The organism is Nocardioides sp. NPDC054178, from assembly GCF_055585005.1.
This window is the reverse complement of record NZ_JBVJKY010000002.1, coordinates 1-46,118: the sequence shown is the minus strand read 5'-3', so window position 1 is coordinate 46,118 and position 46,118 is coordinate 1. Positions and strand designations below refer to the sequence as shown.

41 protein-coding genes are annotated in these 46,118 nt (G+C 70.0%); 27 read left to right on the top strand and 14 right to left on the bottom strand.

The features are described from left to right. The first annotated feature begins 378 nt into the window (after nt 1-378). Both ACZ6WN_RS06825 and ACZ6WN_RS06820 read left to right on the top strand, forming a co-directional pair. Nucleotides 379-1,584 (top strand): CaiB/BaiF CoA transferase family protein, encoded by a 1,206-nt coding sequence (locus tag ACZ6WN_RS06825; protein WP_465863578.1) that lies wholly within the window; start codon nt 379-381, stop codon nt 1,582-1,584. Nucleotides 1,585-1,660: 76 nt separating this feature from the next. Next, complete coding sequence (locus tag ACZ6WN_RS06820; RefSeq protein ID WP_465863576.1) at nt 1,661-2,680, top strand: LacI family DNA-binding transcriptional regulator; 1,020 nt, start codon at nt 1,661-1,663, stop codon at nt 2,678-2,680. A 42-nt stretch (nt 2,681-2,722) separates the two neighbouring features. Here ACZ6WN_RS06820 and ACZ6WN_RS06815 read toward each other — a convergent pair whose 3' ends face one another. Continuing rightward, nucleotides 2,723-5,488 (bottom strand): glycosyl hydrolase family 95 catalytic domain-containing protein, encoded by a 2,766-nt coding sequence (locus ACZ6WN_RS06815; RefSeq protein ID WP_465863575.1) that lies wholly within the window; start codon nt 5,486-5,488, stop codon nt 2,723-2,725. Between the two features lie 246 nt (nt 5,489-5,734). Here ACZ6WN_RS06815 and ACZ6WN_RS06810 point away from each other — a divergent pair, with 246 nt between their 5' ends. The 10 genes from ACZ6WN_RS06810 (at nt 5,735) to ACZ6WN_RS06765 (ending at nt 17,777) form a co-directional block, all read left to right on the top strand. Then, the gene (locus ACZ6WN_RS06810; RefSeq protein ID WP_465863574.1) at nt 5,735-7,069 is read left to right on the top strand and encodes an ABC transporter substrate-binding protein; all 1,335 of its coding nucleotides are present in this window, start codon (nt 5,735-5,737) and stop codon (nt 7,067-7,069) included. A 105-nt stretch (nt 7,070-7,174) separates the two neighbouring features. Next, nucleotides 7,175-8,146, top strand: a complete 972-nt coding sequence (locus tag ACZ6WN_RS06805) for a carbohydrate ABC transporter permease (protein WP_465863572.1) — start codon at nt 7,175-7,177, stop codon at nt 8,144-8,146. Next, the gene (locus tag ACZ6WN_RS06800) at nt 8,143-9,090 is read left to right on the top strand and encodes a carbohydrate ABC transporter permease (RefSeq protein ID WP_465863571.1); all 948 of its coding nucleotides are present in this window, start codon (nt 8,143-8,145) and stop codon (nt 9,088-9,090) included. Before ACZ6WN_RS06805 ends, ACZ6WN_RS06800 begins: the two co-directional genes overlap by 4 nt. Continuing rightward, on the top strand, nt 9,090-10,196 hold the full coding sequence (locus ACZ6WN_RS06795; protein ID WP_465863570.1) for a Gfo/Idh/MocA family protein: 1,107 nt from the start codon (nt 9,090-9,092) through the stop codon (nt 10,194-10,196). The genes ACZ6WN_RS06800 and ACZ6WN_RS06795 overlap by 1 nt, the downstream gene beginning before the upstream one ends. 42 nt (nt 10,197-10,238) lie before the next feature. Next, nucleotides 10,239-11,387 carry a CaiB/BaiF CoA transferase family protein gene (locus tag ACZ6WN_RS06790; protein ID WP_465863568.1) on the top strand — a complete coding sequence of 383 codons (1,149 nt, stop codon included), beginning with the start codon at nt 10,239-10,241 and terminating at the stop codon, nt 11,385-11,387. Then, nucleotides 11,384-12,550, top strand: coding sequence for an extracellular solute-binding protein (locus tag ACZ6WN_RS06785; RefSeq protein ID WP_465863567.1), 1,167 nt, complete (start codon nt 11,384-11,386; stop codon nt 12,548-12,550). The genes ACZ6WN_RS06790 and ACZ6WN_RS06785 overlap by 4 nt, the downstream gene beginning before the upstream one ends. Then, on the top strand, nt 12,547-13,026 hold the full coding sequence (locus tag ACZ6WN_RS06780) for a MaoC family dehydratase (RefSeq protein ID WP_465863566.1): 480 nt from the start codon (nt 12,547-12,549) through the stop codon (nt 13,024-13,026). Before ACZ6WN_RS06785 ends, ACZ6WN_RS06780 begins: the two co-directional genes overlap by 4 nt. Next, nucleotides 13,023-14,321: an L-fuconate dehydratase gene (locus ACZ6WN_RS06775; RefSeq protein WP_465863564.1), complete on the top strand. Its 1,299-nt coding sequence runs from the start codon at nt 13,023-13,025 to the stop codon at nt 14,319-14,321. The genes ACZ6WN_RS06780 and ACZ6WN_RS06775 overlap by 4 nt, the downstream gene beginning before the upstream one ends. An 8-nt stretch (nt 14,322-14,329) precedes the next feature. Then, nucleotides 14,330-15,211, top strand: a complete 882-nt coding sequence (locus ACZ6WN_RS06770; RefSeq protein WP_465863562.1) for an amidohydrolase family protein — start codon at nt 14,330-14,332, stop codon at nt 15,209-15,211. 163 nt (nt 15,212-15,374) lie between these two features. Then, a complete protein-coding gene (locus tag ACZ6WN_RS06765; protein WP_465863560.1) occupies nt 15,375-17,777 on the top strand; it encodes a glycoside hydrolase family 95 protein in 2,403 nt (800 codons plus the stop codon). 43 nt (nt 17,778-17,820) lie between these two features. On the opposite strand, the gene ACZ6WN_RS06760 is transcribed toward ACZ6WN_RS06765, so the two are convergent. Genes ACZ6WN_RS06760 through ACZ6WN_RS06745 form a run of 4 tightly spaced genes read right to left on the bottom strand, consistent with a single transcriptional unit; the run spans nt 17,821 to nt 21,137 of the window. Then, nucleotides 17,821-18,801, bottom strand: coding sequence for a 2-hydroxyacid dehydrogenase (locus tag ACZ6WN_RS06760; RefSeq protein WP_465863559.1), 981 nt, complete (start codon nt 18,799-18,801; stop codon nt 17,821-17,823). Beyond that, the gene (locus tag ACZ6WN_RS06755; protein WP_465863558.1) at nt 18,798-19,493 is read right to left on the bottom strand and encodes a FadR/GntR family transcriptional regulator; all 696 of its coding nucleotides are present in this window, start codon (nt 19,491-19,493) and stop codon (nt 18,798-18,800) included. The genes ACZ6WN_RS06760 and ACZ6WN_RS06755 overlap by 4 nt, the downstream gene beginning before the upstream one ends. Nucleotides 19,494-19,509: 16 nt before the next feature. Beyond that, complete coding sequence (locus tag ACZ6WN_RS06750) at nt 19,510-20,280, bottom strand: SDR family NAD(P)-dependent oxidoreductase (protein ID WP_465863557.1); 771 nt, start codon at nt 20,278-20,280, stop codon at nt 19,510-19,512. Further along, nucleotides 20,277-21,137 carry a fumarylacetoacetate hydrolase family protein gene (locus ACZ6WN_RS06745; RefSeq protein ID WP_465863555.1) on the bottom strand — a complete coding sequence of 287 codons (861 nt, stop codon included), beginning with the start codon at nt 21,135-21,137 and terminating at the stop codon, nt 20,277-20,279. The genes ACZ6WN_RS06750 and ACZ6WN_RS06745 overlap by 4 nt, the downstream gene beginning before the upstream one ends. Nucleotides 21,138-21,287: 150 nt before the next feature. On the opposite strand from ACZ6WN_RS06745, the gene ACZ6WN_RS06740 reads away from it, so the two are divergent. From ACZ6WN_RS06740 to ACZ6WN_RS06710, 7 genes are all read left to right on the top strand, one after another. Continuing rightward, nucleotides 21,288-22,238 (top strand): aldo/keto reductase, encoded by a 951-nt coding sequence (locus ACZ6WN_RS06740; RefSeq protein WP_465863554.1) that lies wholly within the window; start codon nt 21,288-21,290, stop codon nt 22,236-22,238. Then, nucleotides 22,229-22,978: a (Fe-S)-binding protein gene (locus ACZ6WN_RS06735; protein WP_465863552.1), complete on the top strand. Its 750-nt coding sequence runs from the start codon at nt 22,229-22,231 to the stop codon at nt 22,976-22,978. Before ACZ6WN_RS06740 ends, ACZ6WN_RS06735 begins: the two co-directional genes overlap by 10 nt. Then, nucleotides 22,975-24,402: a LutB/LldF family L-lactate oxidation iron-sulfur protein gene (locus ACZ6WN_RS06730; RefSeq protein ID WP_465863550.1), complete on the top strand. Its 1,428-nt coding sequence runs from the start codon at nt 22,975-22,977 to the stop codon at nt 24,400-24,402. Before ACZ6WN_RS06735 ends, ACZ6WN_RS06730 begins: the two co-directional genes overlap by 4 nt. After that, on the top strand, nt 24,399-25,004 hold the full coding sequence (locus ACZ6WN_RS06725) for a LutC/YkgG family protein (RefSeq protein ID WP_465863549.1): 606 nt from the start codon (nt 24,399-24,401) through the stop codon (nt 25,002-25,004). The genes ACZ6WN_RS06730 and ACZ6WN_RS06725 overlap by 4 nt, the downstream gene beginning before the upstream one ends. Nucleotides 25,005-25,036: 32 nt before the next feature. After that, nucleotides 25,037-25,360 carry an L-rhamnose mutarotase gene (locus ACZ6WN_RS06720; protein WP_402994311.1) on the top strand — a complete coding sequence of 108 codons (324 nt, stop codon included), beginning with the start codon at nt 25,037-25,039 and terminating at the stop codon, nt 25,358-25,360. Beyond that, nucleotides 25,353-26,204 carry an amidohydrolase family protein gene (locus ACZ6WN_RS06715; RefSeq protein ID WP_465863547.1) on the top strand — a complete coding sequence of 284 codons (852 nt, stop codon included), beginning with the start codon at nt 25,353-25,355 and terminating at the stop codon, nt 26,202-26,204. The genes ACZ6WN_RS06720 and ACZ6WN_RS06715 overlap by 8 nt, the downstream gene beginning before the upstream one ends. A gap of 85 nt (nt 26,205-26,289) precedes the next feature. Beyond that, the gene (locus ACZ6WN_RS06710) at nt 26,290-28,953 is read left to right on the top strand and encodes a right-handed parallel beta-helix repeat-containing protein (RefSeq protein WP_465863546.1); all 2,664 of its coding nucleotides are present in this window, start codon (nt 26,290-26,292) and stop codon (nt 28,951-28,953) included. A 6-nt stretch (nt 28,954-28,959) separates the two neighbouring features. Here the strand turns inward: ACZ6WN_RS06710 and ACZ6WN_RS06705 are convergent, their stop codons facing one another. Genes ACZ6WN_RS06705 through ACZ6WN_RS06695 form a run of 3 tightly spaced genes read right to left on the bottom strand, consistent with a single transcriptional unit; the run spans nt 28,960 to nt 32,170 of the window. Then, entirely contained in the window at nt 28,960-29,709 is a 750-nt protein-coding gene (locus ACZ6WN_RS06705) for a sugar phosphate isomerase/epimerase family protein (RefSeq protein WP_465863545.1), read from the bottom strand. Nucleotides 29,710-29,711: 2 nt separating this feature from the next. Beyond that, the gene (locus tag ACZ6WN_RS06700; RefSeq protein WP_465863544.1) at nt 29,712-31,187 is read right to left on the bottom strand and encodes a hypothetical protein; all 1,476 of its coding nucleotides are present in this window, start codon (nt 31,185-31,187) and stop codon (nt 29,712-29,714) included. Continuing rightward, a complete protein-coding gene (locus ACZ6WN_RS06695) occupies nt 31,184-32,170 on the bottom strand; it encodes a hydroxyacid dehydrogenase (RefSeq protein WP_465863543.1) in 987 nt (328 codons plus the stop codon). Before ACZ6WN_RS06695 ends, ACZ6WN_RS06700 begins: the two co-directional genes overlap by 4 nt. A gap of 239 nt (nt 32,171-32,409) precedes the next feature. On the opposite strand from ACZ6WN_RS06695, the gene ACZ6WN_RS06690 reads away from it, so the two are divergent. Genes ACZ6WN_RS06690 through ACZ6WN_RS06680 form a run of 3 tightly spaced genes read left to right on the top strand, consistent with a single transcriptional unit; the run spans nt 32,410 to nt 35,531 of the window. Continuing rightward, entirely contained in the window at nt 32,410-33,645 is a 1,236-nt protein-coding gene (locus tag ACZ6WN_RS06690; RefSeq protein WP_465863542.1) for an ABC transporter substrate-binding protein, read from the top strand. A 39-nt stretch (nt 33,646-33,684) separates the two neighbouring features. Beyond that, a complete protein-coding gene (locus ACZ6WN_RS06685) occupies nt 33,685-34,662 on the top strand; it encodes a carbohydrate ABC transporter permease (RefSeq protein WP_465863540.1) in 978 nt (325 codons plus the stop codon). Continuing rightward, on the top strand, nt 34,659-35,531 hold the full coding sequence (locus ACZ6WN_RS06680) for a carbohydrate ABC transporter permease (protein WP_465863539.1): 873 nt from the start codon (nt 34,659-34,661) through the stop codon (nt 35,529-35,531). The genes ACZ6WN_RS06685 and ACZ6WN_RS06680 overlap by 4 nt, the downstream gene beginning before the upstream one ends. Nucleotides 35,532-35,582: 51 nt before the next feature. Here the strand turns inward: ACZ6WN_RS06680 and ACZ6WN_RS06675 are convergent, their stop codons facing one another. Beyond that, complete coding sequence (locus ACZ6WN_RS06675) at nt 35,583-36,347, bottom strand: FadR/GntR family transcriptional regulator (RefSeq protein WP_465863538.1); 765 nt, start codon at nt 36,345-36,347, stop codon at nt 35,583-35,585. A 234-nt stretch (nt 36,348-36,581) separates the two neighbouring features. Between ACZ6WN_RS06675 and ACZ6WN_RS06670 the strand changes: the two genes are divergently transcribed. Continuing rightward, the gene (locus ACZ6WN_RS06670; RefSeq protein WP_465863537.1) at nt 36,582-38,474 is read left to right on the top strand and encodes a right-handed parallel beta-helix repeat-containing protein; all 1,893 of its coding nucleotides are present in this window, start codon (nt 36,582-36,584) and stop codon (nt 38,472-38,474) included. An 89-nt stretch (nt 38,475-38,563) separates the two neighbouring features. Here the strand turns inward: ACZ6WN_RS06670 and ACZ6WN_RS06665 are convergent, their stop codons facing one another. After that, nucleotides 38,564-39,331: a hypothetical protein gene (locus ACZ6WN_RS06665; RefSeq protein WP_465863536.1), complete on the bottom strand. Its 768-nt coding sequence runs from the start codon at nt 39,329-39,331 to the stop codon at nt 38,564-38,566. A 14-nt stretch (nt 39,332-39,345) separates the two neighbouring features. Then, on the bottom strand, nt 39,346-39,681 hold the full coding sequence (locus tag ACZ6WN_RS06660) for a PepSY domain-containing protein (protein ID WP_465863535.1): 336 nt from the start codon (nt 39,679-39,681) through the stop codon (nt 39,346-39,348). A gap of 34 nt (nt 39,682-39,715) precedes the next feature. On the opposite strand from ACZ6WN_RS06660, the gene ACZ6WN_RS06655 reads away from it, so the two are divergent. The 3 genes from ACZ6WN_RS06655 (at nt 39,716) to ACZ6WN_RS06645 (ending at nt 42,669) form a co-directional block, all read left to right on the top strand. Then, nucleotides 39,716-40,438: a response regulator transcription factor gene (locus ACZ6WN_RS06655; protein ID WP_465863534.1), complete on the top strand. Its 723-nt coding sequence runs from the start codon at nt 39,716-39,718 to the stop codon at nt 40,436-40,438. Continuing rightward, the gene (locus tag ACZ6WN_RS06650; RefSeq protein WP_465863533.1) at nt 40,435-41,778 is read left to right on the top strand and encodes an ATP-binding protein; all 1,344 of its coding nucleotides are present in this window, start codon (nt 40,435-40,437) and stop codon (nt 41,776-41,778) included. Before ACZ6WN_RS06655 ends, ACZ6WN_RS06650 begins: the two co-directional genes overlap by 4 nt. Nucleotides 41,779-41,898: 120 nt before the next feature. Continuing rightward, nucleotides 41,899-42,669, top strand: coding sequence for an enoyl-CoA hydratase/isomerase family protein (locus ACZ6WN_RS06645; protein WP_465863531.1), 771 nt, complete (start codon nt 41,899-41,901; stop codon nt 42,667-42,669). A gap of 10 nt (nt 42,670-42,679) precedes the next feature. Here ACZ6WN_RS06645 and ACZ6WN_RS06640 read toward each other — a convergent pair whose 3' ends face one another. Continuing rightward, complete coding sequence (locus ACZ6WN_RS06640; RefSeq protein ID WP_465863530.1) at nt 42,680-43,264, bottom strand: hypothetical protein; 585 nt, start codon at nt 43,262-43,264, stop codon at nt 42,680-42,682. Nucleotides 43,265-43,316: 52 nt separating this feature from the next. Here ACZ6WN_RS06640 and ACZ6WN_RS06635 point away from each other — a divergent pair, with 52 nt between their 5' ends. After that, nucleotides 43,317-43,763: a MarR family winged helix-turn-helix transcriptional regulator gene (locus tag ACZ6WN_RS06635; RefSeq protein WP_465863529.1), complete on the top strand. Its 447-nt coding sequence runs from the start codon at nt 43,317-43,319 to the stop codon at nt 43,761-43,763. A 112-nt stretch (nt 43,764-43,875) separates the two neighbouring features. Here the strand turns inward: ACZ6WN_RS06635 and ACZ6WN_RS06630 are convergent, their stop codons facing one another. Both ACZ6WN_RS06630 and ACZ6WN_RS06625 read right to left on the bottom strand, forming a co-directional pair. Then, nucleotides 43,876-44,481: a hypothetical protein gene (locus ACZ6WN_RS06630; RefSeq protein ID WP_465863528.1), complete on the bottom strand. Its 606-nt coding sequence runs from the start codon at nt 44,479-44,481 to the stop codon at nt 43,876-43,878. A gap of 78 nt (nt 44,482-44,559) precedes the next feature. After that, on the bottom strand, nt 44,560-45,834 hold the full coding sequence (locus ACZ6WN_RS06625; protein WP_465863527.1) for an HNH endonuclease signature motif containing protein: 1,275 nt from the start codon (nt 45,832-45,834) through the stop codon (nt 44,560-44,562). Nucleotides 45,835-46,118: the final 284 nt, after the last annotated feature.

Here is a 46,118-nt window from a genome sequence, read left to right as displayed (position 1 = left end):
AGGAGTCAGCTGCGTCGGCCGAGAGGTCACCTGCGTCGCCCGAGCCGGCAGCGCCGTGTCAGGTCGGCCGTCCTACGTGACGCCTCGGCCGACGTACGTGACGTCTCGACGCCGGTTCCTCGCCGCCTCATCCGAGACGTCAGCCGCGTCGGCCGAGACGGCAGCGCCGTGCCAGGTCGCCCGACCTGCGTGACGCCTCGCCCGACGCACGTGACGCCTCGCCCGACGCACGTGACGCCTCGCCCGACGCACGTGACGCCTCGCCCGACGCACGTGACGCCTCGGCCGACCTACCCGACGCCTCGGCGGTGCTTGCTCTCCACGGCCGCTGAGACGTAGGCTTTGCGCAAACGATTGATCGCGCGAGGGGGAGTGGCGATGCAACCGGAGGAACTGCCTCTCGCAGGGACCGTGGTCCTGGACTTCAGCCAGTTCTTGGCGGGCCCCGTCGCAGCGTTGAGACTGGCGGATCTGGGCGCGCGGGTGATCAAGGTGGAGCGGCCGCGGACCGGCGAGATCGGGCGTACGCTCGCATTCGCGGGGCGCTCGGCGGCGGGGGACACGCTCTCTTTCCATGCCATGAACCGCAACAAGGAGGCGGTGGTCGCCGACCTCAAGGATCCGGCGGACCTGGCCCGGGTGAAGGATCTCGTCGCCAGGGCCGACGTCCTCATCGAGAACTTTCGGCCCGGGGTCATGGAACGCATCGGCCTCGACTACGAGAGCGTGAGCGAGCTCAACCCGGCGCTGGTCTATGCGAGCGCCTCGGGCTACGGCGACACCGGCCCCTGGGCGAGCCGACCCGGCCAGGACCTCCTGGCCCAGGCGGTGTCAGGGGCGACGTGGCTCGCCGGCGCGGACCGGCCGATGACGATCGGCCTCTCCCTGGCGGACCATCTGATGAGCTGCCACCTCGCCGAAGGCGTGACCGCACTGCTCGTACGGCGGGCCAGAACCGGGCGGGGCGGGCTCGTGGAGACGAGCCTGCTCGAGGGCATGCTGGACCTGCAGGCGACGCTGCTGACTCGACGCGAGGGCGAGGGCGAGCACGAAAGCGGGGGCGAGGACCTGGCCCGCTCGCCTCGGCCGACGTCTGCCTGGACCGCCGCCGGGGTCTTCGCCACCAAGGACGGCTACGTCGCGCTGTCCGGGGTGCCGCTCGACGAGCTCGCGACCACGCTGGGCGACGCCGAGCTGGCCCGGCTCGCGGCCACAGCGGGCGAGGAGGAGGAGCCCCCGAACCAGGTGAGCGACCTGGTCGTCGCCGCGCTGGGACGCGACACGACGGCCGCCTGGCTGGACGCGCTTGACGCCCAGAACGGGTCGAGCGGATGGCTCGCGCCGGTGCTCACCCTCGAGGAGCTGCTCGCCTCGCCGGAGTTCGCCGCGCTCGAGATGACCCAGCAGGTCGAGCGTTCGGCCCCGGAGCCGGGTGGCACCGCCGTGACCCTGACGACCACCCGGAGCCCGATCCGCGTCGACGGCGAGATCCTCCGCCATCGTCGAGGCGCACCCCGGCTCGGCGAGCACGGCATCCTGCGCGAGGGAGCCGATCCGCTCGGGGGTGACCCGCATGGCCGATGACGGCCGACCGGCTCCTGCCACGCCGGATCAGTCAGGTCCCAAGCCACCGCTGCCGGGCAGAGCTAGGCTGCGGCCCATGGCCACCCTCGGCGATGTCGCAGCCCTTGCCGGTGTCTCGATCTCCGCGGTCTCGCGGGTGCTCAGCGACGCGCCGTCGGCCCGGGTGAGCGAGGCGACCCGCGAACGCATCGTGCAGGCGGCCAGGGACCTTCAGTACCGGCCCAACTTCGCCGGTCGTGCGCTGAAGTCGGCGCGCACCCAGGTGGTCGGCCTGGTGGTGCCCGACCTGACCAACGCCCTGTTCACCGAGCTCATGCACGGCGCCGAGGACGAGGCCGCCGCGAGGGGCTACACCCTGCTCCTCGGCCGCGCCGACGACGTACGCCCTGGCGGCGAGATGATCGCCCGGCTCATCGGCGAGGGACGCGTCGACGGCATGGTCATCCAGGTGGGCGACGGTGTCGCGCCGGCGGGGATGGGGGAGCTGCTGGCCTCGGGCGCGCCGATCGTGCTGATCAACTCCACCTACCCGGGACACGTCGGCTCGGTCGCGCTCGACGACCGCACCGGTGCCCGGATCGCGACCCAGCACCTGATCGAGCTCGGCCACGAGAGGATCGCCTTCGCCAACGGGCTCCCACGCTCGTTCACGGCGAAGCGGCGGCGAGTGGGCTACAAGGAGGCGCTCCTCGAGGCAGGGCTACCGGTTCGTCAGGGGTACGAGACCCGGATCGGCTACACCGCCGACAACGGCCGCGCGGCCCTGAGGCGTCTGATGGAGAGGGAGCCGCGGCCCACCGGGATCGTGGTCGCCAACGTCAACGCCGCCATCGGTCTTCTCGCTGCCGCCCGAGCCGACGGGATCCGTGTCCCCGAGGACCTGTCCGTGGCCACGGTGCACGACTCCTGGACCGCTGAGAACACCTGGCCGCCCCTGACCGCGGTCAGGATGCAGTTCTACGACATGGGACGCGCGGCGGTGCGCAGCGTGGTCCGCCGCATCGAGACCGGGGAGATGGCCGACGAGATGATCACCGACCCCGCCCCGGAACTCGTCGTGCGGGAGTCCACGGCGCCACCGCGCCGGGCCGATTGAGAACTCGGGAGACGAGCTCTCGAGCGGCCCGGCAGCAGCGGCTCAGGGTTCGCGTACGAACGTGACGTAGCTGGATCCGCCCTGCCCCGAGACACCGGAGTTGCCGCCGAGCGTGAGCGTGCCGGCCGGCACCTCCTTCCGGAAGAGCACCAGCGGTCGGTCGGTGGTGCCCACCGTCGCCGTCGTGCGGGTCCAGCCCCCGTCGGTGAGCCAGCGCGGCCACCAGAGGTTCTCACCACGATCGTCGAACGCGACCCACACCGTGGTGGGTTCAGTGACGTCGAGGGTGAGGTAGTCGTCGGCGACCACCTTGGAGTCGTCGTTGGCGCCCCTCACCAGGACCGTCCCGGCGAGCTCCTCGGGCAGGTCGCTGATGACGTACGCGCGGTCCACGTAGATCGGCGCGCCCTCCTCCGCGCGCAACAGGGCACGCAGCTTGCTCGGAGCAGCCACCCGCACCGTGTCGCTGACCACCTGGGGCGTGCTCGTCGCGACGCCGTACGTCCTGGAGCCGAGCACCAGCGGGGACTGCGCGGCAGAGCCGCCGAGCGGGACGAAGCGGTAGCTCGCCCCCGCCGGCGCGATCCGGTAGGACGCCCCCTCGGTGGTGGCGAACCGAAGGACGCCTCCCGAGCCGTGCTCGACGAGCCGGCCGCGGGCGTCCCGCACCTCGACCCGCCGTCCGGGCCACGGGTTCGCCACCGCGAGGCGGTCCCGACTGCCGGCTTCGATGCCGACGAGCGTGGGTTCACCGTCGCGGACCTCGACGTCGACCCGGTGTCCACCCGGGATCTGGACGGCGCCGGTCACGCTCCAGTCCTCCGGGATCGAGGGCGCGATCCGCACCGTGCCGTGGTCGTCCTGCACCAGGGCGTCCTGGACCGTGGAGGCGACGACCGCGTTCCACGTGTCGTAGAAGCCGCCGCCCTTGAGCGGGTCGTGGTTCTTGCTGTGTGCGGCGAAGCCGTTGTCGAACACCTGGAAGTCGCTCGTGCCCTGCTCGAGCAGGTCGACCATGTCGTCGGCGCGGTGCAGCCACGCGGCCTGCTGCGCGTCCGAGGCCCACTCCCGGGTCTGGTCGAACACCCGCGTCGTGAAGGTGTCGTGAGCGATCTGGTCCTCCGCGCCGACCGCCCGCCACGGCCAGATCGCCTCGAGGTCGGGGTTCTGGGTGTTGTGATCCTCCTCGTCGGTCGCGGACCAGGCGATCACCTCCTTGCCGTCGCGGACCGTCGTCGGCAGCTCGGGCAGCCGGGGGATCGCCGCCTCGAGCTGCGCGGAGAGGCGCCGGTTTCCGTGCTCCTCGGTGACCTCGGCCAGGAACGGGAAGATCGTGCGCATGCCGGCCACGTCGGGCGTCGGGTCGGTCGTGTCCCACTGCGTCTCCAGCGCGTTGACGTGGTGGAGGTGCAGCCGTCCGTCGTCGCCCTCCTCCAGGACCGAGAGGTAGAACTCGGCGACGCCCTCGAGCAGCGGATAGGCGCGGCGCAGGATCTCGCGGTCGCCGGTGTAGTCGGACTGGAGACGTACGTTCTCGACCAGCTCGGCTCCGGTCGAGAGGATGCGGTTGAGCCATGACGGCTCCATCGCGCTCACGCATGCTTCGGCGGTGCCGTCGTACACCAGGAACTCGGGGACACAGATCCCCTCGGCCTCCGGCCAGTTCTCCTGCGTCCACGCCTTCATCTCCTCGATCCGGTCGAGGTAGAGGTCGAAGTACGGGGCGTTCTGGTCGGCGGTGTCGGCGCCCAGATTCGCCCACACGGGCTGTCGCAGGTTGAAGTGCCACCACGCGTCCGACGCCCAGTGGATGTCGTCGCGGAACGAGGACCACAGGCTGGTCACGCCGCCGTGGCTGGCCGGCACCGCGCCGCCGCTGGAGGCCTTGGCGACGTAGAGCTGCATCGCCCGGAGCGCCTCGAAGTAGCGGGCCGACCCGTCGGGGCTGTCCAGGCGCATGGGCGCCGCGCCCTCCCAGTAGCGGTGCCACTCGTCCAGGTGGTTCCGCTGAGGCTGCGACGGAAGCCGGGTGGCGGTCGCTGCCGCGCGAGCCACGTCCTCGCCGGCCCAGGACGGGACGCCGAGCACGATGCGGAACCTCCCGTCAGCACCCGGACGGAACCTCAGTCGTACGCCGAGCTCGTCGACGACCTCGGCCCGCACATCGCGTGCCTGGGCGGTCAGCGCGGCCACCTGCCCGGTCGAGCGGGCGTTCGACTCGTCGGTGAAGGTCTCCGCGACGGCAGCCGTGTCACCGTGGGCCCATACGGTCGGCGTACGTCCCTCCCACAGGCCGAGCTCGGCGGTCTGCTGCTTGTCGGGGTCGGCGCCTTCCACCTCGACGATGAGCTGGTCGGCGTCGGCGCGCACGTAGCTGCGCACCGTCATGCCGTTGCCGCGTTGCGTGAGCGTCGCGTCGTGCAACGAGAGGCGACCGCGGTAGTCCTTCGCGGAGGAGAGGCCGTAGAGACCCGGCAGCACCAGCTGGCCGGCCGACTTCAGCTCCGGAAAGGTGTCGCCACGGTTCAGCTGGGCGGTCCAGCCGTCGGCTGCCCAGACACCGGCGCCGAGCTCGCCGTTGGCGAGCGGCACGGCCTGGTCGGCACGCCATGGTGCCGTGGCGAGGACGAGGTCGGAGCGCGAGAGCAGGTGGGCGGTGTCGACCCGGAGGGCATCGCGGAGCCAGGCCGAGGTGGTCCGCGACGCCGCGGGCGTCCCGTCGGTCGCAGTCGCGGGGGAGGTGGCGAACAGGGTCGCCAGCATCGTCAGCAGTGTCGTCAAGATGACCAGGGAACGAGTGGTGCGCATGGTCCTTCTTCCCGAGCCGGCTCGCCGTCGGGTGGGTGTCGGCTCGCAGTGAGATCAATCGTTTGACTTGCTCAATCGTTTGAGTGACGCCGATCACTTTGACGTCGTCGGCCATGGATCGTCAAGGGCTGGAAGGAAGATCCACTCAAACGATTGACCACTCCCGGTAATCTGCTCTAACGTTTGAGCAGTGGTCTGCGTCACACCGCACCCCGCTCGGGACACATCGTCGAAGGAGCCATGTCCATGAAGCGAAATCCACTCGGTTCACGTCACCGGGCGGCCTTGGTGGCCGCCGTGACCCTGCTGACCGCCTCGTTGCTGGGTGCGTGCGGCTCCGGCGGAGGGAGTGATGCCGCGGGGGAGAAGACGGACTCCGGAGGCGCGATCACCGTCTGGGTCGACCCGCCGCGCGTGCCCGCGGCGAATGCCTTCAAGAAGGCCTACCCCGACATCGACATCAAGATCAACCAGATCGACGGCACCGTCGGAGGCAAGTCCCTCCAGCAGCAGTTCGCCCAGTTCAACGAGGCCGGGAAGGGCTGGCCGGACGCCATCTTCTTCCCCTCGAACGACGACATCGCCTGGGCCTCCGGTGCGCAGATCGACTACACGCTCGACCTGAGCGACCAGCTGCCCGACGTGCTCGAGGGCTACGAGGGCTCGATCAACGCCGCCTGCGAGATCGACGGCCAGGTCCGGTGCCTGCGCAACGACGCGGCCCCCGACGTGTTCTGGTACAACAAGGCCTTCTTCGACGCCAACGGCTACAAGGTGCCGACGACCTGGGAGGAGTACGGCGACCTCGCCGTCAAGATCGCCAAGGAGCACCCGGGCAAGATCAGCGGCTTCACCGGCGATGCGTACGCCCCCGACCGCTATCTGTGGGGGTCGGGCTGCCCGACCAACGACCGGCAGTCCGAGACCGTGGTCCACATCGACACCTCGGACGCCAAGTGCACCCGAGCGGTGGACCTGATCGACACGATGCTGGGTGGCAAGGCTCTCTCGACCGTCGGCATCTTCGACCCGGACGCGGCCAAGGTCGGCAAGGACCTCGTCATGAGCCCCGGTGCCGCGTGGTGGGGCGACTACCTCTTCAACCAGACCTGGAAGATCCCGGCCGGTCAGATGACCGCCGTGGAACCGCTGGCGTGGGACGGTGAGAGCGAGCCCTCCACCGGCAACGAGGGCGGAGGCCTGTGGGGCGTCTCGAACCACATCACGGGCAAGCAGCTCGAGAACACGCTGACCTTCGCCGAGTTCGTCGCCACCGACCCGAGGTGGCAGGTCGAGCTCTCCACCGGTCTGCCGGCGTACGGACCCGTTCAGGACGCGTGGGCGGAGAAGCAGGCCAAGGCGAACTACTTCGCTGACAACGAGGCCACGTTCGAGGCGATGAAGAAGGCCAACGACCACGTCGTCGACGGCCATGCCTACATGCTCTACAACACCGGAGCGGTGTGGACCGAGACCATGGCCGCCGCTCTTGCCTCGGGAGGCGACGTCAACGAGGCCTGGACGTCCTTCGGCGACGAGCTGGTCAGCCAGGCGAAGGCGATGGGCTACACGGTCGAATAGCCGGGCCGCGCACGAGTCCCTTCGGCCCGGATCGTCCGGGCCGAAGGGACGCCATCCCAGTCACATCGGGTCCTCACGGTGGCCCGGACACATCGGAGGAGCAACATGTCGACCGCCTTGATGGAGGACATCGCCACCTCGCCGCCCGAACCGGGCGCGCGGCGTCGTCCCCGACGACGCGTGGCGCGGCCCAGCGAGACGCGTGGCGCCTGGGTGCTGATGGCGCCGTACCTCGTCCTGCTGATGATCGCGGGCATCATCCCGGTGGCGTACGCGATCAAGACATCGCTGGAGAAGGCGCCGACGCCGCTGGACCCCACCGGGGGTTTCGGTGGCGTGGACAGCTTCAGGACCGTCGTCACCGACTACCGGTTCGTCGACACGTTCGTCAACATCTTCGCGACCCTGGTGGTCTGGCTTCCGATCATGACCATCGGCATCGTCGGGCTGGCTCTGCTGGTCCATGCCAGCCCCGGATGGTTCGGGTCCTCGATGCGGTTCATCTACTACATCCCCGGGGCTCTGGCGGGCGTCGCCAACCTGGTGCTCTGGGTCTACCTGCTCAACCCGAGCCAGTCCCCGATCGAGGGGTTCTGGCAGGCGCTGGGTGTCGACACCATCAAGCAGGCGGTCGCCGGGCCCGGGAACCTGCCGTTCATCCTGGCCGCGATGATGTTCTTCCAGGGCGTCGGTCAATGGGTCATCGTGGTCAACGGCGGCCTCAACGGGATCTCGGAGGAGACCCTCGAGGCAGCGCGGCTGGACGGTGCCAACGAATGGCGGCTGGCCTGGCACGTGAAGCTGCCGATCATCCGGCCGTGGATCGGCTACGCGGTGCTGATGAACCTCGCCTACGGGTTCCAGCTCTTCCTCGAGCCACAGCTGCTCGACCAGGTCGCCAGCAACGCACTCGAGGATCAGTGGACGCCCACCCAGCTGGGCTATGCCTTCGCTTTCAGCAACTACAACTTCCCCGCAGCCGCCGCGATGTCGCTGATCCTGCTCGTGATCACGCTGGGGATCGGCCTGCTGGTCGTCTTCCGGACCGGCCTGTTCGGCGAGGAGGAGCACCGATGAGCCAGACCACCACGGCCGCGCGCCGCGCGCCCGCGGCGAAGCGAGGCATGTTCGACTGGAGCGTAGGCAAGACCGCGCGCGTCGTCACGATGCTGTTCGTCGCGTGCCTGTTCATCCTGCCGATCACCGGCTTCATCGCGATGGCGTTCCGGTCCAACGAGGGTGTCGCATCCGGGGCAGGCGGGCCGTTCGGCTTCGGCGACATGTCGTGGGACAACGCGCAGTACAGCTGGTCGCAGGTCAACGGGTTCGGACCCGGCGGTGGGCTCTACACCCGCTGGCTGATGAACACGCTCGCCGTGGCCGGCGGGGGCGCCCTGCTGGCGGTCGTCGCCGCGCTGCCGGCGGGATACGCGCTGGCCCGGCTCCGGTTCCGCGCCCGCCGGGCCGTCCTGCTGATCACCCTGATCACGATGGTGATGCCCAACACCGTGCTGGTCATCCCGATCTTCCTCGAGGTGAATGCCATCGGCGCGGTCGGTGAGCTCTGGCCGGTGGGGCTGATCATGGGCTTCTTCCCGTTCGGGGTCTATCTGGCCTACATCCACTTCATGACCACCATGCCCCAGGAGCTCGTGGAGGCGGCCCGGATCGATGGTCTCGGCGAGGTGGCGATCTTCTGGCGGGTCGCGCTCCCGATCTCCCGCCAGGCCGCGGTCCTGGTCGGTTTCTTCGCCTTCGTCGCCAACTGGATCAACTTCTTCCTGCCGCTGGCGCTGCTCTCCTCCAACCAGAACAACCAGACCCTCCCGGTCGGGCTGCAGCAGCTGATCGGCGCCAGCCCCCTGTTCAACCCGACTGTCGCCGCGGGCCTGGACGTGAAGCTCTACATGCCGCAGCTGGCGCTGGCGACCTTCATCTCGATGCTGCCGTTGCTGATCGTCTTCCTGGGCGCACAGAAGTTCCTGATGCGTGGCGAGACGATGGGGGCGGTGAAGGGCTGATGGTCATCGCCGAGCCGTCGCGACCCGAGTTCGACCCACACCCCGGCTATGCGCTCCAGATGCCGAAGACGCCGCGCCCGATCGTGCTCGTGGGTGCCGGCGGGATCGTCCGGGACGCTCATCTGCCGGCGTACGAGAAGGCGGGGTTCGAGGTCGCCGGCATCACCGACCTCGTTCCCGAGCGGGCGCACGACCTCGCCGAGCGGTACGGCATCCGCACGGTGAGCGCGGACGTCGCGGACGCGGTCCGGTCGGCTCCGGTCGACGCGGTCTACGACGTCGCCCTCCCGCCGGAAGCACACATCGAGGTGCTCGAGCAGCTGCCGGACGGAGCAGCGGTCCTGCTGCAGAAGCCCCTGGGCAACCACCTGGCCGAGGGAGTCCGCACCCGTGAGGTGTGCCGGCGCAAGGGGCTGGTGGCGGCGGTCAACACCCAGCTCCGGTTCGCGCCGTACGTCGCCGCTGCCCGCGAGCTCATCGCCGCCGGCACGATCGGGGAGCTCTACGACCTGGAGGTCCGGGTTTCGGTGCGGACGCCGTGGGAGATGTTTCCCTACGTGCTCGAGCTGGACCGGCTCGAGATCAACATGCACAGCGTCCACTACCTGGATCTGGTGCGCTCCTTCCTGGGGGACCCGACCGGCGTCCACGCCGTCACGGTGCGCCACCCGGAGAAGTCTCACGCCAACAGCCGCTCCGACATCGCGCTGAGCTACGGAGACCGGCCGATCAGGGTCGTCGTCTCCACCAACCACGACCACCACTACGGACCCCGGCACGAAGAGTCCTTCGTCAAGTGGGAGGGCACTCGCGGCGCCATCCGGGCACAGCTCGGCCTGCTGCTGGACTACCCGCGCGGCGGCGAGGACTCGCTCGAGGTGGTCACCGACGATCGGCTCGACGACGGCTGGCGACCGGTGCCGTTCGAGGGGTCCTGGTTCCCCGACGCCTTCATCGGCTCGATGGCCGTGGTCCAGCGCTTTCTCGAGGGGTCGATCCCGTCGCTGCCCACCGATGTCGAGGACGTCTTCCGCACCATGGCGGTCGTCGAGGCGGCGTACACGGACGCAGCCCGCGGGGGAGAGGCACCTCCGTATGACCGGTAGTCACGTGTCCCGCCTCGATCCGCCCCGCCGAAAGGAATCCCGATGACAGTCCCCCGTGCCTCCGAGCTGCCGCTGGAAGGCGTCACGGTCCTGGACTTCAGCCAGTTCCTGGCCGGACCCGTGGCGGCGCTGAGGCTCGCCGACCTGGGCGCCCGGGTCATCAAGATCGAGCGACCCGCTGGGGGAGACGCGGGCCGGAGCCTGGCCTTCGCCGGGCGCACGGTGAACGGCGACAGCCTCTCCTTCCACGCCATGAACCGGAACAAGGAGAGCGTGGCAGCCGACCTGAAGGATCCCGCCGACCTCGATCGCGTCCGCGGTCTGGTCGCGGAGGCCGACGTGATCGTCCAGAACTTCCGTCCCGGAGTGATGGAGCGGATCGGTCTCGACTACGACTCCGTCCGGGCGATCAACCCGGGCATCGTCTACGGCAGCGTGACCGGCTACGGCGGTGTCGGCCCGTTCCAGGACCGTCCGGGGCAGGACCTGCTCGCCCAGGCGATCGCCGGGCTGCCCTGGCTCAACGGGTCGGCCGACGACCCGCCGGTCCCCGTCGGGCTGGCGGTGGCAGACCACCTCGCCAGCTGTCACCTGGCCCAGGGCATCACCGCCCTGCTGGTCCGACGGTTCCGGACCGGGAAGGGCGGGCTGACGGAGACGAGCCTGATGGAGTCACTGCTGGACCTGGAGTTCGAGCTGCTGACCACCCGGCTCAACGACCCGACGGTCGAGGTCCGCCGCAAGGGGCCCCGGTCCGCCCACGCCTTCCTCTCCGCTCCCTACGGCATCTACCCGACGAGCGACGGCTACCTCGCCATCGCGATGAACCCCGTGCCCGTCATCGGGCGGCTGCTCGGGCTCCCCGAGCTGGAGGCGATGACCGATCCGCAGACGTGGTGGGACCGGCAGTCGGAGATCGAGGAGGCGATCGGCGACCGTCTCCGGGGTGACACCCGGGATGCCTGGCTGGCCGTCCTGGACGCCGAGGACGTGTGGTGCGCCCCGGTGCTCACCCTCGACGAGCTCGTGGAGCACAAGGGCTTCGAGGCCATCGCGATGACCCAGCACATCCGTCGGGACGACCTCACCCTGACGACCACCCGCAGCCCGATCCGCATCGACGGCGAGCGGCTCACCAATCCGCGCCCGGCTCCACGCCTGGGCGAGCACGACCTCGAGGGGGACCGATGACCGTCCTGCACGGCATGACCTGGGAGCACCCGCGTGGCTACGACTGCCAGGTGGCGGCATCGCTTGAGTACGCGCGCCGGACCGGGGTCGAGGTGCGCTGGGAGTACCGCTCCCTGCAGGCGTTCGCGGACGCGCCGCTGGCCGAGCTGGCGGAGCGCTTCGACCTGCTGGTCATCGACCATCCTCACGTGCCCCTGGCCGTCGCGGAAGGGGTGCTGGCACCGCTGGACGGCGCCGGGTATGACGACGAGCTGGCCGCCCTGGCAGCCGGTTCGGTGGGCAGCAGCCACGCCTCGTACCGCCATGACGGTCGCCAGTACGGCCTGGCCACGGACGCCGCTGCCCAGGTGGCCGCGCACCGCCCGGACCGGCTGCCGACTCCGCCCGGGACGTGGGAGGAAGTGCTCGACCTGGCCGCCGAGGGCAGGGTGCTCTGGCCGGCCAAGCCGATCGACGCCTACTCCACCCTGTGCACCCTGGCGGCCAACCGGGGGACGCCCGTCAACGCCGAGCCCGGAAGCTTCCTGCCCGAGGACGCCGCGCTGAGCGTGCTCGACCTCATGCACCGGCTCTGCGACCGGATTCCCTCGTGGTGCCTGACCGCGAACCCGATCGAGGTTGCCGAGGCACTGGCCGGCGACACGGCCGAGCCGTGGGCGTACGCGCCGTTGATGTACGGCTACACCAACTACTCCCGGGCCGGCTTCCGGCCGCATCGCCTCAAGTACGTCGACATGCCCTCCGGTCCCCGAGGAGTGGCCGGATCGCAGCTCGGGGGTGCCGGTGTGGCGGTCTCGGCCCGGTCGAGAGACCTCGACGCGGCCCGCGCGTACGCACTGTGGGTGGCCTCGCCGGAGGTCCAGTCGGGCATCTACTACGACGCCGGTGGCCAGCCCGGCTACGCCTCGTCGTGGGACGACGACCGGCTCAACGAAGACTCCTGGGACTTCTTCCGTGGCACCCGCGCGACCCTCGAAGGCGCATGGGTGCGGCCGCGTACCGCCGGCTACATGGCGTTCCAGGACACCGTCTCCCCGTGGGTGACGCAGGCGCTTGCCGGGCAGCTGACCGATGCCGAGCTGGTCCGCCGGGCCGGCGAGCTCGCCGAGCGCCTGCTCGGCCACGGAGCCGACACCGGCATCGAGGAAGGAGCGATCCGATGAGGGTCGAGGAACGCTGGTTCGAGGACTACGCGGTCGGAGAGTCCAGGACCACCCTGGGACGCACGATCACCGAGGCCGACATCGTCCTGCACGCCGGCCAGACGGGCGACTTCTTCCCGCACCACATGGATGCGGAGTGGATGGCCACCCAGCCGGCCGGGCAGCGGATCGCCCACGGGACGCTGATCCTCGCGGTGGCGGTCGGGATGACGGCCACCGACATCAACCCACAGTCCATGTCCTACGGCTATGACCGGATCCGGTTCATCGGTCCGGTCTTCATCGGCGACACCATCACCGTCACCGCCGAGATCACCGAGACGACGGAGCACAGGAAGAAGCCGGCCGAGCTCGGTTACGTCCACGAGCTCGTCACGGTGACCAACCAGCGTGCCGAGACGGTGCTGGTGCTGACCCATCTCTATCTCGTGAACAAGCGCAACGGCCACCCATCCCCACAGGAGGATCCCTCGTGACCCGTATCACCGCCGTCGATGTCACCGACGTCCGCTTCCCGACCTCGGTGTCGATGGACGGATCCGACGCCATGAACAAGGACGGTGACTACTCGGCGACGTACGTCGTGGTGAGCACCGACGACCCCGCGCTGTCCGGCTTCGGTTTCACCTTCACCATCGGGCGTGGCAACGACATCTGCACCCTGGCGGCCCAGCGCCGCGGCGAGCCGCTGGTCGGGCGCGACGTCGGCGAGGTGGTGGGTGATCTCGGGTCGGTCTACCGCGATCTCGCCTCGGACTCCCAGCTGCGCTGGCTCGGCCCGGACAAGGGGGTCGAGCACCTGGCCCTCGCCGCCGTGATGAACGCGGTCTGGGACCTGGCTGCCCGGGTGGCGGGCAAGCCGTTGTGGCGGCTGCTGGCCGAGATGAGCCCCGAGGAGCTCGTCGACGTCGCGGACCTGAGCTACCTGAGCGACGCCCTCACCCGGGAGGAGGCCTTGGATATCCTCCGCGCCGGCGTTCCCCATCGCGAGGAGCGGATCCGGCACCTGGAGGAGACCGGCTACCCCTGCTACACCACCTCTGCCGGATGGCTGGGCTACTCCGACGACAAGCTGCGCAGGCTCGCCACCGAAGCGGTCGAGTCCGGCTATCGGCACATCAAGCTGAAGGTCGGTGCGAACCTCGAGGACGACATCCGGCGCTGCGAGATCGCGCGCGAGGTGATCGGCTGGGACGCGAAGCTGATGATCGACGCCAACCAGGTCTGGGACGTGCCGCAGGCCATCGAGTGGGTCAACGCGCTGGCCCGCTTCGAGCCGTGGTGGATCGAGGAGCCGACGAGTCCCGACGACATCCTCGGTCACGCCGCCGTACGCAAGGCGGTGGCACCGATCGGGGTGGCCACCGGCGAGCACGGCATGAACCGGGTGCTCTTCAAGCAGATGTTCCAGGCGGAGGCCATCGACTTCTGCCAGCTCGACTCCGCGCGGCTGGCGAGCATCAACGAGATCCTCGCCGTCTATCTGATGGCCCAGAAGTTCGGCGTGCCGGTCTGCCCCCACGCCGGCGGCGTGGGGCTGTGCGAGCTCGTCCAGCACCTGTCCGTCTTCGACTACGTGGCCGTCTCGGGCACGCTCGAGGACCGGGTCACCGAGTACGTCGACCATCTCCACGAGCACTTCACGGACCCGTGCATCGTCGAGGACGGCGCCTACCGGCTGCCGGCCCGGCCGGGCTACAGCGCGGAGATGCATCCCGAGTCGGTGGCGACGTACGCCTATCCGAACGGCAGCTACTGGGCGACCCGGTGAGACCTCGGATGATCATCGACAGCCATCAGCACGTCTGGGACCTCACCCGCTCGCCCTATCCGTGGTTGGGTCCCGACGTGCCCGAGTACCACCGCACGTTCACCTTCGACGAGATCCAGCCGCAGCTGCGGGCGCAGGGAGTGGACGCGACCGTGCTGGTCCAGTCCGACGACCACGACGGCGACACCGACCTGATGATCGAGGTCGCCGACCAGCACCCCGAGGTGGTCGGGATCGTGGTCTACGTGCCGCTGGACCGGCCGGACGTGGCCGCCGAGCGGCTGGAGTCGCTGCGAGGCGATGATCGGGTGGTCGGCGTACGCAACCTGATCCACAACATCCCCGACCCCGACTGGATCCTCCGCCCGGAGGTCGGCGAGGGGCTCGGGCTGCTGGAACGGCTCGGGCTCACCTACGACCACGTCTCGGTGCTGCCACGTCACCTCGAGCACGTCGCGACGCTCTCCGAACGCCACCCCGACCTGCGGATCGTGGTCGACCACCTCTCCAAACCGCCGATCGGGGAGGCCGAGCGCGAGCCGTGGTGGAGCCTCATCGAGCAGGCGGCGTCGAACCCGCACGTGTTCGGCAAGATCTCCGGGCTCTATCCGGGGGCCGCCCCGGACAGCTGGGCCGTGGCCGACCTCCAGCCCTTCGTCGACCGGGCGGTCGAGGTGTTCGGCCCGAGCCGGCTGATGTACGGCGGCGACTGGCCGATCTCCACCGCGGCGGGAGGCTACGAGCGGGTCTTCGCCGGGCTCCAGGATGCCTTGGCCGGTCTGTCGAGCCAGGAGCGCGAGCAGATCTACGCCGGCAGCGCGCGGCGCTTCTACCGGCTCGACGAGCAACGGCTCGCCGCCGCGGAGGCGTCAGCTCGGGACGTGCTCTGATCTGTCAGAGATCAGATCATTTGCTTGGTCCTGACTGGTCGACGAGGCCGACTTCGGCCAAAACAGCCTTCAGTCTCAGCAAACATCGACATGACGTGTGATGTCTATTACATTGAAACAACCGATGTTTGCCCCATGGTGGGCGTGAGTCAGGAGGAAGCTGATGGTGGACTTCACGAGACGACGGGTGCTGCAGGCCGCCTCGGCGGTGGCCGGCGGTGCCCTGGTGCAGCCGGTCGTCACCCAGACGGCCGCAGCCGCCGACGAGCCGGAGACCAACCCGCTGGAGCTCTGGTACCGGCAGCCGGCCGCGGAGTGGCTCCAGGCGCTGGCGATCGGCAACGGCCGGATGGGCGCGATGGTCTTCGGCGGCGTGGCCAGCGAGAAGCTGATGCTGAACGAGGACTCGGTCTGGGCCGGTCATCCGCACAGCTACGACCCGCCTGCCGGAGCCGAGGCGCTCCCCGAGATCCGCAAGATGATCTTCGAGGACAACTGGGTGGGCGCCCAGCGTCTCGCCGACAAGGAGTTCATGGGACGTCCCAGCGAGCAGGCCTTCTACCAGCCGGTCGGTGACCTGCTGCTCGAGTTCCTGGGCCTCGACGGGGAGCCCGTGACGTACCGGCGCTCGCTCGATCTGCGGACCGCGACCGCGCTCTCGGAGTTCGAGGTCGGCGGCGTGCACTACCGCCGCGAGGCGTTCGTCAGCCACCCGGACCAGGTGATGGTCGTCCGCCTCACCGCGGACCAGGCCGAGAAGGTCTCGTTCAACGCCACCTTCGGTTCGCCGCAGCAGAGCGACGTGCAGCCCCACGATGCGCGGACGCTCGCTCTGGAGGGCATCAGCGGGGCCACGGAGGGGATGGAGGGCGCGGTCCGCTTCATCAGCCTCGTCCGCGCCGAGACCGACGGCGGCACGGTCCAGTGCGCCGATACCCAGCTGCGCGTGCGCAACGCCAGCTCGGTCACGCTGCTGCTCACGATGGCGACCAGCTACCGCAACTACGCCGACGTCAATGCCGACCACGTACGCCGCGCGGAGAAGCCCCTCGAGGCGGCCACCGGCCGCGGCTACGGCCAGCTGCGCTCGGCGCACGTGCGGGACTATCAGCAGCTCTTCGGCCGGGTCGACATCGACCTCGGCACCTCCGCCGCGATCGAGAAGCCGACCGACGAGCGGGTGGCGGCGTTCCGCGCCGGTGGCGACCCCCAGCTGGCCGCGCTCTGGTTCCAGTTCGGGCGTTACCTGCTGATCTCGTCCTCCCGGACCCCCGGGCAGCCGGCCAACCTGCAGGGCCTGTGGAACTACAAGATGCAGCCCGAGTGGCAGTCGAAGTACACGCTCAACATCAACGCCCAGATGAACTACTGGCCCGCCGGCCCCGCCAACCTCGCGGAGTGCTGGGACCCGATGTTCGCGATGACCGAGGAGCTCGCCGAGGTCGGGCGGAACACGGCCCAGAAGATGTGGGGGTCGGACAAGGGCTGGGTCGCCCACCACAACACCGACGGCTGGCGGGGCACCGCGCCGGTCGACTTCGCCTACTACGGGGTCTGGCCGATGGGCGGTGCCTGGCTCTCGCTGCTGTTCTGGGAGCGCTACGAGTACACCGGCGACAAGGCGAACCTCGCCGAGCACTTCCCGACGCTGCGCGGAGCCGTCGAGTTCTTCCTCGAGACGATGGTGCGCGACGAGCAGTCCGGCTACATGGTCACCTGCCCGTCGCACTCGCCCGAGATCAAGCACCACGAGCAGGACGACGAGGGGGTCAGCATCTGCGCCGGCCCGACGATGGACTGCCAGATCCTGCGGGACCTCTTCACCGCGTTCGAGAAGGCCGCCGGGGTGCTCGGCAAGCACGACCCGCTCGTGGCGCAGGCGGTGGCGATGCGCGACCAGCTGCCGCCCAACCAGATCGGCTACCTCGGCCAGCTGCAGGAATGGCTGATCGACTGGGAGGAGGCCGCCCTGGAGCGCAGCCGCCACGTCTCCCACCTGTGGGGCGTCTTCCCCTCGGACCAGATCAGCCCGCTGCGTACGCCGGAGCTGGCCGACGCCGCCCGCAAGGCGCTCGAGCTGCGCGGCCCGGCGGTCACCACCGGATGGTCGCTGGCGTGGAAGATGAACATCCGCGCGCGCCTTCTCGAGCCCGAGAACGCCTACCTCCACGTCCAGCACATGCTGCACCCCTCCCGGACGGCGCCCAACCTCTTCGACCTGCACCCGCCTTTCCAGATCGACGGCAACTTCGGTGCCGTCTCCGGGATCTCGGAGATGATCATGCAGAGCCACTCCGGCGAGCTCTTCCTGCTCCCGGCGCTGCCGGCGGCCTGGCCGGAGGGCAAGGTCCGCGGCCTGCGTGCCCGCGGTGGCTTCGAGGTCGACCTGAAGTGGGTCGACGGCAAGGTCGAGGTGGCGCGGATCCGCTCGCTGCTCGGCAACCGGCTCCGGCTGCGTACGCAGCAGCCGGTCAAGGTGGCGGGGACGGACGTCTCCCGGCCGGAGGAGAACGTCGTCGAGTTCGCCACCCGGCGCGGCAGCACCTACACGGTGGTTCCGCGGTAGGGCTGCGTCAGTGTCGTGGCGCCCGCGGCCGGCCCGGGTCTGCCTACGGGCGGACCGGGGTCGGCGCGGGCTCGCCGGCCAGCACGGCGCGGGCGTTGTCGATCGCGAGCATCGCCATCCGGTCGCGGGTGGCCCGGCCCGCGCTGCCGATGTGCGGCAGCAGGACGACGTTGGGGAGCGCCAGCAGGTCGGGATGGACGGCCGGCTCGTTCTCGAAGACGTCGAGTCCGGCGGCGCCGATGGTGCCGTCGGCCAGCGCGGCCGCCAGGGCGGCCTCGTCGACGATGGGACCGCGAGCGGTGTTGACGAGGACCGAGCCCGGCCCCATCAGCCGGAGCTCTTCGGTGCCGACGAGATGCCTGGTCTCAGGGGTCAGCGGGCAGTGCAGCGAGACGACGTCCGCGGCGACCAGCAGGTCGGGCAGCGGCAGGGTCTCGATGCCCAGGCGCACCGCCTCCTCGCCCGCGGAGCGGGAGGGGGTCGCGACGACGCGCATGTCGAAGGCGCGGGCGCGCCGGGCCATCGCCAGTCCGATCCGGCCCAGGCCGACGATGCCCAAGGTGGCACCGCTGCTGACATCGAGGCCCACGAAGAGGTCCGGCCGCCAGGACCAGGGCTCGCCGCTGCGTACGAACGCGTCGGCCTCCACCACGCGGCGGGAGGCCGCGAGCAGCAGCGCGAAGGCGAGGTCGGCGGTCGCCTCGTCGAGCACCCCCGGCGTGTTGGTCACGGTGATGCCGCGCTCGGTGCAGGCGGCGACGTCGATGTTGTCGTGACCGACCGCCATGTTGGCCACGACGCGCAACGACGGGCCGGCCGCGTCGAGCAGCTCGGCGTCGACCCGGTCGGTCAGCAGACAGACGAGCGCGGCGGCCCCGCGTACGTCCGCGAGCAGCTCTGCCCGGCTCTGCCCGGCCGGATCACCGGCGCAGGTCACCGGCCCGGGCAGCGCGTCCAGCGCTTGGCGAGCCCGGTCGCTGGGGAGAAAGGAGACGTGCAGGCGTCCTCGGTCCGGTGCGCTCACTCCTGCTCCTCGCGGTCCTCGGCGAGACTGCGGCGGATCCAGTTCTCGATCCCCGCGACGTGGGCCAGGGAGAGCGCGGCGGCGATGCTCGGCTGCCGGTCGACGATGGCCAGGGCGATGCCGCGGTGCTCGCGCTGTGTCTGGTCGAAGGAGTCCTGCTGGGTGACGCCGCGCCAGATCCGCGCCCGCTGGGTGCGGTTGGCGACCCCGTCGATGAACGAGCACAGCACGGTGTTGCCGGACGCCTTGGCGATGCGGTGGTGGAACTCCAGGTCGTTGGCCACGACGTCCTCCAAGGACGTCTCGGGGGTGACGGAGTCCACCAGCGCGAGCAGCTCGGCGGACTCCTCCGGGGGCATCTGCAGCGCCGCCTTCTCGGCGGCCAGCGGCTCCAGCGCCCGTCGTACCTCGAAGAGGTCGAGGACGCTGGAGTCCTGGTGGAAGTCGATGACGAAGCCCATCGTCTCCAGCAGGATCTCCGGCGTCAGGCTGGTCACGTAGGTGCCGTCGCCCTGGCGTACGTCGAGGATCCGCATCATCGAGAGCGCCCGCACCGCCTCGCGCAGGGAGCTGCGGGAGATGCCGAGCTGCACCGACAGGTCGGCCTCGCGTGGGAGACGGTCGCCGGGCTTCAGGCTGCCGTCGAGGATCATCTCCTTGATCTTCTCGATCGCCTCGTCGGTCAGCGCCATCGGGATCCTGGTCCTCTCACTCGGTCGGTCGCAACCGTAACGTTGCCATGCCGCCGTCGACAGCCAGGGCCACTCCGGCGGTCGACCCCGACGAAGGGCTGGCCAGGTACGCGACCGCGAGCGCGACCTCGTCCGCGTCGACCAGCCGGCCGTGCGGCTGCCGCGCGTCCAGCGCGGCGCGCTCGGCCTCCGGGTCGTCGGCCGAGTCGAGCAGGCGCTGCACCCAGGGGGTGGCGGCGGTCCCGGGGTTGACGCAGTTCACCCGGACGCCTTCCCGCAGATGGTCGGCGGCCATGGCCTGGGTCAGGGACTGGATCGCACCCTTGCTCGCGGAGTAGAGGGCGCGCTGCTGGATGCCCGTGGTCGCGGCCACCGAGGCGACGTTCACGATCGCGGCGGCAGGGGAGCGCCGCAGGTGCGGGAGCGCGGCGCGCGAGACCCGCACGGCGCCGAGGACGTTGACGTCGAAGACCGCGTGCCACTGCTCGTCGGGGTTGTCCTCGACCGTGCCCTGGGCGCCGATGCCGGCGTTGTTGACCACGATGTCGAGCCGGCCGAAGGCGTCGATCGTCTGGTCCACCGCGGCTCGGATGCTCGCGTCGTCGGTGACGTCGGCGCGGATGCCCAGGGCCTTGGGGTTGATGCCCTCGGGGTCGCGGTCGAGGGCTGCGACCTGGGCGCCGCGCTCGAGCAGGACCTCGACGACGGCGGCGCCGATGCCGGACGCGCCACCGGTGACGAGGGCGACGAGCCCGTCCAGCTCGGGCGTTGCTGCCGGGGCGCTCATGCCTGGCTCCCGAACGCGACGTACTCCTGGCGCTGGCGGCCGAGACCGTCGATCTCGATCTCGACGACGTCCCCGGGCTGGAGGTAGGGGAAGCGACCGGAGAGCCCGACGCCCTCCGGGGTGCCGGTCATGATCAGGTCGCCCGGGTCGAGCACCATGAACTGGGACAGATGGTGGATCACCGTCGCGACGTCGAAGATCATGTCGGCGGTGACGGAGTCCTGCCGCGGCTCGCCGTTGACGAAGGATCGCATGCCGAGCTTCTGGTGCTCCACCTCGTCGGGGGTCACGACCCAGGGGCCGACCGGGCTGAAGCCGGGGGCGATCTTGCCCTTGCTCCACTGGCCGCCGGAGATCTCGAGCTGGAACTCGCGCTCGGAGAGGTCGTTGGCGACCACGAAGCCGGCGACGTGCTCCAGGCTCTGGTCGGGGGAGTCGAGGTAGGAGGCGCGCTTTCCGATCACCACGCCGAGCTCCACCTCCCAGTCGGTCTTGGTGCTGTTGCGGGGGATGGTGACGGTGTCGTTCGGGCCGGCGATCGTGTTGGGCGCCTTGAAGAAGATGACCGGCACCGCGGGCGGCTCCGCGCCGGACTCGGCGGCGTGGGCGGCGTAGTTCATGCCGATGCAGACGATGGCGCCAGGCTTGCCGATCGGAGCGCCCACGCGGAGGGTGTCGGCGTCCTCGACGAGCGGAAGCTCGCCCGCTGCGAGCGCGGCGGCGGCCCGCGCCGGGCCGTCGGAGGCCCAGAACGCCTCGTCGATGTCGTCGGTGAGGCCGGCCAGGCTGCGTACCTCGTCCTCGAGCACGAGAACGGGCACTTCCTCCCCGGCGGGTCCCAGGCGGGCGAACTTCATGCGGTGGCCTCCAGCGGTAAGTAATCTGATCTATTGTCGAACTTGGGTTGCCGAATGCGGCAACAGATGCATATTGACAGTCTAAACATCAGATGTCTAGCCTCAAGTCGGCGGTCGGGCGACCGTGGGGGCAGAGGATGAGGAGGACGGATGCAGATCCCGTTGTTCGGACTCGGCTGTGCGCCGATGGGCAACCTGTTCCGGCCGCGTACGGATGAGGACTGCCAGGCGACGCTCGATGCGGCCTGGCAGGCAGGGGTGCGTCACTTCGACACCGCGCCCCACTACGGGCTGGGTCTGTCGGAGGAGCGGATCGGGCGGTTCCTGGCGACGAGGCCACGGTCGGAGTTCGTCGTCTCGACCAAGGTCGGCCGGCTCGTGCGACCCAACCCGTCCTGGGACGGGCAGTCCCAGGACGACATGGGATTCGCCGTCCCGGCCAGCTCGCACCGGGTCCTGGACTACTCCGCCGATGGCGTACGCCGCAGCCTCGAGGAGTCGCTGACCCGGCTCGGTCTGGATCGGGTCGACATCCTCTACGTGCACGACCCCGAGCTGTCCGGCGACCCGGCTGCCGTCGAGACAGCTCTCGCCGGCCTGGCCAAGCTCCGTGAGGAAGGCCTGGTCGATGCGATCGGCACCGGCTCGCTGTCGGTCCCGGCGCTCACCGCGACGGTCGAGACCGGCCTCGCCGACGTGGTCATGGTCGCCAACCGCTACACGCTCCTCGACCAGTCCGTCGCGGATGGCCTGCTCGAGGCGTGCGACCGGCACGGCACCCGGATCGTCGCGGCGGCCGTCTTCGCCAGCGGTCTGCTCGCCACGACTCCGCGCCGGGGCGCGATGTACAACTACGGCGAGGTGCCCGACGACGTCCTCGACCGCGCGCTGCGGATCGGTGAGGTCTGCGAGGCGCACGGCGTCGAGATCGCCACCGCCGCCCTGCACTACCCGCTCCAGGATCCGCGGGTCGTCTCGATCGTCGCCGGCGCCGGCCGGCCCGAGCAGGTGAAGCAGAACCTCGACCGGCTCGCCGTGTCGGTCCCCGAACAGCTGTGGACCGACCTGGCCGACCAAGGGCTGGTGCCGGCGTGCGCGTAGCCCTCATGGTCACCTGCATCAACGACGCGCTCTTTCCGGACACCGGTCGCAACGTGGTCCGGCTGCTCCGTCGACTCGGTGTCGACGTCGACTTTCCTCAGGGTCAGACCTGCTGCGGCCAGCCGATGGTCAACACCGGCTACTTCGACGAGGCGGTGCCGGTGCTGCGCTCCTTCGTCCGCGCCTTCGAGGGGTACGACGCCGTCGTGACGCCGTCGGGCTCGTGTGCCGGGTCGGCCCGGCACCAGCACGACCTGGTGGCGCGCCGCAGCGGCGACGAGGGCCTGCGGGCGGCGTCCCGCGAGACGTCCCAGCGCGTCTACGAGCTCAGCGAGTTCCTCGTGGACGTGCTCGGCGTCGAGGACGTCGGTGCCTACTTCCCGCACCGGGTGACCTACCACCCGACCTGTCACTCGCTGCGGATGCTCGGGGTCGGCGACCGGCCGCTGCGGCTGCTCCGGCACGTCCGTGGGATCGACCTGGTGGATCTGCCCGGTGCGACCGAGTGCTGCGGGTTCGGGGGCACCTTCGCGATGAAGAACTCCGACACGTCGGTCGCCATGGGCTCCGACAAGGCCCGGCACGTACGCGAGACCGGGGCCGAGGTCCTGGTCGCCGGTGACCGGTCCTGCCTGACCCATGTCGGCGGCCTGCTCTCACGGCAGCGCGCCGGCGTACGCGTCATGCACCTGGCCGACGTGCTGGCCCAGACCGAGGCGGCCGCGGTGGGGGCCTCGTGACCGGCACGTTCGTCGGGATGCCGGTGTTCCCGAAGGCCGCGCGCGAGGCGGTCGGCGACTCTCAGCTGCGCCGCAACCTCGCGCACGCCACCGGCACCATCCGTGCCAAGCGCGCCGCCGTCGTCGGCGAGGTGGAGGAGTGGGAGGAGCTGCGCCTGGCCGGTGCGGCCATCAAGGACAACGTCCTGCTGCACCTCGACGAGCACCTGGTGCGGCTCGAGGAGTCGCTCACGAGGGCCGGTGCGACCGTCCACTGGGCGAGCGACGCGGCCGAGGCCTGCCGCATCGTCGGCGACATCGCCGCCGCACACGACGCCACCGAGGTGGTGAAGGTGAAGTCGATGGCGACCCAGGAGATCGGCCTCAACGAGGCACTGGCCGCCCGCGGGATCGAGGCTTGGGAGACCGATCTCGCCGAGCTGATCGTGCAGCTCGGCGACGACCTGCCCTCCCACATCCTGGTCCCCGCCATCCACCGCAACCGCGCCGAGATCCGCGAGATCTTCGCCTCCGCGATGGGTGAGGTCGGCCGTCCCGCACCGGACGACCTGACCGACGAGCCCGCGCGGCTCGCGGAGGCCGCGCGCCTGCACCTGCGCGAGAAGTTCCTGCGTGCCAAGGTCGGGGTCTCCGGCGCCAACTTCGCCGTCGCCGAGACCGGGTCCCTGGTCGTGGTGGAGTCGGAGGGCAACGGCCGGATGTGCCTGACGCTGCCCGAGGTGCTGGTCTCGGTGGTCGGCATCGAGAAGATCCTGCCGACCTGGGACGACCTCGACGTCTTCCTCCAGCTCCTGCCGCGCTCGGCGACGGGGGAGCGGATGAACCCCTACACCTCGGTGTGGTCCGGCGTCACTCCGGACGACGGTCCGCAGGAGGTGCACGTGGTGCTGCTCGACAACGGCCGCACCGGCGCCCTGGCCGACGAGGTCGGGCGACAGGCGCTGCGCTGCATCCGCTGCTCGGCCTGCCTCAACGTCTGCCCGGTCTACGAGCGCACCGGCGGCCATGCGTACGGCTCGGTCTACCCCGGCCCGATCGGCGCCATCCTCAACCCCCTGCTGAAGGGCGCGGGCCACGACGACCAGACCGACTCCCTGCCGTACGCCTCGACGCTGTGCGGCGCCTGCTTCGAGGCCTGCCCCGTGCGGATCGACATCCCCTCGGTGCTGGTGGAGCTGCGCTCGCAGGTGGTCGACGCCCATCGGGGTGGCGTACCCAAGCCCGAGGCGGTGGCGATGAAGGCCGCCGGGGCGACGCTGGCCTCCGGGCGCCGGCTCGGGCTCGCTGAGCGCCTTGTCGGCGTCGGCGTCCGTGTTGCCCGCCGTGCCGGGGCGCGCCCCTGGACGCAGGCCCGCGACCTGCCGGACCCGCCCGCCGAGTCCTTCCGCGCCTGGTGGCGCCGCACCGGAGGAGATGAACGATGAGCACCCGTGAGGAGATCCTGGGCCGCGTCCGGTGGGCGATCGGTGACGCGCCCCGCCCGACCGCTGAGGTGCCACGCGGCTACCGGGGTGTCGGCGACGACCTCGACCGGTCCACGGTGCTCGACCGGTTCGTGGAGAGGGTCGAGGACTACCGCGCCACCGTCACCCGGTGCCGCGCAGCAGAGGTCGCCGAGGTGCTGGCGCGAGCGGTCGCCGGCCGGAGCGTCGTCGTACCCTCGGGCCTGCCGTGGCCGGTCCCCGGATCCGTCGACGACTCCGGGCAGTCGGCCGGAGAGCTCGACGCGATCGACGCGGTCGTCTCCGCGGCCGCGCTCGGCATCGCCGTCACCGGCACGGTCGTGCTCGACCACGGCCCCGGCCAGGGGCGCCGCGCACTCACCCTCGTCCCGGACCTGCATGTCTGCGTGCTCGGAGCCGCCCAGGTCGTGGCCGGCGTCCCGCAGGCCGTCGCCCGGCTCGACCCGGCGAGGCCGCAGACCTGGATCAGCGGCCCGTCGGCGACCAGCGACATCGAGCTCGACCGCGTCGAGGGCGTCCACGGCCCGCGCACCCTGCACGTCGTCCTCGTCGAGGACCTCTGACCGCTCGCCCATCCCCCAGAGAGGACCCCACCATGACTCGCTACGGCTCCGTGGTCAGGCTGCGCCCCGAGAAGGAGGCGGAGTACGTCGAGCTGCACGCGGCCGTGTGGCCCGAGGTGCTCGAGCGCCTGACCGCCAGCAACATCCGCAACTACTCCATCTTCCTGCGTGACGGCTGGCTCTTCAGCTACTTCGAGCACGTCGGAGAGGACTACGAGGCGGACATGGCCGCGATCGCCGCCCACGACGTGACCCAGCGGTGGTGGGAGGTCACCGCCCCGTGCCAGGAGCGGCTGCCCACCGCCTCCGAGGACGAGCAGTGGTCCACGATGACCGAGGTCTTCCACCTTGACTGAGGCACCGCGGCGCATCGACGCGCACCACCACCTGTGGGACCTCGAGGTCCGCGACCAGGAGTGGACGCACGATCTCCCGGCCATCCGGCGCTCGTTCTCTTTCGACGACCTCCGGCCCCATCTGGCCGACCACGAGATCGCCGGGACCGTCGTCGTCCAGACCGTCGCGGTTGCGGAGGAGACCCCGGAGCTGCTCGCGCTGGCCGCGGCCACCCCCGAGATCCTCGGGGTGGTCGGCTGGGTCGACCTCACCGCCGCGGATGTCGCCGATCGGCTCGCCGGACTGCGCGAGGGGCCTGGGGGAGACTTCCTGGTCGGCATCCGGCACCTGGTGCAGAGCGAGCCCGATCCCGAGTGGTTGCTCCGGGACGACGTGCTGCGGGGGCTCACCGCGGTCGCTGATGCCGGCCTGGTCTACGACCTGCTGGTGCGCCAGCCCCAGCTGCGGGCGGCCGTCGGAGCGGTCGAGCAGGTCCCCGGCGGGCGTTGGGTGCTCGATCACGTCGGCAAGCCCGTCGTCGACGCTGCCGCCTTCGACGAGTGGGCGGGACACGTCGCCGCCCTGGCCCGTCATGACTCGGTGGCGTGCAAGCTGTCCGGGCTCGTCACCGAGCTCGCCCCGGACCAGCCCGTCGAGGCGGTGCTTCCCTGGGCCGCACACGTCCTCGATGTCTTCGGTGCCGGCCGCACGATGATCGGGTCGGACTGGCCGGTCTGCCTGCTGCGCTCGTCCTACGACGAGGTGATCGACCTGGCCGACACGGTGCTCGCCGGGCTCGGCGACGCCGGCCGCGCCGACGTCTGGGGTGGCACGGCCGCCCGCGTCTACGGACTTGCCTTCTGACGACGGGAAAGCTTGGAAAACGCTTGCCTGCGCCTCCTCTGTGATGTTAGACACATGTCATACGTCATATCTCAAGGAGACGGACATGCAGACTCGCACGACACGCCGCGCCCGCGCCGCGGTGGCCGTGGTCCTGGCGGCACTCGGTTCGACGGTCCTCGTCACCGGTACGCAGCCCGCCACCGCGGCGGGTACGACCCTCACGATCCACGTCGCCCCCGACGGGGACGACGCTGACCCGGGCACGAGAAGCCGGCCGTTGCGAACGGTGGAAGCCGCCCGCGACGCGCTGGCCGGACGTACCTCAGCGAAGAACCGTGGCACGGTGATCGTCCACGGCGGGGAGTACGTCCTCGACGACGCGATCGACCTGACCGGTCCCGAGCACTCCTGGGTCACGTACCGCGCTGCGGCGGGGGAGCAGGTGCGCCTCACAGGCGCGCACGCCCTGGGGGCGCAGGGCTGGCGGCCGCTCGCCGACCTGTCCGAGGAGGAGCTCGCCCAGCCGCAGTTCTCCTCGAACGCCCGGCTCGACTCCCCGGCCCTGCGCGAGGGCGTGTGGGTCTACGACCTGGGCGCCGAGGGCATCGATCCCGGCACGCTCTACAAGAACGGGTTCAACTGGCTGCCGCAGCCCTTCGCGCCCGAGCTCGTCGTCGACGGCGGCACCCAGACGCTGGCGCAGTACCCGAACCCGAACGACTGCACGGGGGCCGACAGCAGCTGCTACCTCTACGGCGACGGCGGCAAGTGGAAGGTCCCGGCGACCAACGACCTCATCCAGTGGACGCTGCGCGACCGGTTCGGGATGGAGCCGGACTGGGCGATCAGCGGGACGACGCCACGCGCGCAGTTCGAGGACAAGAAGCAGCAGCTCGCGAACCCCGAGGAGCGCGACACCTGGTCCCAGGACGAGATGCGCAAGATGACGCCTCCCCTCTACGAGGTCGGTGGCCGGCTGCTCGAGGGCAACCGCTACCAGGGCTGGGCTCCTCAGGGGGAACCGGAGATCATCGACCACGGCACCCGCGGCTTCGGCGCCTACTCCCACATCCCGGTGCAGGCGGACCCGCAGGAGCTCACCGACGTCGACAACACGACGTACGAGACCGAGGCCTGGCTCTCGGGCTACCTCGGCAACAACTACGCCAACGACATGGTGCGGCTGGTCTCCTGGAGCGGCACCACGATGTACGCCAAGTACCCCTCGATGTACTGGCCCCGCAACGACTACACCAAGGTCAAGGCGATCAACATCCTCTCCGAGATGGACGCCGAGGGTGAGTACTACATCGACCGCCACGCGGGCAACGACGTCGTCTACTACAAGCCGGCGGGCGGGACGATGGAGGGCAAGAGTGCGACCCTGAGGGCCTTCGACGACAACATCTTCCGGCTCGAGGGCACCACGGGCGTGACGCTGAAGGGCCTGTCGATGTCGGACTCGCTGATCAGCGCGGTCCAGCTGCTCGACGCCGAGAAGACCTTGATCGACGGCGTCGACATCTCCAACGTCAGCATGGACGCGATCCGGATCGGCGAGACCACCGAGTCCATCACCGCGCTGCCCGACTACGAGACCGTACGCGGCGGCCACGGCAACCTCGTGCAGAACTCCTACCTCCACGACCTCGGTGGCGGCGGAGTCCTGCTCGGCGGCGGCGACCGCAAGACCCTCGAACGTGGCGACAACGTGGCCCGCAACAACGAGATCGCGCGGTTCTCGCGGCTGGCGACCTACACGCCGGCGGGCTACCTCTACGGCGTCGGCAACAGCTTCGAGAACAACTACGTCCACGATGCTCCGCACATGGCGGTGCAGATCATGGGCAACGACATGCGGGTCAACCACAATTTCTTCTACGACCTCGTGAAGAACGCCGGTGACCAGGGCGTCGTCTACACCGGGCGTGACTACACCTACCTGGGCAACGAGGTCGCGTACAACTTCTTCGACACCATCGGTGGCTCCAACGACGCGTTCTACATGGACGACGGCGTCTCGGGGATGCGGTTCCACCACAACGTCGTGAAGAACGCGCACTCGGGTGTGTTCTTCCAGTCGGGCCACAGCAACAAGGCGACGGACAACGTGTTCATCGACGTCGACCAGACCGGACACGACCAGCTCTACCACCGCAACGGCGAGACCGGCCTCCCCGTGCCCAACGGCTGGGTGGTGCAGAGCCGCTACAACTCGTTCCTCGACGTACGGCCGGGGGAGAAGTACTCGGCCACCGAGGAGGACGTCGCCCGCTGGCACCGTCACTACACCGACGGCAGGGCCCGCTACTCCGACGGCCGGCCGATCGTCTTCCCGGAGATCAAGGACTGGTACGTCCCGCGCGTCACCGCGACCGGCAAGGACTGCCAGAAGGCCGACTACGCGGCCGGCGCGACCAACGGCTGCGACCGCGCGAGCGTGTGGGAGAACCCGAACTCCGTCTACGTACCCGCGCGCAACGCGATCGACCGCTCGGTCATCATCGGCGGCGGCGAGTACCGCGCCGGGGAGAACTCGTTCGCCGACCCGGCCGCGACCTACCGCCTCGCCACGTGGAGCGACGCGATCAACACCAACCTCAGCAAGCCCGCCTCGCTCGAGGCTGCCGGGCTCGACCTGGACACGCTGAGCTTCAGCTACACCGGCGAGGTCGCCAAGACCTTCGGCCGGGACTGGGTGGCGACCTGGAACCGGCTGGTCACCCGGGAGGGCATCGGACTCCCGGGCGGCCCGGCCGCCGGCTGACCGAGGTCAGGACGCCTGCGCGATCCACTCGCGCAGGCGTCCTGCCTCGTCCGGCAGCAGCGACAGGTCGTCCTCGGGCAGGAACTCCAGCAGGACGTCGGTCGGCCGCGCGGTCGAGGCGAGCATCTCCAGGGCCGGCAGCCACAGATCGCCGCGGGCCGCCAACGGCAGGCGCTCGTGGCGCGGCCACCAGGAGAACGCGTGCACCGCGCGTACGTGCGGGAGCAGGTGCTCCAGTCCGGCCAGGGCCACTTCTGCCGGCTCGCCCACTCGTGGCTGCCAGTAGGTGCCGACGTTCGGCCGGTCCACCTCGGCGAGGAGGTCGAGGGTGGACTCGACGGTGTCCGCCAGCGTCAGGTCGTGGTGCTCGAAGGCGAGCTCGAGGCCGTGCCCGGCGGCCTCGTCGGCCAGCCTCTGTACGCGGCGTACGACCTCGGCGCGCTCGGCGGAGGAGGCCTCGGCCGAGCCGGTGGTGCCGGCCCAGATGCGTAGCCGGGTGCACCCCAACGCCTGGGCCGCGCCGATCAGCGCGACCCCGTCGTCGTCAGGCGTGGCCCGCCAGTAGGTGCCGTAGGAGGCGACGGCCAGCCCGGCGGCGGCGGTCGCATCGGCCAGGCCGCGCAGGTCGCCGGCAGGCGGGGCGTGGACGTCCGCCCCCCACTCGATGCAGGCCAGACCGGCCTTCGCGGCCGCCTCCAGCACCCCGTCGGTCGGGAGATGACGTGCGGTGACCGAGCACAATCCGGGACGCAGCATGCTCAGAGCCCGCCGTGGTAGGTCGTGCCCAGCGTCGAGACGTCCGTGGGGCGCTCGGAGGTGTCCACCCGACGCATGCCGTCGTTGGTCTCGAGGAAGAGCGGCGCCTCGGGGTAGCGCAGCTCGTCGTCGAGCGGTTCCTTGTCGGTCCACGCGAAGAAGTCGCGCCCGAACACAGCCCGGTCCTTGCGGCCGTAGAGGTGGAGGTCGCCGGCGGTCAGGGGGCTGCGGATGCACCAGTGCACGCCGTGCTCGGCCCAGACGGCCCGGTTGGTCATCAGCACCGACTGGCGCTCATCAGGCGTGAGCACCGTCGTCCAGAAGTCCGGGTCCGGGTCCTCGACGTCGTCGGCGAGGAACACCAGGTCGTGGGCGTGCCAGGCGGTGCTCGGAGCGACGTCGGCCTCGGTGCCCCAGTGGGTCGCCGAGGCGAAGTAGCCGGCCGGGGCCTGATAGTGCGCGTACGTCGCCCGGCAACGCGCCATGAACTCCTCGAGCTCGGCGTCGGGGCGCACCCGGCAGACCTCGCGGATGCCGTGCAGCGACAGACCCATGCCCGCGATCAGCATGGGGGTGTCGCTCTTCAGGGTCGTGCTGGGCGCGACGTACCAGTAACGGTGGAAGCGGGTCTGGCCGTCCGCGTCGGTCCACGCCGAGCGGGCGACGTGGCGGCACAGCCGGACCGCCTCGTCGAGGTAGCGCTGCTCGCCCAGGCGCAGGTGGCCGAGCAGCAGCGGCATGATCATCAGGCCGTAGTACTCCGCGGGCTCGAGGATCCCGCCGGCGACCCGGTCCTCGGCCTGCCGCCAGGTGCCCGAGGAGTCCTCGTCCGGGACTCCGGGCTCGTGGTGGCGGGCGATGAGGAGGTCGAGGTCCTCGGCGATCTCGGCCAGTCCGCTGTCGTCGCCGGTCACCTCGGAGAGCAGCAGCTTGACCCACACCCGGGCGTACTCCTGGTTGCAGGTGCCGTCCTCGGCCGGGCGGCCGCCGCCGAAGGAGCGGAGGGCGACCAGGTTGCGACGCACCACGTCGACGATGCGGTCGACCTCGGCGTCATCGAGCAGATGCCGGGCGTGCTTGAGCCCGAGGAGCAGACCGATGCTGCCGGTGGCGTTGTGGATCAGGCCGGTCGTGGCCGACTCCCCGACCTGGAAGCCGACGTGCTTGTACTGGTCGTCGTCCTGCAGGGCGCTGCTCTGGAAGCGCATCATCCGACGCCACACCTCCGCGGCCCGGTCATCGGGCCGCGCGGCGAGGAGCTGTGCTACGGCACCGAGCGCCGGCGCCGAGAACGCGGCGTGGCCGCTGGTCCAGTCGAGGAAGGTCGCGGGGTTCGTGCCCCACACGCTGTGGTTGTGGAAGCCGTTGATCGCCCCCTCATCGGTGACCCAGGTCAGGAACCAGCGGGTCAGGTGGGCGAGGTCGGGTGCAGGGGTGGGGGTCGTCACGTCGGTCTCCGGTCTCGAGGTGTCGGTCATGCGCTGGTGGCCAGGCTGGTGGGGTCGACCGGGCGCAGGGGCGGCCGGCCCTCGATCAGGGCGCGCACCTCGTCGACGGCGGCGCGGCCCAGGCGGTGCAGCTCACCGCCCTGCGAGCCCGCGATGTGCGGGGTCAGGGTGGCGTTGGGCAGGCTCCACATCGGATCGTCAGCGGGGAGCGGCTCGGGCTCGGTCACGTCCAGGATCGCGCGCAGCCGGCCCGAGACCAGCTCGGCGCGGAGCGCGTCGTGGTCGACGACGCCTCCCCGAGCGGTGTTGATCAGAGTCGTGTGATCACCCATCAGCCCGAGCAGACGGGCGTCGACGAGGTGTCGGGTCTGCGGCACCAGCGGTGCGTGGAGCGAGACGACGCGCGAGCGCGCGAAGAGCTCGTCGAGGTCCACGAGCTCCGCGCCCAGCTCGGCGGCGCGCGCCGCGTCGATCGTGGGATCGCTGACCAGGACGGTGAGGTCGAACGGCCCGAGCAGCTCGATCAGGGCCCTGCCCGTGGCTGAGGCGCCCAGCACGCCGATGGTCGTGCCGTACGCGCCGTCGATGGTGTCGTCGACGGTCAGATCGTGGGCCACCCGCTCGGTGCGGAACCGCTCGGTCAGAGGCAGGACCGACTTCGTCGCCCACAGCACCGCGGCCAGGGCGTACTCGGCGACGGGGCGGGCGTTGGGCTCCACGCCGCAGGTGACCCGGAGGTCACGCTCCCAGGCTGCCGCGGTGAGGAAGTACTTCACCGAGCCGGCGGCATGGACGACGGCACGCAGTCGTGGCATCCGGGCGAGCCCTGACGCGTCGAGGGTGGGAGTTCCCCAGGCGGTGACGAGCACCTCCACGTCGGCGGCACGAGGATCGTCGTAGGACGTCAGCACGACGTCCGCATCGATGTCCACGAGCTCGCGCAGCTCGGCCAGGAGGGGTGCATCGAAGAATCGATGCTGGAGTTGGGGAGTCATCGCGAAGGCGGCGCGCACGAGGCGGATCCTCTCGGGTGTCGAGGCGGTCGGTGCCGTTTCGAGAACGGCTGGAACTGGGCTTGCCTATTCAAACATAAGATGTGTTATCTTCGTCACGTTGGCGCCCGGGATAGCGCTTTCCTCACTCCGGTGGTCGGCCGTCCGATTCGCCAGAGTCCACGCGAACAACTTCCGTCGGGTGAAGATCGACGGACGACGAAACGGAGATTCCTGTGGAGACACGACGCTTGTGGAGGGTGGGTGCTGTCGCAGCCGTTCTGCTTCCCCTGATCGCGACCGCGGCCTGCGGAGGCAACGGCGCCGCCAGCGATGACAGCAAGGAGGTGCGGGTGCTGGTCAACCTGACCGACAACCTCACCAAGGACTTCTGGAACGACCTGGTGAAGCCCTTCGAGGACGAGACCGGCATCGACGTCAAGATCGAGGGCCCGACGGGCACCAACGTGAGCGAGACCTTCAGCTCCCAGCTCGCGGCAGGCACCGCGCCCGACGTAGTGCAGTCGATCTTCCCGGACGACCAGATCGCCCCCGAGGTGCTCGACCTCACCGAGGAGAGCTGGGTCGAGGACACTCCGATGGTCGACACCTACGCCATCGACGGCAAGCGGCTGGTCGCCGGCGTCGGCTCCCAGGCGCAGTCCCTCGTCTACTACAACAAGACGGCCTTCGAGAAGGCCGGCATCACGGCCACGCCGCAGACCTGGGACGAGTTCGACGCCGCGCTCGGCAAGCTCGCCAAAGCCGGCTACACCCCGCTCCAGACGGCGGGCCAGTGGGAGACCGGCCTCCAGCTCCAGCAGCTGTGGCACCCCACCCTCAACACCGAGCAGCCCGAGTGGCAGGCGGCCGTCGCCGACGAGAAGCTGACCCTCGGTGACGCCTTCGAGCCGATGTTCGAGCACTACGCGACGTGGCTGGGCGACGGCTACATCAAGAAGACCGATGTCGGCCTCGACCCGACCACGGCCGACGCCAACTTCATGGACGGCAAGGTCGGGATGTACCCGCTCGGGAGCTGGCTCGTCGCCAGCATCGACAACGCCGGCAAGCTCCCCTTCGAGGTGGGCGTCTTCTCCCCGCCGGTGGACGAGGGCATGGCCTACCCCGGCCCGCAGGGCGCCACCATGGCCAGCCCCTACATGGTCTACGCCGGTAGCGAGCACTCCGAGGAAGCCCTCCAGCTCGTCGAGTACCTCGTGACCGACGAGGCCGCGATCGAGAGCCAGCTGACCGCCGACGGCGTGTTCCGTGCCGGCGCTGCCGTCGAGCAGTCGCCGGTCGCGGCGGAGATCCAGGCGATCATCGATGAGGCGCCCGAGCTGGTGGCGGTGGGCGAGGGCGCGGGCGACATCCGCCTGCCCGTCGTCGGACTCAACGACAAGTTCACCGAGATCGTGCAGAGCCTCTACACCGGAACCAGCCCCGAGGACGCCGCGAAGGCGCTCGACGACTGGGCCGAGCAGAATGGCTGACCCCTCGGGGCCACGACGAGGAGGACGATGATGGCTCTCATGAGCGCCAGCAGCACCGACAGCCCTCCCGTGGCAGCGGACCTGCCGCGGGAGGGACGGGCCCGGCCCGGCCGGCTGATCGGCAGGTCATCGGGTTCCCGTCCGCGCACCTCTGGGTGGGTGGAGGCCTCGATGGTGCTGCCCGCGTTGGTGGTCTTCGTCGGCCTCCTCGTCGTCCCGGTCGGCTACGCCCTCTACTACAGCTTCACCGACTACAACGGCTTCCCCACCCAGACCCCGCAGATCGTCGGCTTCGACAACTACCTCAGGCTCTTCGAGTCCGCTGATGTCCGAGGCTCCATGGTCGTGACCGCGATCGTCGCGGTCGCGGGGTCGATGGTGATCAACGCCGCGGCACTGGGCCTGGCCCTCCTGCTGTGGCGCACCACCCGCTTCACCGCGTTCGCCCGGGTGGTCATGTTCTACCCGCACGTGCTCAGCCTGATCGTGGTCGGCTTCCTCTGGTCGGCGATCCTGGGCCCGCAGGGCGCCGTCAACTCGCTGCTGGAGAACGTGGGCAGCAGCCCGCTCCCGTTCCTCAGCGACGAGACCTGGGCGCTCGCCACCCTGATCCTCGTCATCGCCTGGGCGCAGTTCGGCGTCCAGCTGCTCATCTATCTCGCCGGGCTCCAGGCCGTGCCCGCCGAGCTCCTGGAGGCCTCGCGCATGGACGGCGCCAACCGCTGGCAGACCTTTCGCCACGTCACCTGGCCGGCTCTGGCGCCGTCGGTGACGGTGGCCCTGATCACCTCGATGATCTCGTTGCTCAAGACCTACGACATCGTCGTCTCCCTGACCGGGGGTGGGCCGGCGGGTTCCACGAAGACCTTCGCCTACCAGATCCTCGCCGTGGAGTTCCCCAAGCGGCAGGTCGGGCTGGCCTCGGCCGAGGCCGTGGTCCTCATCCTGGTCGCTGCGATCCTCGCGTTCGGCGTGCTCGCGCTGCGACGCCGTCACGACCAGGGGGCCCAGGAATGAGCGCCCTGCGAGCGCTGACGGCCCGCCGGAGCCTGAGCGGCGAGCGACGTACGCCTGCCTGGTACGCCGCGGTCACCGCGTTGTGCCTGTTCATGCTGGTGCCGATGTACCTCCTGGTCGTCAACGCGTTCAAGGACCAGCGCGACATCGTCAGCACACCCTTCTCGCTGTCGCCCGGCCAGTTCACGCTGGAGCATCTCGTCGCGGCCTGGAACAACCCGGACTTCGACATCGCGTTCGGCTACGCCGTCACCATCGGGTTGGTCATCTGCGTCAACATCGTCTCCATCGGCGTGTGCGCGCCCGCGGCGTACGTCATCGCGCGCTCGCCGCGACCGGTCTTCGGTGCGGCGCTGCTGTTCTTCATCTCCGGCATGTTCATCCCCACCCAGGTGATCCTCGTGCCGGTGATCTTCGTGCTCCGGGCTCTCGGGCTGATGTCGACGTTCCCGGGGCTGGTGCTCTTCATGGCCTCGGCGACGGTGCCGTTCACGATCTTCGTCTTCACGGGGTTCATCCGGATGCTGCCCGCCTCGCTCGACGAGGCGGCGGCGATCGACGGTGCCGGTCCCTACCGGACGTTGTGGACGATCATCCTGCCGCTCATGAAGCCGATCGTGGCGACGGTGTTCATCCTGAACACCCTGAGCGTGTGGAACGACTTCGCCAGTCCGCAGCTCATCCTGGGCCCCGGCTCGGGCCTCTACACGGTCACCACCGGTGTCTACGCCTCGGTGGGGGAGTACTCCGCCGACTACACGCAGGTGTTCCCCACGCTGCTGCTCGCCGTGCTGCCCATCCTGGTGATCTTCGTGCTCACCCAGCGCTGGGTGATGAGCGGCCTGGCCGCCGGAGCGGTCAAGGGTTGAGGTGCGGGCGGCCAGCCGGCCGCCCGCACACGACGGAGGGTGTGGCGCGGGTCAGTCTTCGCGGCTGCCCGCGTCGGGCAACGGCAGCCTGCGGCGGCGCCACGCCTCGAGGATGTGGTTGTTCATCGCGTCCTGTGCCCGGACGGGATCGCCCTCGGAGATCGCGGCGTGCACGGCCTCGTGCTCGCGCAGGGTCAGCGCGAACGCGTCGGGCGTGTCGACACCGTGGTAGCGCGAGCTCTCCAGCGCCCGGTCCATGAGCGTACGAGCGATGTTGCCGGCGAGCCTGTTGCGGGACAGCTCCATGACGGTCTCGTGGAAAGCCAGGTCGGCGGCGCGGAAGACATCCTCGTCGGCGGTGCTCTCCCGCATCCGCTGCATCGCCCGGTCGAGCTCGGCGACCTGCTCGTCCGTTCGTCGCTGGGCCGCTTCCGCCGCCATCACCGACTCGAGCTGGGCACGGACGACACTGAGCTCGTCGAGGATGCCCAGCGTCTCGTCGTGCTTGATCAAGGCAGTGAGGACCACTCGGTCCATGGTGTTCCACGCCGTCATCGGGCGCACCTCGGTGCCGCGCCCGCGCGCGATCGTGACCAGGCCCTTCTCCTCGATGCGCTTCACGGACTCGCGCACGACGGTGCGACTCACGCCGAACTGCTCGCTGAGCGGGCCTTCGGGCGGCAGCGCGTCACCTGGAGCCAGGCGGCCGGAGACGATCGCGTCCACGAGCTCCTCGACGACCACCACACCGAGCATCGGCTGCCGGTCACGCGGCTGAGAGAGGACCGTGGTGGTCCGGGAAAGCGGTTGCGGCATAACGGGAAGTGTAGGACATCGTACGTCGCCGCCGCGCGTGGATAGCGGTACGGCGTGGCCGTGCGCGAAGCATCTCATCATCCAACCAGCTCTTGACACGTCATATGTATGACATCACCCTAGTTGCGTGGCGTATGTCACACGGAGCTCGTCTCGGAGGCCGCACAGCCACCCCTCGGGTGGGTCTTCTGCCTCTCGCGGGGCGCTCCGCCCCCATAGAGAAGGGAACGGACCATGCAGCAACCAATGACGCGCCGCCTCGGCGCGCTGGCCGCGGCGGCCGTCGTCGCGGTCACCGGCTTCGCGGTCACCACGGGAACCGCCGACGCGGCGGGAGGAAAGTGCAAGGCCCTCTGGGTCTCGCCCGACGGCAGCGACCAGGCCGCTGGGTCGGAGGGTGCGCCGTTCGCGACGCTGGAGCGGGCTCGCGACGAGATCCGTGACAAGAAGCTCAATGCGCGGATGGGCTGCGACGTCACGGTGAACGTGCGGGCCGGTGAGTACCAGGTCGACTCCACCCTCGAGCTCGACGACCGCGACAGCGGCAGCAACGGCCATGACGTGGTCTATCGCTCGGTGGACGGTCCCGGCAAGGCCGTCCTGACCGGTGCGAAGGAGCTGACCGGCTGGGAGCCGTTCCGTGACGGGATCTACAAGACCAAGGTGGAGCCTGGCCAGCGGTTCTACACGCTGTTCGAGGACGGTGCGCGCGCCGAGGTCGCCCGCTACCCCAACCGCGGCTCGGTGGACTCCCACGGGCCGTACCTCTTCTCCAAGCTCGGTGAGCCCGAGAAGGAGGCCGTGCGGCAGTGGCTCTACTGGGAGGACGGTGACTGGGACCCGGCGTGGGACGACACCCCGACCAGCAACCCCCTGGCCAACGCCCAGCTGACCGTGTGGTCCGGCGGCTCCTGGAGCTGGTTCACCGACATCGTGCCGATCGGCGGGGCCGACTACCGCAAGGGCTTCACCACGCTGAAGTACTGGACGCGCTACGCGCTGGTCAACAGCGGCGGCGGCTCGCGCTACTTCATCCAGAACGCGCTGCCGTTCCTCGACCAGGCGGGTGAGTACTACTTCGACTACGCCAACAACGAGGTCTACTACAAGCCGAAGGGTGACATCTCCAAGGTGCGGATCATGGCACCGACGGTGAAGAAGCTGATCGACGTGAAGGGCGCGACGCCGGAGCGCCGGGCGCAGAACATCACCTTCGACGGGATCGGCATCCAGCACAGCGACTTCACCGACTGGTACCGGTCGGGCTGGATCTCGGCGGGCGACTCGGGTGATGCGCACAAGTACCCCGAGTACGACCGGCAGATCGAGATGCCGCGCAACCGGTTCGGAGCGATCACGCTGGAGAACACCAAGGACATCACGCTGACCAACCTGCACGTCTCCGACACCGGGTTCATGGGTGTCTACGCCCTGTTCGCCAACGAGGGGCTGAAGGTCACCAACAGCTGGTTCGAGAACATCGGTGCGGACGCCATCAAGATCGAGGGCGGCTGGCCCGGTGAGGGCGACCTGAGCCACGGGCACACGATCTCCAACGTGTTCATCGACCACATCGGCGAGCTGGTGCCCGGCGACGCGTCCGGGGTCGAGCTGATGGACACCGGCAACAACCTGGTCGAGAACATCTTCGTCAACCACTCCGCGCGATACGGCATCAGCCTGGAGTCGCGTCCGGAGGTCGTCGACGGCGAGCAGTACACCGACAACAACACCTTCCGCTACATCGAGATCCAGAACGCCGGCCTCGACTCCGGTGACATGGGTGCGTTCTACACCTACGGCGTGGCCAACCAGGAGCCGCACCCGATCAAGAACACGGTGGAGCAGATGGTGATCGGTGACGTGCTGACCGACCCGGTCGGGGAGATGCCCGACTCCGGCACGCGCGGCATCCACATGGACGCCGGTGGCTGCGGGTTCTCCTTCGCCAACATCGAGGTCGGCGAGACCACCGACCAGTCCTACCAGTCCTACCAGTGCAACGAGGTCACCAACGGCAACTGGAACGACGGGTTCGACGCCTCGAAGATGGAGTACGACAAGATCGGCATCACCTCGGAGTTCCCCTACGACGTGAGCGCCCAGATCGAGGAGGCCCGCTCCTAGGGACGCCCCGCGGGCGGCTGCCCGCTCGACCCGGCCTCATGTCGGGAGCACCACCATCGCAGGCCCGGCGCGTCGCGCCGGGCCTGCGATCAGTACGCCTCGCCCAGCCGCGCCGATCCGGCGCGGCGCGCCTGCGCGGGGGAGACGTGGGTGACCGAGAGCAGCTCTTCGCGACCACCGGCGTCCTTGTCGATCGTGAGGACCAGCCCGACGCCTCGTGCGTAGTACTTGTGCTCCAGCACGTCGGGCTCGAGCGGGGTGGTGTCGGCGGTCTTGACCAAGTCGTCGTACGTCCCGGCGGGGACGACGGCGCGCCGGCCGAGGTCGAGGATCTCGCCGTTGTCCTCTGCCTCGCCCTCGGAGTACTCCTGCCGGTAGGTCATCCCGGCCTCGGGCGAGGCGGGCATGATCACGCCCGCCTGGGCGTCGTCCACGCCGGCCTCGAAGGACCCTTCGCGGGTCGTGATCTCCCCGTTCTCGAGCTCCGCGGTGTCCTCGCCGAGGTACCAGACCGTGCCGGCCTCGTCCTGGGCGTACCAGTCGAGGGTGTCCTCGATGGTCTCGCCGTCGAGGGTGACGGTGTCGCGTACGACCCGGGCGGTGACGCCGTTGGCGATCTCGCGGGTCACCGAGGTGGCGGTGACGACCACCTCGACGGTCTCCCCGTCCTCGGTGGTCTCGCGGTAGGTCCAGCGGGTGCCCGGCTCGAGCGGGAACCAGGGGTTCGTGACATCCGCGGTGAGCTCGGCGGGGTCGAGCTCGACCGGCTCGCCGGACTGCGGCAGCGCTTCGCTCCGGGCGCCGCAGCCGGTGGCGGCCAAGAGGCAACCGACGAGGGCGGCGGCGAGGCGAGGCATCGTACGTCCTCGGGTCAGTCGTCGTCCGGGCCGGAGTCGCCGTCGCCATCGGTGCCGACGACCCGGAAGTCCTCGTCGAGCTGGACGTCGACCTGGTGGCCGTCGCCGAGGGTCACCTCGACCTCGTACTTGCTCTCCTCGTCGTCGACCTCGGTCCCGGTGACGGTGCCGCCGCCGGTCTCCTCCAGCGCGGCCTGCTCGGCCCGGTCGCGATCGGAGGCGGGGATGGGTCGTTCGTGGGTGTCGTCGTCGCCGGACAGGGCGCGGGCCGCACCGACGGTCCCGGCGGTGACCACGGCCGCGGCCGCGAGGACCACGGCGGTGCGCTTGCGGGTGGTTTTCGGGTTCATGCCGTCGACGCTACGGCGGCCGGATGAGGAGTCGATGAGTCTCTCATCCGGCGCTCATCTGCGCGCCTACGATGAGCATGTGCGGGTCCTGCTGGTCGAGGACGAGGAGAAGCTCGCCGCGCTGGTCTCCCGTGGGCTGACCGAGCGCGGTGGCGTCGTCGACTCGGTCACGACGGGCGCTCAGGGGCTTGCCGCGGCACGCGGTGGTGAGTACGACGTGATGCTGCTGGACGTGATGCTGCCCGACATCGACGGGTTCGAGGTCTGCCGCCGGCTGCGGGCGGCGCGGGTGTGGACCCCGATCCTCATGCTGACCGCGCGCACGGCGGTGGCCGATCGCATCGCCGGCCTGGACAGCGGTGCCGACGACTACCTGGCCAAGCCGTTCGCCTTCCAGGAGCTGCTGGCACGGATGCGCGCGCTCGCCCGGCGCGGCCCGGTGCCGAGGCCCGTGATGCTGGAGGTCGGGGACCTGCGGATGGATCCGGCCGCACGGCGGGTCTGGCGGGGGTCGACCGAGCTGTCGCTCTCGACGCGGGAGCTCACCCTCCTGGAGGCGCTCATGCGCCGGTGCGACCAGGTGCTCACCCGCGATCAGCTGCTCGCGCTGGCGTGGGGCGGCCACCACGACGTCACCTCCAACGTCGTCGACGTCTACGTGCGCTACCTGCGCGCGAAGATCGACCGGCCCTTCGGGGTGAACACCCTGCGGACCGTACGCGGCGTGGGCTACCGACTCACCGCGGAGACGTCATGAGGGGCTGGCCGCCGGCGCGGTGGCCGCTGCGCACCCGGGTCGCGCTCGCCTTCCTGGCCGCGACCGCGGTCGCGATCACCGGCCTCGGCATCCTGGTGCAGCTGCGGGTGAGCGATGCGCTGGAGGACCGCCTGCGTGACTCGGTCGGTGCCGAGGCCGACCGGCTCGAGGCCGAGCAGGGGCGCGACCTGCTGGAGGCCGTCTCGAACCTCGATGGCGAGGTGCATGCCCAGGTCCTCACCGTGGGCGGTGAGCTCGAGGCGTCCTCCCGCCTCGTCGCCGACCCGCTCCTGGACCCCGGCGAGCTCCGGGCGTCCCGGAGGGACGGCTGGCTCGAGAAGACGGTGACCGTCCTGGACGACGATGCCGCGGCCGCGGGGAAACCTGTTCCGGAACGGGAGCGGCTCCTTCTCCTGGTCGAGCCGGTCGAGGAGGGCTTCCTGGTCGTCGGTACCTCGCGCGAGGACGCCGACGAGGCGCTCGCCGCGCTGCGCAGTCAGCTGTTGATCGCCGCACCGCTGGCTCTGGCCGTCGCCGGCGGGCTCGGATATCTCGTCGCCGGTGTGGGCCTGCGACCGATCGAGCGGATGCGCTCGCGGGCGGCGACGATCTCCGCGCGCAGCGCGGGCGAGCGCCTCCCGGTCCCGGAGGCCGACGACGAGCTGCGCCGCCTCGCGCTCACCCTCAACGCCATGATCGGCCGTCTCGACGACGCCCTGCAGCGGGAGCGCAGGTTCGTCGCCGATGCCAGCCACGACCTGCGTACGCCGCTGGCACTGATGCGCACCGAGATCGAGCTCGCGCTGGCAGGGGAGCGGACCCCCGAGGAGCTGCGGCTCGCCCTGCGCTCGGTCGAGGAGGAGGTGCGCCGCCTGATCGCCCTGGCCGAGGACCTCCTCGCGCAGGCCGGCTCCGGGGACTCGTTGCCGATCGAGTCCCGCCCGGTCGACCTGGTGGACCTGGCCGCCCGCGTCGTGGAAAGGTTCCGGCCGGCGGCCGGGAGCCGGCGCATCGAGCTGATCGCGCCGGGCCCCGTCCACGTCCACGGCGACGCCACCCGCCTCGACCGTGCCCTGTCGAACCTCGTCGACAACGCGATCCGGCACGGTGCCGGTGACATCGAGGTCGCCGTGAGTGCCGCACCCGGCAGCGCTGTCGTCACGGTCGCCGACGAGGGCGACGGCTTCCCCGCGGACCTCTCGTCGCCGCTCGGAGACTCCGGCCTCGGCCTGAGGATCGTCCGGGAGATCGCCCGGGCGCACGGCGGCACGATCGAGGCCGATCGTGTCGGCGACCGCACCTGCGTACGTCTGCTGGTTGCCTCCCCGCACGATCGTTAGGCCTCGGTATCGACCCGGACGGGTCTCGCGCGCAGGGCCCCGTCGCACCGGTACGCACGGTCCTCTACGTTGGTGTGACGCGTCGCCTGACGTACTCCTCCTCGAAGGGATCGACAAGCCATGAACGTGAACGAGCCGGGTGTCGCTCTGAGTGTCGACGGCGTGGTGGCGACGGTGCTGCTGGACCGTCCGGACGTACGCAACGCGCAGCATCCGGCGATGTGGGCGGCGATCGCGGGGTTCCTCGAGTCGCTTCCGGACGAGGTGCGGGTCGTGGTGGTGCGCGGGGCGGGCGGTACGTTCTCCGCGGGACTGGACCTGTCGCTGGTCGACCCGGGGCAGACCGGCGTGGACGGCAGCCTGGTGGCGACGCTGGCGCGCAGCGACCAGGAGGTCATCGACCTGATAGGTGAGTATCAGCGGCCGTTCGTGGCGCTGACCGACCCGAGGTTCATCTCGATCGCCGTCGTCGACGGGTACGCCATCGGTGCCGGGTTCCAGCTGGCGCTGGCGTGCGACCTGCGGATCATGGCCGAGGACGCCTGGGTCTGCATGAAGGAGCCGGCGCTGGGGCTGGTGCCCGACCTGGCCGGGACCAAGCCGCTGGTGGAGGCCGTGGGCTACTCGCGAGCGCTGGAGATCTGTGCCACCGCGCGTCAGGTGGGCGCCGCCGAGGCAGAGCGGATCGGGCTCGCGCAGAGCGTGGTGCCCGCGGCCGAGCTGGACGCCACGCTCTCCGGCCTGGTCGCCTCGCTCGTCGCCCACGATGTGACCGCGGTGCGGCGTACGCACGAGCTCCTGGCGGCTGCGTCGGTACGGAGCCTCGACGAGCAGCGTCTCGCCGAGCGCACCGCTCAGGTGGGCCGGCTCCGCGCTGTGCTCGGACGCTGATCCGGCGAGGCTAGGACACCGGCTGTCCCTGGTCGACGAAGTCGATGCCGACGGCCAGCTGGCGCAGCCGGGTGCCGAACCAGGCGGCCGCCAGGCAGATGACGAGGTACATCGAGACCGCCTGGGTCGCGTAGTTGGGGTAGTGGAGCACCCAGACCACGTGGTCGTCGGGCGAGGCCGGGTCGGCCCAGATGTAGGGCATCATCCAGGCGATGAAGCCGCCGGTCAGCTGGGAGGCGACGAAGAGCAGCAGAGCCTCGCCGGCGCGGCCCCACCACTGGCGGGGAAGCTCGCGACGGAGTGCGGGGCCGACCTTGCCGACGAGTCCCGGTCGCCATCCGGCGCCGGGCGTGACCCGGGCCGAGAGCCGCGGCGCCACCGCGATCAGCAGGAAGGACAGCACCAGGAAAGCGGTGATCCCGAACGAGGTGATCCCCGGCACCAGGGCGACCCGGCTCCGCATCAGCCCCGGGGTCAGCAGCAGTGCCGCGAGCGGGGTGCCCACGAGCAGGGCGGCGAGGTAGCACCGGAGCAGGGCACCGGCGAAGGTGAGGGAACCAGCGGCCGACCGGGGTGGCGAGAGCTCGATCTTCATGGCCGGAGACTAGCCTGTTGTTTCACCAAGGTGAAACAAATTAGGAGTCCACATGTCCGAGGACGGCAACCGGCTCGGTTCCGAGCTGAGCCTCCATGTGGTGATGTTCCACGAGGCCATCGCCCGCCGGCTGGGCGTCGGCAACAGCGAGCACAAGATGCTCGATCTCGTCGCCCGCCATCCCGACGGCATCACCCCCGGGGAGCTCTCGGCCGCCACCGGCCTGAGCAACGCCGCCGTCACCAAGATCGTCGACAAGCTGGTCGCCGCCGACTACGTACGTCGGGAGCGCAGCTCGCGTGATCGCCGGTCGTTTCGGATCCACACCACGCCTCACTTCCGGCGGACCTCGCGCCCGACGGCGGCCGGGCTCGCTCGACGGATCGAGGAGATGAACCGAGGCTTCGACCAGGAGGAGCTCGCCGCCATCGGGCGTTGGGTCGCGGGAGTGATCGAGGCGCTGCGGGCCGAGACCGAGCGACTGGAGTCCGGCGACTGAACCTCAGTCGGCCTCGAGGACCGGGCTGCCGTCGGTGCCGCCTGCGGTCACCGAGGCGAGCACGGCCGCCGCTTCGGTGCGGCTCCCGAAGCGCTGCGTTGCTGGAGGCGTCCTAGGACCATCGCGGCCAGTCCTCTGGAGTCTCGACCGACGGCTGATCGACCACCCATTGGCGGAAACGGTCGATCTCGGCTTGGTAGGCAAGCGGTGGGTAGCTGCTCCAGTCCCTGACCCCCGGCCAGAGCAGCTCGACCTCGATGTCGTTGTCGCGCGCCGTGATCGAGTAGAGCTCCCGGTTGTCCCGTCGGGAACCGACCACCATCCCGTTGAGAACGTGGTCGCAGGTGAAGGTCTCGAACCCATCGCGGCCGGAAGCGGCCGCGCCGGGCGTCAGGTATGTCGACATGAGGAACTTCAGCCAGGGCACCATGTGGTTGGCCTTGTCCCCGCCGTCGTAGCTCAGACAGCAGCCCTGTGGGCGGGCCGACCAGTTGGACCATCCGCGAGGCGCTGTTCTCTGGAGTGCCAGCGCGGCGGCGTTGTCGTTGTCGAGTGCTTGCAACCCGGTTTCGCGGCGGTCGACGAAGACCGAGCCGGAGATCCGGTTGACGAGCTCGCGTTCGTCCTCGTTGAGCTCAGGCAGTATCTGCAGGTATCCGACGAAGTCTGTTTGGTATCCCATGGGCCCCACGATTCTCGGCTCACAGAAGTCGGGCAAGGAGCGACCTCGAGGCTGTGGATAACTCGGATCGAGGCCAGGTTGTGGACGGAAAGTGGCCCGCGGTCATGATCAGAATCAGGGTCGGCGGGTGAATCGGATGGTGCCATCCGGTAGTCGCTCGTGGACGTAGGCGGGGTTGTGCGCCAGCCGGTGATGATGGGGGCACAGCAGTGCCCCGTCTTTGAGATCGGTCTTCCCGCCGGCGGCCCAGGGGTCGAGGTGGTGGGCGTCGCACCATTCCGGGGGCATGTCACAGCCCTCGGCCTGGCAGCATTTCTGCCGCAACCGGAGTGCTTTGCGCTGGATGGGTTGGAAGAACCGGCTGCCTCGGCCGGCGTCGAGGACCTCGCCGTCTCCACCGAGGACCCAGGGGATGATGGTGGCGTTGCACGCCATCCGCCGGGCTTCGGCTGCGGTGATCGTGGTGCCGTTGGTCTCGTCATAGCCCAGGGTCGCGATCCCGAGGTCCTTACGCAGCTCCTCGAGGCTGATGACCACGTTGACCACGGTCGCATCACCCCCGTGGCGGGGCAGCGCGGCGGGGTCGATGGTCTCCAACAACCGCGCGAACCCTTGGCCCATCAGCCGTTCCCACGGCGGCAACGGGGCACCCTTGGCGACCAGCTGCTGCTTGCGGGGCTGGGCATAGGCCTCCACCAGCCGCTTGAACCGCATCCCCATCGAGACCGGGAGCACCCCCTCGAACCCGACGGTGCCGTCGTGGTTGTCCCACACCCGCAACGCGGTCCTCTGCTGGGCCCGTTCCTCCTCAGCCAGCAGGGCCTGGGCTTCGGCGTCCTCGAACCGGACCGGGTCGATCTCGACCAGGATCCGTTTGCCCACGATCCGCAGCTGGTTCACGGTCAACGTGCGCGCGTACTCGACCAGGAGCTTCTCGGCCAGGATCAGGTGCTCGGCAGTAGCGACCGGGTCGGTCTTGATCTTGTCCAACGCCTTCGTGATCACCCGGGCCTTGTCCAACGACACCACCCCTTCGGCCAGACCGGCAGCGACCAGGTCGTACTTGGCGAGCTTGGTGGCGAGCTTGATCTGGGAACGCGCCTCGCCCTTGTCGACCAGGAGCTCCGCCCGCATCCAGGCCGAGGCGTCTTTCGCGCCGGTCTCCTCCGCGATGTCACCGGCAGATGCGAGGACCCGCAGCTTCAGTGCGGCCTGCATGGCCCGGAGCTTCTCCAACCGTTCCAGCAGGTCCTTCTTCTGCGCGGTGCGCCAATAGGCGGGATCGGTGGCCAGGAGCTTGTGGAGGGCGGTTTCGATGGCGGTCAGGGCGGCGTCGATCGCGTCGCCGGGGTTGGTTCCCCAGTGGTCGATGTCGCGCCCGAGAGTCATCGCGTGCTTCCTTCAGAGGTGTGTTGTGATGGCTCTGATTCTACTCCTGAACCACTCTCTTTACTATCTATTTTCCCTGTTCAGACCTAGTTTTCGCGGTGAGCGAACGGCGTCGTCCCTGTGGATGGTAAGCGGCCCGAAGGGCCGCCTCTCACTCCCCATCAACACCATCCGTCGCAGGAATGAATCCGCTGCGCCACACCCGGGCCGCCGCCCCGATAGCCAGCCAAATCTTTTCTCGATCTGGTCCGGAGTCCAGGACCGCCGCAGGCGGCCGGCGAAGC

Excerpts from the sequence above, each read along its gene's own strand:
- ACZ6WN_RS06650 (WP_465863533.1), top strand. The coding sequence starts at position 40,435 with ATGAGGGGCTGGCCGCCGGCGCGGTGGCCGCTGCGCACCCGGGTCGCG.
- ACZ6WN_RS06700 (WP_465863544.1), bottom strand. The coding sequence starts at position 31,187 with ATGACCGACACCTCGAGACCGGAGACCGACGTGACGACCCCCACCCCT.
- ACZ6WN_RS06780 (WP_465863566.1), top strand. The coding sequence starts at position 12,547 with ATGAGGGTCGAGGAACGCTGGTTCGAGGACTACGCGGTCGGAGAGTCC.
- ACZ6WN_RS06670 (WP_465863537.1), top strand. The coding sequence starts at position 36,582 with ATGCAGCAACCAATGACGCGCCGCCTCGGCGCGCTGGCCGCGGCGGCC.
- ACZ6WN_RS06740 (WP_465863554.1), top strand. The coding sequence starts at position 21,288 with ATGCAGATCCCGTTGTTCGGACTCGGCTGTGCGCCGATGGGCAACCTG.
- ACZ6WN_RS06645 (WP_465863531.1), top strand. The coding sequence starts at position 41,899 with ATGAACGTGAACGAGCCGGGTGTCGCTCTGAGTGTCGACGGCGTGGTG.
- ACZ6WN_RS06750 (WP_465863557.1), bottom strand. The coding sequence starts at position 20,280 with ATGAGCGCCCCGGCAGCAACGCCCGAGCTGGACGGGCTCGTCGCCCTC.
- ACZ6WN_RS06785 (WP_465863567.1), top strand. The coding sequence starts at position 11,384 with ATGACCGTCCTGCACGGCATGACCTGGGAGCACCCGCGTGGCTACGAC.
- ACZ6WN_RS06720 (WP_402994311.1), top strand. The coding sequence starts at position 25,037 with ATGACTCGCTACGGCTCCGTGGTCAGGCTGCGCCCCGAGAAGGAGGCG.
- ACZ6WN_RS06795 (WP_465863570.1), top strand. The coding sequence starts at position 9,090 with ATGGTCATCGCCGAGCCGTCGCGACCCGAGTTCGACCCACACCCCGGC.
- ACZ6WN_RS06770 (WP_465863562.1), top strand. The coding sequence starts at position 14,330 with ATGATCATCGACAGCCATCAGCACGTCTGGGACCTCACCCGCTCGCCC.
- ACZ6WN_RS06640 (WP_465863530.1), bottom strand. The coding sequence starts at position 43,264 with ATGAAGATCGAGCTCTCGCCACCCCGGTCGGCCGCTGGTTCCCTCACC.
- ACZ6WN_RS06675 (WP_465863538.1), bottom strand. The coding sequence starts at position 36,347 with ATGCCGCAACCGCTTTCCCGGACCACCACGGTCCTCTCTCAGCCGCGT.
- ACZ6WN_RS06825 (WP_465863578.1), top strand. The coding sequence starts at position 379 with ATGCAACCGGAGGAACTGCCTCTCGCAGGGACCGTGGTCCTGGACTTC.
- ACZ6WN_RS06660 (WP_465863535.1), bottom strand. The coding sequence starts at position 39,681 with ATGAACCCGAAAACCACCCGCAAGCGCACCGCCGTGGTCCTCGCGGCC.
- ACZ6WN_RS06755 (WP_465863558.1), bottom strand. The coding sequence starts at position 19,493 with ATGGCGCTGACCGACGAGGCGATCGAGAAGATCAAGGAGATGATCCTC.
- ACZ6WN_RS06665 (WP_465863536.1), bottom strand. The coding sequence starts at position 39,331 with ATGCCTCGCCTCGCCGCCGCCCTCGTCGGTTGCCTCTTGGCCGCCACC.
- ACZ6WN_RS06790 (WP_465863568.1), top strand. The coding sequence starts at position 10,239 with ATGACAGTCCCCCGTGCCTCCGAGCTGCCGCTGGAAGGCGTCACGGTC.
- ACZ6WN_RS06820 (WP_465863576.1), top strand. The coding sequence starts at position 1,661 with ATGGCCACCCTCGGCGATGTCGCAGCCCTTGCCGGTGTCTCGATCTCC.
- ACZ6WN_RS06745 (WP_465863555.1), bottom strand. The coding sequence starts at position 21,137 with ATGAAGTTCGCCCGCCTGGGACCCGCCGGGGAGGAAGTGCCCGTTCTC.
- ACZ6WN_RS06805 (WP_465863572.1), top strand. The coding sequence starts at position 7,175 with ATGTCGACCGCCTTGATGGAGGACATCGCCACCTCGCCGCCCGAACCG.
- ACZ6WN_RS06685 (WP_465863540.1), top strand. The coding sequence starts at position 33,685 with ATGAGCGCCAGCAGCACCGACAGCCCTCCCGTGGCAGCGGACCTGCCG.
- ACZ6WN_RS06705 (WP_465863545.1), bottom strand. The coding sequence starts at position 29,709 with ATGCTGCGTCCCGGATTGTGCTCGGTCACCGCACGTCATCTCCCGACC.
- ACZ6WN_RS06655 (WP_465863534.1), top strand. The coding sequence starts at position 39,716 with ATGAGTCTCTCATCCGGCGCTCATCTGCGCGCCTACGATGAGCATGTG.
- ACZ6WN_RS06625 (WP_465863527.1), bottom strand. The coding sequence starts at position 45,834 with ATGACTCTCGGGCGCGACATCGACCACTGGGGAACCAACCCCGGCGAC.
- ACZ6WN_RS06710 (WP_465863546.1), top strand. The coding sequence starts at position 26,290 with ATGCAGACTCGCACGACACGCCGCGCCCGCGCCGCGGTGGCCGTGGTC.
- ACZ6WN_RS06680 (WP_465863539.1), top strand. The coding sequence starts at position 34,659 with ATGAGCGCCCTGCGAGCGCTGACGGCCCGCCGGAGCCTGAGCGGCGAG.
- ACZ6WN_RS06765 (WP_465863560.1), top strand. The coding sequence starts at position 15,375 with ATGGTGGACTTCACGAGACGACGGGTGCTGCAGGCCGCCTCGGCGGTG.
- ACZ6WN_RS06635 (WP_465863529.1), top strand. The coding sequence starts at position 43,317 with ATGTCCGAGGACGGCAACCGGCTCGGTTCCGAGCTGAGCCTCCATGTG.
- ACZ6WN_RS06800 (WP_465863571.1), top strand. The coding sequence starts at position 8,143 with ATGAGCCAGACCACCACGGCCGCGCGCCGCGCGCCCGCGGCGAAGCGA.
- ACZ6WN_RS06810 (WP_465863574.1), top strand. The coding sequence starts at position 5,735 with ATGAAGCGAAATCCACTCGGTTCACGTCACCGGGCGGCCTTGGTGGCC.
- ACZ6WN_RS06725 (WP_465863549.1), top strand. The coding sequence starts at position 24,399 with ATGAGCACCCGTGAGGAGATCCTGGGCCGCGTCCGGTGGGCGATCGGT.
- ACZ6WN_RS06815 (WP_465863575.1), bottom strand. The coding sequence starts at position 5,488 with ATGCGCACCACTCGTTCCCTGGTCATCTTGACGACACTGCTGACGATG.